At 38.6% G+C, this 44,220-nt stretch carries 40 protein-coding genes and 1 pseudogene; 14 read left to right on the top strand and 27 right to left on the bottom strand.

All coding sequences use genetic code 11. The features are described 5' to 3' along the window. Positions 1-145: 145 nt before the first annotated feature. Together tnpA and VTHSUH11_RS08795 are read right to left on the bottom strand one after the other, a co-directional pair. Complete coding sequence (tnpA, locus tag VTHSUH11_RS08800) at positions 146-610, bottom strand: IS200/IS605 family transposase (protein WP_005375295.1); 465 nt, start codon at positions 608-610, stop codon at positions 146-148. Between the two features lie 224 nt (positions 611-834). Next, complete coding sequence (locus VTHSUH11_RS08795) at positions 835-2,637, bottom strand: S-layer homology domain-containing protein (RefSeq protein WP_105093397.1); 1,803 nt, start codon at positions 2,635-2,637, stop codon at positions 835-837. 670 nt (positions 2,638-3,307) lie between these two features. Here VTHSUH11_RS08795 and VTHSUH11_RS08790 point away from each other — a divergent pair. Beyond that, positions 3,308-3,580, top strand: coding sequence for a hypothetical protein (locus tag VTHSUH11_RS08790; RefSeq protein ID WP_059361288.1), 273 nt, complete (start codon positions 3,308-3,310; stop codon positions 3,578-3,580). Between the two features lie 122 nt (positions 3,581-3,702). Here the strand turns inward: VTHSUH11_RS08790 and VTHSUH11_RS08785 are convergent, their stop codons facing one another. Further along, positions 3,703-4,203 (bottom strand): ECF transporter S component, encoded by a 501-nt coding sequence (locus VTHSUH11_RS08785; protein ID WP_105093396.1) that lies wholly within the window; start codon positions 4,201-4,203, stop codon positions 3,703-3,705. Between the two features lie 262 nt (positions 4,204-4,465). Beyond that, positions 4,466-5,932: a DASS family sodium-coupled anion symporter gene (locus tag VTHSUH11_RS08780; protein ID WP_105093395.1), complete on the bottom strand. Its 1,467-nt coding sequence runs from the start codon at positions 5,930-5,932 to the stop codon at positions 4,466-4,468. 219 nt (positions 5,933-6,151) lie between these two features. Here VTHSUH11_RS08780 and VTHSUH11_RS08775 point away from each other — a divergent pair, with 219 nt between their 5' ends. Together VTHSUH11_RS08775 and VTHSUH11_RS08770 are read left to right on the top strand one after the other, a co-directional pair. After that, positions 6,152-8,005 (top strand): ABC transporter ATP-binding protein, encoded by a 1,854-nt coding sequence (locus tag VTHSUH11_RS08775; RefSeq protein ID WP_105093394.1) that lies wholly within the window; start codon positions 6,152-6,154, stop codon positions 8,003-8,005. Then, complete coding sequence (locus tag VTHSUH11_RS08770) at positions 8,002-9,876, top strand: ABC transporter ATP-binding protein (RefSeq protein WP_244900010.1); 1,875 nt, start codon at positions 8,002-8,004, stop codon at positions 9,874-9,876. Before VTHSUH11_RS08775 ends, VTHSUH11_RS08770 begins: the two co-directional genes overlap by 4 nt. A gap of 202 nt (positions 9,877-10,078) precedes the next feature. Here VTHSUH11_RS08770 and VTHSUH11_RS08765 read toward each other — a convergent pair whose 3' ends face one another. The 4 genes from VTHSUH11_RS08765 to VTHSUH11_RS08750 all read right to left on the bottom strand — a co-directional run bounded on the left by VTHSUH11_RS08765 (position 10,079) and on the right by VTHSUH11_RS08750 (position 13,719). After that, complete coding sequence (locus VTHSUH11_RS08765) at positions 10,079-10,903, bottom strand: MetQ/NlpA family ABC transporter substrate-binding protein (RefSeq protein ID WP_105093393.1); 825 nt, start codon at positions 10,901-10,903, stop codon at positions 10,079-10,081. A 52-nt stretch (positions 10,904-10,955) separates the two neighbouring features. Next, entirely contained in the window at positions 10,956-11,627 is a 672-nt protein-coding gene (locus VTHSUH11_RS08760) for a methionine ABC transporter permease (RefSeq protein WP_059361274.1), read from the bottom strand. Next, a complete protein-coding gene (locus tag VTHSUH11_RS08755; RefSeq protein WP_105093392.1) occupies positions 11,627-12,649 on the bottom strand; it encodes a methionine ABC transporter ATP-binding protein in 1,023 nt (340 codons plus the stop codon). The genes VTHSUH11_RS08760 and VTHSUH11_RS08755 overlap by 1 nt, the downstream gene beginning before the upstream one ends. A gap of 203 nt (positions 12,650-12,852) precedes the next feature. Beyond that, positions 12,853-13,719: a DMT family transporter gene (locus VTHSUH11_RS08750; protein WP_105093391.1), complete on the bottom strand. Its 867-nt coding sequence runs from the start codon at positions 13,717-13,719 to the stop codon at positions 12,853-12,855. A gap of 369 nt (positions 13,720-14,088) precedes the next feature. Between VTHSUH11_RS08750 and pflB the strand changes: the two genes are divergently transcribed. The 3 genes from pflB (at position 14,089) to pflA (ending at position 17,311) form a co-directional block, all read left to right on the top strand. Continuing rightward, positions 14,089-16,206, top strand: a complete 2,118-nt coding sequence (pflB, locus tag VTHSUH11_RS08745) for a formate C-acetyltransferase (RefSeq protein ID WP_105093390.1) — start codon at positions 14,089-14,091, stop codon at positions 16,204-16,206. Positions 16,207-16,273: 67 nt separating this feature from the next. Then, positions 16,274-16,513, top strand: coding sequence for an autonomous glycyl radical cofactor GrcA3 (grcA3, locus tag VTHSUH11_RS08740; protein ID WP_024066082.1), 240 nt, complete (start codon positions 16,274-16,276; stop codon positions 16,511-16,513). A gap of 12 nt (positions 16,514-16,525) precedes the next feature. Then, entirely contained in the window at positions 16,526-17,311 is a 786-nt protein-coding gene (pflA, locus tag VTHSUH11_RS08735) for a pyruvate formate-lyase-activating protein (protein WP_105093389.1), read from the top strand. A 109-nt stretch (positions 17,312-17,420) separates the two neighbouring features. On the opposite strand, the gene VTHSUH11_RS08730 is transcribed toward pflA, so the two are convergent. Further along, positions 17,421-19,316, bottom strand: coding sequence for a heavy metal translocating P-type ATPase (locus VTHSUH11_RS08730; RefSeq protein WP_105093388.1), 1,896 nt, complete (start codon positions 19,314-19,316; stop codon positions 17,421-17,423). A 201-nt stretch (positions 19,317-19,517) separates the two neighbouring features. Here VTHSUH11_RS08730 and VTHSUH11_RS08725 point away from each other — a divergent pair, with 201 nt between their 5' ends. Next, on the top strand, positions 19,518-20,081 hold the full coding sequence (locus VTHSUH11_RS08725; protein WP_105093387.1) for a TetR/AcrR family transcriptional regulator: 564 nt from the start codon (positions 19,518-19,520) through the stop codon (positions 20,079-20,081). A 14-nt stretch (positions 20,082-20,095) separates the two neighbouring features. Here VTHSUH11_RS08725 and VTHSUH11_RS08720 read toward each other — a convergent pair whose 3' ends face one another. After that, complete coding sequence (locus tag VTHSUH11_RS08720) at positions 20,096-21,046, bottom strand: 2-hydroxyacid dehydrogenase (protein ID WP_105093386.1); 951 nt, start codon at positions 21,044-21,046, stop codon at positions 20,096-20,098. 231 nt (positions 21,047-21,277) lie between these two features. On the opposite strand from VTHSUH11_RS08720, the gene alr reads away from it, so the two are divergent. Then, positions 21,278-22,390, top strand: coding sequence for an alanine racemase (gene alr / locus VTHSUH11_RS08715; protein ID WP_105093385.1), 1,113 nt, complete (start codon positions 21,278-21,280; stop codon positions 22,388-22,390). Positions 22,391-23,065: 675 nt separating this feature from the next. Here alr and VTHSUH11_RS08710 read toward each other — a convergent pair. Both VTHSUH11_RS08710 and VTHSUH11_RS08705 read right to left on the bottom strand, forming a co-directional pair. Continuing rightward, entirely contained in the window at positions 23,066-24,085 is a 1,020-nt protein-coding gene (locus VTHSUH11_RS08710; RefSeq protein ID WP_219843294.1) for a DUF805 domain-containing protein, read from the bottom strand. A gap of 104 nt (positions 24,086-24,189) precedes the next feature. Beyond that, positions 24,190-24,759 carry a PepSY domain-containing protein gene (locus VTHSUH11_RS08705; protein WP_105093383.1) on the bottom strand — a complete coding sequence of 190 codons (570 nt, stop codon included), beginning with the start codon at positions 24,757-24,759 and terminating at the stop codon, positions 24,190-24,192. A gap of 156 nt (positions 24,760-24,915) precedes the next feature. On the opposite strand from VTHSUH11_RS08705, the gene fliB reads away from it, so the two are divergent. Then, complete coding sequence (gene fliB / locus VTHSUH11_RS08700; protein ID WP_105093382.1) at positions 24,916-25,833, top strand: flagellin lysine-N-methylase; 918 nt, start codon at positions 24,916-24,918, stop codon at positions 25,831-25,833. A gap of 67 nt (positions 25,834-25,900) precedes the next feature. On the opposite strand, the gene VTHSUH11_RS08695 is transcribed toward fliB, so the two are convergent. After that, positions 25,901-26,569 (bottom strand): hypothetical protein, encoded by a 669-nt coding sequence (locus VTHSUH11_RS08695; protein ID WP_105093381.1) that lies wholly within the window; start codon positions 26,567-26,569, stop codon positions 25,901-25,903. Positions 26,570-26,755: 186 nt separating this feature from the next. Next, the gene (locus VTHSUH11_RS08690; protein ID WP_105093380.1) at positions 26,756-27,661 is read right to left on the bottom strand and encodes a metal ABC transporter substrate-binding protein; all 906 of its coding nucleotides are present in this window, start codon (positions 27,659-27,661) and stop codon (positions 26,756-26,758) included. 147 nt (positions 27,662-27,808) lie between these two features. Between VTHSUH11_RS08690 and VTHSUH11_RS08685 the strand changes: the two genes are divergently transcribed. The 3 genes from VTHSUH11_RS08685 to VTHSUH11_RS08675 are packed head-to-tail and all read left to right on the top strand — an operon-like array spanning position 27,809 to position 29,831. Continuing rightward, positions 27,809-28,606, top strand: a complete 798-nt coding sequence (locus tag VTHSUH11_RS08685; protein ID WP_105093379.1) for a metal ABC transporter ATP-binding protein — start codon at positions 27,809-27,811, stop codon at positions 28,604-28,606. After that, positions 28,599-29,417: a metal ABC transporter permease gene (locus VTHSUH11_RS08680; RefSeq protein WP_105093378.1), complete on the top strand. Its 819-nt coding sequence runs from the start codon at positions 28,599-28,601 to the stop codon at positions 29,415-29,417. The genes VTHSUH11_RS08685 and VTHSUH11_RS08680 overlap by 8 nt, the downstream gene beginning before the upstream one ends. Positions 29,418-29,426: 9 nt before the next feature. Beyond that, positions 29,427-29,831, top strand: coding sequence for a Fur family transcriptional regulator (locus tag VTHSUH11_RS08675; protein WP_105093377.1), 405 nt, complete (start codon positions 29,427-29,429; stop codon positions 29,829-29,831). A gap of 165 nt (positions 29,832-29,996) precedes the next feature. Here the strand turns inward: VTHSUH11_RS08675 and VTHSUH11_RS08670 are convergent, their stop codons facing one another. The 9 genes and pseudogenes from VTHSUH11_RS08670 to VTHSUH11_RS08620 form a co-directional block, all read right to left on the bottom strand. Further along, positions 29,997-30,386, bottom strand: coding sequence for a hypothetical protein (locus tag VTHSUH11_RS08670; RefSeq protein ID WP_105093376.1), 390 nt, complete (start codon positions 30,384-30,386; stop codon positions 29,997-29,999). Positions 30,387-30,999: 613 nt separating this feature from the next. Then, positions 31,000-31,398 carry a hypothetical protein gene (locus tag VTHSUH11_RS08660; protein WP_244900009.1) on the bottom strand — a complete coding sequence of 133 codons (399 nt, stop codon included), beginning with the start codon at positions 31,396-31,398 and terminating at the stop codon, positions 31,000-31,002. Positions 31,399-31,452: 54 nt separating this feature from the next. After that, positions 31,453-31,716 (bottom strand): annotated as a pseudogene (locus tag VTHSUH11_RS09685) (hemagglutinin repeat-containing protein); the annotation flags it as partial. A 505-nt stretch (positions 31,717-32,221) separates the two neighbouring features. Continuing rightward, on the bottom strand, positions 32,222-32,470 hold the full coding sequence (locus tag VTHSUH11_RS08645; RefSeq protein WP_105093373.1) for a hypothetical protein: 249 nt from the start codon (positions 32,468-32,470) through the stop codon (positions 32,222-32,224). Positions 32,471-32,686: 216 nt separating this feature from the next. Further along, positions 32,687-32,983, bottom strand: a complete 297-nt coding sequence (locus VTHSUH11_RS08640) for a YciI family protein (protein ID WP_059361230.1) — start codon at positions 32,981-32,983, stop codon at positions 32,687-32,689. Between the two features lie 163 nt (positions 32,984-33,146). Then, the gene (locus VTHSUH11_RS08635; RefSeq protein ID WP_105093372.1) at positions 33,147-34,487 is read right to left on the bottom strand and encodes an anaerobic C4-dicarboxylate transporter; all 1,341 of its coding nucleotides are present in this window, start codon (positions 34,485-34,487) and stop codon (positions 33,147-33,149) included. Positions 34,488-34,605: 118 nt separating this feature from the next. Then, positions 34,606-35,994, bottom strand: a complete 1,389-nt coding sequence (gene bioA / locus VTHSUH11_RS08630; protein ID WP_105093371.1) for an adenosylmethionine--8-amino-7-oxononanoate transaminase — start codon at positions 35,992-35,994, stop codon at positions 34,606-34,608. Between the two features lie 110 nt (positions 35,995-36,104). Beyond that, positions 36,105-36,857, bottom strand: coding sequence for a dethiobiotin synthase (gene bioD, locus VTHSUH11_RS08625; protein ID WP_105093370.1), 753 nt, complete (start codon positions 36,855-36,857; stop codon positions 36,105-36,107). Positions 36,858-37,379: 522 nt separating this feature from the next. Then, on the bottom strand, positions 37,380-37,925 hold the full coding sequence (locus tag VTHSUH11_RS08620; RefSeq protein ID WP_105093369.1) for a beta-class carbonic anhydrase: 546 nt from the start codon (positions 37,923-37,925) through the stop codon (positions 37,380-37,382). A gap of 379 nt (positions 37,926-38,304) precedes the next feature. On the opposite strand from VTHSUH11_RS08620, the gene VTHSUH11_RS08615 reads away from it, so the two are divergent. Together VTHSUH11_RS08615 and VTHSUH11_RS08610 are read left to right on the top strand one after the other, a co-directional pair. Beyond that, the gene (locus tag VTHSUH11_RS08615; protein WP_105093368.1) at positions 38,305-39,348 is read left to right on the top strand and encodes a YeiH family protein; all 1,044 of its coding nucleotides are present in this window, start codon (positions 38,305-38,307) and stop codon (positions 39,346-39,348) included. Positions 39,349-39,485: 137 nt separating this feature from the next. Beyond that, the gene (locus VTHSUH11_RS08610; protein ID WP_059361216.1) at positions 39,486-40,094 is read left to right on the top strand and encodes a LysE/ArgO family amino acid transporter; all 609 of its coding nucleotides are present in this window, start codon (positions 39,486-39,488) and stop codon (positions 40,092-40,094) included. Positions 40,095-40,193: 99 nt separating this feature from the next. Here the strand turns inward: VTHSUH11_RS08610 and VTHSUH11_RS08605 are convergent, their stop codons facing one another. The 4 genes from VTHSUH11_RS08605 to VTHSUH11_RS08590 form a co-directional block, all read right to left on the bottom strand. Further along, a complete protein-coding gene (locus tag VTHSUH11_RS08605; RefSeq protein WP_105093367.1) occupies positions 40,194-41,081 on the bottom strand; it encodes a LysR family transcriptional regulator in 888 nt (295 codons plus the stop codon). A 76-nt stretch (positions 41,082-41,157) separates the two neighbouring features. Continuing rightward, entirely contained in the window at positions 41,158-42,366 is a 1,209-nt protein-coding gene (locus tag VTHSUH11_RS08600; RefSeq protein ID WP_105093366.1) for an MFS transporter, read from the bottom strand. 208 nt (positions 42,367-42,574) lie between these two features. Next, positions 42,575-43,180: a hypothetical protein gene (locus VTHSUH11_RS08595; RefSeq protein ID WP_105093365.1), complete on the bottom strand. Its 606-nt coding sequence runs from the start codon at positions 43,178-43,180 to the stop codon at positions 42,575-42,577. A 221-nt stretch (positions 43,181-43,401) separates the two neighbouring features. Continuing rightward, positions 43,402-44,004, bottom strand: coding sequence for a ferric reductase-like transmembrane domain-containing protein (locus VTHSUH11_RS08590; RefSeq protein WP_105093364.1), 603 nt, complete (start codon positions 44,002-44,004; stop codon positions 43,402-43,404). Positions 44,005-44,220 lie beyond the last annotated feature (216 nt).

Genomic DNA, 44,220 nt, shown 5'->3' with positions numbered 1-44,220 from the left:
AATCATAACCACCCGTAGAACGGGTGGTTTGCTCTGACCCTATAAGGGTCTTTCTCTAGTGGTAGCCCTCTAAAGAGGGCTTTGAATGATCTGACAACCACTCTATTACCACTGGCTGCCCCCTACTCGGGGGCTTTTATTTTGCCTATTTTACCGGCTCACCCGTAAACGGGTCGGTATATTCTTTAAAGTTTAATGTATCTTGTGCTATATCTTCTTGTAATTGATTGCGAATATACTCTTTTATCGCTCCTTCGTATCTTCCCACTGTATCCACATAATATCCTCTACACCAGAAATGTCTATTTCCATACTTATATTTTAAATTTGCGTGTTTATCGAATATCATGAGGCTACTTTTGCTTTTTAAATATCCCATAAAACTTGATACACTTAAATGTGGTGGAATCGTTACTAACATATGAATATGATCCGGACAGCATTCTGCCTCTATAATCTCTACATTTTTTCTATTACATAAATCTCTTAAAATTTTACCTACATCAGCTTTTATCCGACCATAAATTATTTGTCTTCTATACTTTGGTGCAAAAACAATATGATATTTACATCTCCATTTACTATGTGATAAGCTTTTTACGTCATTCATTGACATTGAACCTCCTATGTTGAAATGTTGTGGTTGCCAGACCAACTTCATTTTACCACTAGGAGGTTCTTTCCTTTTCTCTAAGAATTTTTTACCGACCCCCAGTTTAACTGGGGGTTTAGTCATGCCTATTCGGCGTACAAATAAAAACAGGATGTATCAAGAAGATACATCCTGCTTTTAGAGCTTTCACAAGCTCGAGGGGAAGTTATATTATAAAAGAATTATTGGTAAATACGGGACCCGTATACGTCACGTTGGTTTTCTGGTTCGTTGTTAACGCGAACACGTTCAGTTTTATGACGATCATTGTCAGCACCAGCAATGCGATCGATGCGGAAGTGGTTAAGACGGATGTTTTGTAATTCAGGACCGAATTCATCCATTGCACGACGCATGTTGTCATCGATAGGAGCACCATTTTGAAGTGCACGATACAACATAGTTGCGAATTCATAACGAGTCATAGTCGCATCGCCTTTGAATGTGCCATCAGGATAGCCAACAAGGATACCATTACCAGCCAATTGGCTAATGTATTGGTAAGCCCAATGGTTGCGAGGAACATCTGGGAATTCAGCTGTTTTGCTAGGATCGATTGCATGTGGATTCAAGATTTGTAACAAGTTATTATATTTGTTTTCAATATCTTGAAGACGTGCGTTTAATTCAGCAATTTCACGACCCATAGCTACGCGGGAACGAGATTCAGGAGAGCGTTTGCCAAGACGGATGGATACGCCTGCATTTAATTGAGTTTCACCAGTACCGATTGTACCACCAACGGAGAACATTGTATCTTCGTTTGGACGGTAGTAAGCACCTAATGCACCAGCATTTGCATTATGGTAATGACCATAACCAGCTGCTATAGTCCATTTGTCATCTGGGTTGAAATCTAGTGGATGTAATGCAGCTAATGCAGCAGAACCTGCACCTACTTTATTAACACGTTGTTCCACATTGCCTACACGGTTAGTCAAGTTAGTAATATTATTATTAATTGCACCAGGTGTGGAGTTATTAATTTGAGTTTGTAATTCATTGGCTACGGAGTACAATTGGCTACCGTTTACAGCATCTGTAGATGTAGCAGAGATTTGACCTGCCGCTACATTTTTAAGTTGACGTGCACTATTGCTGTCTTTAGCAAAAGATACGGAACCATTAGCAGCAGAACCTACACCAGCAAAGCCAGTATATGTATGGCCTGCTACAGTTGCACTAGTTTCAGCTGTTGCAGCACTTGTAACAGCTTCGTGACCTAAAGCAACGGAGTTAGTATGTGTTGCTTCCGCATGATCACCCATAGCCATGGAGAATTCTGCCTTTGCCATAGAGTCAGAGCCAAATGCATTGGCACGTACTGCAGTTGCTTCTGCACCTGCACCATATGCTTGAGAATGATCTTTTATAGCTTTTGCAGAGGAACCAATTGCAGTGGAGTGGTTATCTAAAGCCCAAGCACTAGAACCGATTGCATTAGATTTATAACCTACAGCACGAGTTTCATAACCTACAGCTACGGCACGGTCTGCACCATCTTGACGAGGTGTATACAAAGCAGTTACCTGTGGATCAGTGATAACGTTTGGATTTGCTACAAATTCACCGGCAATTGCACGAGCACCAATAGCAACTGTGCCAACACGAGTTGCTTCAGCACTATGACCAATAGCAGTAGCATCATTTAATGTTGCTTTAGACTTATTACCAATAACAAGAGCGGTATCACCACTTGCAGTGTTACCAGTACCAATAGCTACGGAACCAGATGCGTAAGTATTATTTACACGAGTTGCAGTGTCTGGTTCATTATCATTAACACGATCACGGAATGTATGATCTGCAGCGGAAACAGTATTATCCATACCAAAAGCAACAGAATCAAAGGTACCAGTAAGTGTATTATTAGTACCAGCTTGAACAGGTGCAGCCGCACTCGCTGGTACCACACTCATACCAAGGGCCGCAAGAGCTGCCAACGCAGCAATGGCAAATTTTTGGGAACGCTTATTTTCTCTCATTTTAACATCCTCTTTTTAATAAAACCAACTTACAATACAAAAACATGCATTATCTTTCAATCATACCCCTCAAAATACAATTTAAAGATATTTTATATTGTTTTGTTGCAAAAGAGTGTATCAAAAAATATAAACATTCACAAGCAACACCATGTTAGGCCACCACTACATTCGATTTTCTCACCTTACCACATCCAGTATTTTCATCATTTCTTCATGTATATAAAATGAAAGAAATCCATTATTCTTCATGTTTTCTTTATTATTAAATTTTACATAAAAGATTACTAGCACTATAAATCATCTTATATTATGCGTATTTTACTACTCAAACTATTCCTATTTTTATAAACTTTTTAACCTGATTATTTTCTATAGAATATATTTTTAACACTCTTCATGAAGAATTATGAAGATTTATAATCTAATTCTTATTCGACTACTTATTTATCCACCCAACTTATTAAACAAAACTGTATATATCTCAACACAAAATAAAAGATGGTGCCATCACAATGAATAGCACCATCTTTTATAATCACGAATTATGTATATAGTAAACTCTATAATTTCTATGGTCAGATGTGGTGAATTTACAATTGTGTGAATACAATATATAATAACTATAAATAAACTTATTTTCGTTCGTACTATACAAGGAGAGAACATTATGGAACAAATGAATCAAAGAGGAAAATACTTGTTATATGCTGGCATTGTGTGTTTAGTGATTGCCATTGTAATCTTATTCATCATTCCAGATCCATCTGCAAATAATGTAGAGGTTATGAAAAAAGCTACTAATGCGATGCAAGCAGCGCAAGAAATTTCCAAAAATAATCAAACTAGCATTCTAATGCATACTATCGGTATGGCCCTATTAGGTTTCGGCATTACTGCATCTGTAGGCGGTTTTATCCTTAAATCTATGAAGAAAAAATAATAACGATTCAATACATAAAAGGTGTTATCACATCCTATATCAAAACAGTACAAACTGTAATTGATTTACGCAGGATATGATAACACCTTTTTAGCATATATGACAAAGAATATCATCGCGCCTTATCTAACCCGTTTTGTTATGAGAAGAGCTAAAATAATCCCTAAAGACGATGTCACCAATTGTGGCCAGCTAGATACAAATAGCATTGTGTTTACAATCTTTGGTGGGAATTGGAACAGTGAAAAGAACAAAGAATAACCACCAAAGAGAACACCTGCTTTTACCAAGGCCGCCACGATAATAAGCAATACCTTCGGTTTATGTTGTAACCAGTGCGCTACGAATACATAGGCTGTCGTGCCAAGGCCCGTAATCAAAATAAACGGTGGCAATGGTAACATACCTTGTAAATGTGCCACTACGGGGGCAATCCAAGCGATAACGAGACCATTTTTCCAACCATAACGCCATGTGGCAAGTACAAAGGTAGCGGACGTAATGGAACCGATGAGGAACATGCTCACCTGATTAGGAATAAATGGGAAAATGAGGCGTAAACTTTGCGCCAATAAGGCTACGGCCAACAATAGGCCTGTGCCCGTAATAGACTTTGTAGACATAAGAATAAACACCTCCATCAGAAAACTGAGATAAGAAATTTACTATCACATCACTATTATATTTATTTTTTTAGATTTGTCGAGATTTATCGAGTTTAATCAAATTTTGCCATTTCAGGATAAAAAGAAGCCACATTGTATCTATTAAGCGACTTGCCCTCTTGAAGTGAGCTATGCCATTTTAAGATAGAAAAAGCCGCCATATGTCTATCCAGCAACTTGCAACGAATGGAGCGCAGAGAGACATATGGCGGCGGAAAGCCTATCCTAAAAGTGGCATTACGAACTGAATCCATGGAATACCTACCACGATAAAGATAGCGAGGTAGATAATTCCAAAGATAGCGCCTAATTTCCAGAATTCAGGACCTTTGTTATAGCCACTAGCAAACCAAATTGGGCTGTGACCAGTACCATATGGTGTAAGGATCCCCATAATACCCATTGGTACTAACAGAATTAACATAACTTGAGCTGGATCAACACCAGGAATTTGAAGAATTAGAGTAGCAAACAAGCCTACCATAGCTGTTACATAAGCAGTACCAGAAGCAAAGAAGTAACGAAGCAAGCAGAATGCTAATAACAAACCAAGAACTGCCATTGTAGGATCCAAAGAAACCAAAGAACCACCAGCAGATTTAGCAAGCCAGTCTAAGAAGCCTACATTTTTAAGGCCAGAAGCCATAGGTACGAGTGTAGCAAACCAAGTCAAAACATTCCATGCTGGTTTGTTAGCAAGGAAGTCTTGCCATGTCATAATCTTAGTGAAAATCATCAAAATAATAACAATCAAAGCTGTTGTTGTAGGGTTTACTTTGAATGTAGAGGCACCAATCCACAACACAAGAGCCAATACAGAAATTAAGGCCATGAAGATTTCACTGCGTGTCATGGAGCCTAGTTTCTTATACTCATCCTTTGCCCAGGCTGCAATTTCAGGAGAACCTTTCACCTCTGGCTTGCAGAATACATAGGTCAACAATGGAGTGATGATGAACAAGATAAGGCCTACTGGCAAGAATGCGAGGAACCATGTGCCCCAGTTCGCCGCTACGATACCAGCTTTAGCAGACAATTCTAGAGCCAATGGGTTTGGCGCTGCACCAGTCAAGAAGATAGAGCTAGACACACATGTAGTTGCCAACGCTACCCAGTTCAAATAGGAACCAATTTTACGAGGATTCTTATCTGGATAGGAGTCAAACATTGGACAAATACTAGATACGATTGGATAAATCGTACCACCAGAACGAGCCGCATTACTTGGAATAAATGGAGCCAACACAAGGTCCGTAATAGCAATGGCATAACCAAGACCTAAGGAAGACTTACCAAGCTTTGCTACGAGGAACAAAGCAATACGGCGGCCAAGGCCAGAGTTTTCATAACCAATACCAATCATGAAAGCGGCAAAGATCAACCATACGATGGCATTAGAGAAACCACTAAGGCCCCAGCTGATAGCTTGCGCATCAGTAATCGCCTTAGCGACACCGGTTGCTTTATCTACCACAGGGGCAGGACCAACCTTAAACAACATAGATACAGTAACTGCAATGATACCGATAAAAGCTGGTGGGATTGGTTCTAAAATCAACCCTACCACGAGGCCAGCGAAAATACTTACATAAATCCAAGAATTTGCGCTAAGACCTTCAGGAGCACCGATGAGCCATACAATAATAGCTACTACAAGCGGTGCGAATAATTTCCAATTCAACTTCATTAGAAACTCTCCTTACTACTTCAAAACAAAAATTGCAAATAAAATACCTATTTAGTATATCAAAAATTTTAATAAGATGATATAAACTTAATCATAATACTTATTAATTGCTAATAAACTTTTAGTAATAAATTTCATCCTACTAGATAATTTTAATTTTATGCAATATAATATATATCTAAAATTGTTAATTCAGCTAATTTTACTGAAAGGATTTAAATGAAACCATTCATACACTATATAAAACCTTTATGGTTTCCTATCATCATCGTATCGGTCCTTTCGTTACTCACTGTAGCAGGCACATTATATATACCAACATTAACGGCAACCATCATCAATGATGGTGTCCTTAAAGGCGACCTAGAGATGATTACCAACTCTAGCATGAACATGCTTGTTGTAGCATTACTAACCGTCCTATCCGCTATTCTAGGCGTTGCTATGAGTGCTCATATTTCAGCATCTGTAGGCAAGGTATTGCGTGACGATCTAGTGAAAGCACTACAATACTTTTCACTCCGCGACTTTACGCACTTTGGTACCGGCACCATATTGATGCGCACAAGCAGGGACGTAGAAAAAATTCAATCTGTTCTCGGGGAAGGTTTAAATATGATCCTCCCTATGCCACTCATGATTTGCGTCGGTCTAGGACTTACCTTCTATAAGAGCTGGCAACTAGGTCTCGTCATCCTTGCTGTTATGGCTTGCATGATACTTACCATTATCTTTATTGAAAGTCGCGCCTTGCCAATTATCAAAGCTATACAATTAAAGCTAGATGATATTACTGATCTGGTCCGAGATCATATCGTAGGTATGCCTGTTATCAGAGCTTTCAACAGGAGAACCTACGAAAACGACAAGGAATTTGTTATTTTTACAGAATCCGCACAACTGAACAAAAAACTGCACCAAACCTTTGCCATCGGTTTACCGACGATACTCATTCTATTTAATATGAGTACCGTAGCTATTCTCTGGTTCGGCGGCTACAATGTCAGTATGGGCTCCCTACAAGTTGGTGATATCATGGCCGTTATCGAATATGCAAACCTCATCCTATTGAGCATGCTCATGGCCATATTCGTAATTATCGACATCCCGGAAGCTATCGTGTGTTACGCTCGTATTCGTGAGTTATTAGAACACGAAAATACCGATACATTCCCTGAACCATATAACAGTAGTATTAAAAATTCAGTTTCTCAATCTACTAAGCATTCTACTAATCAAGCAAGATACCAAAACTCTACGGCAACGACAACCGCAACTGCAACTGCAACTGCAACTGCAACTGCAACTGCAACTGATGATACACCTCTTCTGGAATTCCGCAATGTTACCTTCCGTTACGATAATGCTGAGTCCCCTGCGCTGGAAAATATCTCCTTTAAGGTACATCATGGCGAAACTTTAGCGATTATGGGCGATATCGGTTCTGGTAAAAGCACAATCACCAACCTTATCCCTCGCCTCTTCGCCATCGAGTCTGGAGATATTCTCTTTAAAGGTAAATCCATTTATGAGTGGAATGTAGATGACTTGTGCGCTCATATTGGCTATGTACCACAAAAGGCTTATTTGTTTACCGGAACTATCGATATGAACGTTCGATATGGAGCCGCCTCAGGACAAGTACTGTCAGTGGAAGATGTAGTAAATGCATGCCACTTGGCTAAGGCAGATGAGTTTATCAATCGTCTTGAAGGTGGGTACCAGTATATGGTTTCCCAAGGTGGTACCAATCTATCTGGTGGTCAACGGCAACGCCTTGCTATGGCTAGAGCCTTAGTGCGTAAACCTGATTTATTCATATTCGACGATAGCTTTTCCGCCCTAGACGGCACTACAGAGCGTGCTGTTCGTACAGCACTACAAGAGGAGTTACAAAAGGACAATCGACCAGCCCTCATTTCTGTGGAGCAAAAGGTATGCGCCGCAAAAAAAGCAGACCATATTCTAATCATCAACAGAGGTCAAGTTGCAGGATATGGCACACATAATGAGCTAGCGACTACCTCTACTGTATATCAACAGATTTTAGCATCTCAGGAGGTGACAGCATGAGTCCATTACGTCGCTTCCTAGTCGAATCTAAAAGCCAATGGGGCTGGCTCTCTCTCCTCATCTTAGCACTTATTACTGCAGCTATATTTGAGGTCTCCACTCCAGTGTTACTTGGTAAAGTGGTAGATGCTATTGTTAGTGGATTACAAACAGATCAAGATATCAATACTATCTTTGTCTCTATTGATACAATCATCCTCTGGCTCATTGCCATCTATAGTGGGCATGCCTTATTCACCTACTTTGGGGAATACATGATGGCCTCTATCGGTTCAAAAACAGTACTCGCTTTACGTACACGCATGAGTACTCATTTATACTCATTGCCTATTGAGTACTTTCACGATCACCAGCGAGGTGATTTACTAAGTCGTCTCACCTCTGACTCAGATACTGTAGCAGAAACAATAGGCGAAGGCGTACCAGGCCTTGTATCTGCCATTATCGGCATTATTGGTGCTACTGCTATGATGCTTTGGATTAGCCCTATATTAGGGGCCTCCATTATCGGTATTATACTAGTCGGCATCGTATGTTTAACGTGGCTATCTAAACGAGCGCGCCGCGTGTACCTTAGAAATCAGAATGCCTTAGGCGCTTTCAATAGTGGCATTGAAGAAATCGTTGTAGGAAAACCAATCATTCAAACCTTTGGCCTGGAAGATACTACGACGAATCAAGTACAGGTGCTGAATGAAAATCTATTTAAAAGTATGCGAAGCGCTGCTTTTACCAGTCAGCTCGTAGAACCTCTTGTAAAATTTCTAAATCAATTCACCTATTGCCTCGTCACTATTCAAGGGGGCCTCATGGTGTTGCGTGGGTCCATTTCTATCGGTGATATCCAGGCCTTCTTCCTCTATGTAGGCCAAGTATCGGATCCACTCTCTCGTAGTTCCTACATTATGACAAAATTTCAAGAAACTGCCGCCGCTTTAGGCCGTATTTATGAGGTCATAGATACACCATCTGAAATCGATAATGGAAAACTTGTGTTATCTAATAGTAAATCTGATATCAACACAGATACGATTGGCTCGGATTCCTTTATAATGGCTAATACCCTGAATCCTATAACACATACAGGCACTATCGACTTTGAACATGTTGATTTTGGCTATACCCCATCCAATGTGTTTATGAGGGATATCAACATTCATATTCCTGGTGGATCCATGGTAGCCATTGTAGGCCCTACGGGAGCTGGTAAATCAACCTTGGTGAATCTAATTATGCGCTTTTATGATATTATGAAAGGCCGCATCACCATTGATGGCGTCGATATTCGTGATGTATCTCGTGAAAGCTTACATAATACGGTAGGCATGGTATTGCAAGATGCATGGATTTTCACAGGCACTATTGCTGATAACATCGGCTACGGTAAGCCAAATGCTACTCGTCAGGAAATCGAATATGTAGCAAAGCTGGCCATGGCAGATCATTTTATCCGTACCTTGCCAAATGGTTACGATACAATGCTCAAACAAGGTGGTGATGACCTATCTCAAGGTCAACGCCAATTAATTACCATCGCTCGTGCCTTCTTGGCAGACCCTAGTATTCTCATTCTCGACGAAGCAACAGCTAACGTCGACACGCGCACAGAAGTAGAGGTTCAAAAAGCGATGAACACACTCCTCAAAGGACGTACAAGTATCATTATTGCCCATCGCTTGTCTACAATCAAAAATGCAGACTTCCTACTAGTAGTTGAAAATGGCACCATTGTAGAACAAGGGACACACCAAGAACTTATAGTGCGCGGTAGTCACTATAAAGAACTATACGAAAACTATGTGGCAGGAAGACGAGCCATGACAAGCAGCTTGATAGTACTGATAATTATATTGTTTTCGAAGCTTGTCTAAATCTTTTTCGTTTAGTATACTATTGTTAATCATAAACTGATTAACACTCATTTGTCCGCTTGATTGGACGTTATTGACTGTTAGTTGGTTTATTTTTTGTATTACCATACAATAGAATTATAGGAAAAAAGAACCACTGATAAGCTACATCTTATCAGTGGTTCTATTATTTACACACATATTTAATATGTATCTCTATTGATTATTCACCTTTTGGTACGAACCATAGGCCGTTATTATTTTTTTCCATATAGTCTTTGAATTCTTGAGAGTGGTATGCTGCCACAAGGTCTTTCGCCCATTGTGCATCTTTATTTTTTTCATTAACTACAACTTGCAATAACCATTGTGGCAATACATCTTCGTTTGCAAGAGCCGTTTTAGGATCAATTTTTGCATTATAAATGATAGCACCAGTAATAACAATATAATCGAAATCAGTACGCACAGAAGGAATTGTAAGGGATTTCATTTCTGTAAATTTAAGATGTTTAGGATTTTCAATAATATCTGCTTGTGTTACTGTCGCTAAATCTTTATTTGGATCAAGTTTAATCCAACCGATTTTTTGCAATAACGCATAAGCACGAGCCATGTTGGATGCATCATTAGGTACTGCAATTGTGTCGCCATCTGCCACTTGATCTAGAGATGTTTTAGAACCGCTAAAGATTCCTGCTGGCACTGTTGGAATTGGAGTTAAGGCTACAAGATGGCCATTTTGTTTTTCGTTGAAGTTTTTCATATATGCTGTATGTTGTTCAACATTGAAATCTACTTCACCATCACTCAACACTTGGTCTGCTTGTACCAAGTCAGACATATCTACACCTTTAAAGGTATAGCCTTGTTTCTCCAAAATTGGTTTAACACCTTTTTCGAATAATTCAGAGTAAGGTCCTTGCGACTTACTATAGGTTAATTCTTTCTTTGCTCCATTACCACTGTTATTGGAACCACAGCCTGCGATGAAAGCTACGCTAAATACTAATGCCGCACCAAGGGCAAGAAGTTTCTTAAATTTCATGGTATATCCTCCTATACTTTCACAATCAATATATCTAAAATTGGTTTACAAATTAAGAACGACGAGCTCGTCGCGCAAAATAGTTACCAATGGTCTGAATAATTTGTACAAAAACGATAAGAATAACAACAGTAAACAGCATAAGTGGGAAATTTAACCGCTCATACCCATAGGTAAGTGCCAAATCACCAACACCACCTGCACCAATAGCACCAGCCATAGCCGTAGCACCGATGAGTCCTATAGTCCCTGTCGTAACAGACAAAATTAAAGAACCTTTCGCTTCAGGCAATATAAAATGCCAAATAACCTCAAAATGAGAAGCCCCCATTGATTGCGCGGCTTCGATAATGCCTTTACTGACCTCTAAAATAGAATTTTCAAAAAGGCGTGCAAGGTATGGCGCAATAAAGATAACTAGTGGAACTATAGCCGCAGTAGTACCCACGCGTGTACCGACAATCATTTTTGTTAAGGGCAATATAAATACCATCAAGATAATAAATGGTACTGACCGTACCGTATTAACAATTGTATTTGTGATAGTGTAAATAATATTATTTCTAATAATTCCATTTGGGCTTGTTACGACTAATGTAACAGCCATAATGAGGCCCAGTATTGTGCCGAGAAATAGTGAGACAAACACCATAAACAAGGTCTGTTCTGCTGATAGCAATAACTGTGCCCCAGAAACACCTAATTCCTGTGAAAAGAAGTCCATTATATTTCTACCTCCTCCCAATCAACAGCTTGTGACAAAAGGTATTCTTTCACCTTACCCACTTCCAAGTCATTACCTATGAATTGAACTATGAACACGCCCAATACCGTATGTTCTAACTCAGTTACGGTAGCAAATAGCACGCTAGTCTCTAGATCATAGATCTTATTAATATGATGAAGCACATTATCCGTTGTATTACTACCGAGAAAATGCATCTTCAAAATCGTATACTCTCGCTTTTCACAAGCCAATGTATGTTTTACTGTTGTAGGAATTTCATCTGGAATCACGGTTCTTACAAATCGTTTTGTTGTATTATGCTTAGGTTTGCTAAACACTTGCAATACAGAGCCTTCTTCTATAAGATGACCTTTTTCCATAACGGCTACACGGTTACAGATTTTTTGAATTACATCGATTTCATGTGTAACGATGACAATCGTTATACCTAATTCGCGATTCACCCGTTCTAAGAGCTGAAGTATAGATTCAGTTGTATCCGGATCAAGTGCACTTGTCGCTTCATCACATAATAGAATAGATGGATCTGTTGCAAGTGCACGAGCAATACCGACGCGCTGTTTCTGTCCACCAGATAACTCATCTGGGTAGGCATTAGCCTTATCCGATAAGTCAACAAACGCTAAGAGGGACTTAACCTTCTTATCTATCGTTTTCTTGGGAACACCATTTAAAACAAGAGGAATTGCTACATTATCATATACAGATTTAGCATTCAGCAGGTTAAACTGCTGAAAAACCATGCCAATGCGTTTACGGATTTTTCTTAGCTCATTAAAGCTGAGGCTATTAATATTAACGCCATCAATTTCGACATAACCTGTTGTAGGCATTTCAAGAGCATTAATCATCCGTAATAATGTTGATTTTCCAGCACCACTAAAACCAATAATGCCAAAGATATCTCCTTTTTCAATTGTGAAAGTTACATTCTCTAAAGCTGTAACCTTTTGCTTATTATAATTAAACTCTTTGGTTAAATTATGTATAGAGATCACACTATCACCCCTTATTTATTCCCATTAAAAGCAAGGGAATTAACTTCATTTTAAATCATATCTTATAAGTATGTTTTAACTGTAGGTTAAGAATACTACACTTTAAAAACACTGTCAATAAGAAAATCCCCTAATAAGTTTTCCACTTATCAGGGGATTTAAATTCTAGCAACGCGCTATATCCGGGATTATATATTTAATTGTTATCGACATTTATTAAACATATACAAGGAACCTAATATAATAGGCGCCCCAATATATAGTCCCATATCTGGTATTTCTCCTACGAGTATCGCAGCACCTATGGCTGCTACTACTGGGGAGAGATACATAAAATTCGTCACATCAGATACACGTTCCGCATGTTCTAATGCATAGCTCCAGAATACAAAGCCCAATGCGCTGGAGAAGAAGGCCAAATACATAATAGCGGCCCATGTAATTGCAGGTGCAGCAGCAATATTGGCAACGGATTGCGATACAAAGGGCAGGGACATAATAGCGCCGGTAAACATAGACCAAGTCGCTACGGTAATTGGATCATGTCCTTTTAAACTCAATCCGCGATTGACGATGTTATATATCGCAAAAAGCACCATACCCAGCAAGGTCCAAAATGCCCCGACTGGTATATTAATAGATCCATTCCAAAGAATAATGATGGCCACTCCTAGAAATGCGGTAATCGTAAACACCCATCCAATGGGTCTCATATGATCTTTATATACCACCAAAGCCATCAGTGCCGTTGTCATAGGCGTTAGTGCCATGATAATGCTCGATGTAGCTGCAGGAATGGTCATAAGCCCTTGATTAAATACAACTTGATATACAAAATTCCCTGTCATGCCAAGTACTATATATAAGCCCCACTCGCGCCAGCTCGTAGGAATATGTAATCCTCTAGCAACGCCGATTATAAGCATCAACATAGCTCCACCCACAACACGAGCCACAGAGAGAGTTAAGGAATCCACGTGTTGCAATGCTATTTTGCTACATGGAAATGCGGTTGCCCAAACAGCTATGGTCGCTAACGCCCCTAAGACGGCTTTCACCTGATTCGACATAACACTATGCCCCCTTTTTATCATTCAATATAGTTCAATTATACCCTCTTAGAGAATAAAATGTTACACCTCTGAAATCATCTTATCGACGAACCCGATATTATTGAAATCTATTTTCATTATTCTAAAATAATATCAGCGAGTACAACACTTTAGTATACAGGGTAAACAATTACATGTCTGTCGCCATAGATACTGATTTTCCCACATCTATTTTATATACCCCTTAATATAAATAACATCTATAGTTACGAAATTTGCATAGTATATATTGAAAATTTATATCATTTATATATTGTGAGTTTTAGATAAACATTGTACACTAGATATATCAAAATCTATAGTTATATCCATTTATGGAGGTGCAAAATGCAACATACTGCATGGAAAGATTTTAACACAGGTGTGTGGGATAAAGCGATTGACGTACGCGACTTTATCCAAAGAAACTATGTTCCCTATGAAGGGGACGACTCCTTCCTAGTTGGTCCTACAGAACGTACTACAAAATTGTGGGACAAGGTAATGAACCTATACGAAGAAGAACGCGAGAAAGGTGGCATGCTTGATGCCGATACTTCCGTGGCAACACACATCACTGCGCATGCGCCAGGATATATCGACAAAGACCTTGAAACAATCGTTGGTTTACAAACTGATAAACCTCTAAAACGCGCTATGTTCCCTTATGGCGGCCTTCGTACAGCAAAATCCGCTATCGAAGAATATGGCTTTAAAATGGACCCTCAAACAGAGGACTTCTTCAAAAAACATCGTAAAACTCATAACGATGGCGTATTCGATGTATATACACCAGAAATGCGTGCCGCTCGTACAGCACATATCGTAACTGGTTTGCCAGATGCTTATAGCCGTGGTCGTATTATCGGTGACTACCGTCGTATCGCATTATATGGTATCGACTATCTAATCGAAGAGAAAAACCAAGAATTCAACATCACTATGGGTGATATGCTTGAAGATGTAATCCGCGACCGCGAAGAAATTAAAGATCAAATCCGTTCCTTGAAGGAATTAAAAGAAATGGCTGCGTCCTATGGTTACGATATCTCCGAGCCAGCAAAAGACGTTCGCGAAGCTATGCAATGGATTTACTTCGGCTACCTTGGCGCTATTAAAGAGCAAAACGGTGCTGCTATGTCCATCGGCCGTAACTCTACATTCCTAGACATCTATGCTGAACGTGACCTTCGCAACGGTACATACACAGAGGAACAAATCCAAGAGTTCGTAGATCATTTCATCATGAAATTGCGCATGGTTCGCTTCGCACGTATCCACGAATACAACAACTTGTTCACAGGCGATCCTGTATGGACTACTGAATCTATCGGTGGTATGGGTACTGACGGTCGTACATTGGTTTCCAAAATGTCCTTCCGTTACTTACATACATTGACTAACCTTGGTCCTGCTCCAGAACCAAACCTCACTGTATTGTGGTCTCCTCGCATGCCTATCGGCTTCCGTCGTTTCTGTGCGAAATTATCCATCGAAACATCTTCCATCCAATACGAAAATGACGAATTGATGCGTCCTAACTCTGGCGATGACTATGCTATCGCATGTTGCGTATCCCCAATGCGTATTGGTAAGGAAATGCAATTCTTCGGCGCTCGTTCTAACCTAGCCAAATGCTTGCTTTACGCAATCAATGGCGGCGTTGACGAAAAACTTAAGAAACAAATTGGTCCTAAATACCGCCCTATCACGTCTGAGTACTTAGAATTCGACGAAGTATGGGAACGATTTGACGACATGATGGAATGGTTGGCTGGCGTATATGTAAACGCATTGAACATCATTCACTACATGCACGACAAATACGCGTATGAAAAATTAGAAATGGCATTACATGACCGCAAGGTAACTCGTTGGTTTGCAACTGGTATCGCTGGTTTATCCGTAGTAGCTGACTCCTTGTCTGCCATTAGATACGCTAAGGTAAAACCTATTCGCGACGAAAACGGCATCGCTGTTGATTTCGAAATCGAAGGTGAATTCCCTAAATATGGTAACGATGACGATCGTGTAGATAGCTTGGCTTCTATGGTTGTTTCCACATTCATGAACAAAGTGCGTAAACATCCTACATACCGTCAATCCGTTCCTACTATGAGCTTGTTAACAATTACTTCTAACGTAGTATACGGTACTGCAACAGGTTCTACTCCAGATGGCCGTAAAGCTGGTGAAGCTTTCGCTCCTGGCGCAAACCCTATGCATGGTCGTGATTCTCACGGTGCTGTAGCTTCGTTGTCTTCCGTTGCAAAAATGCCATGGCGCGATTGCTCTGACGGTATTTCCAATACCTTCTCCATCGTTCCAGACGCATTAGGTAAATCTGGTGAAACATTTGTAGCCGTAGGCGATTTTGATATTGAGTTAGACCCTTCTCAATTGCCTAACTGCAATACAAACTTCGCATGCAGCGAACCAAATGTTACTATAGAGGAAGAAAAATAATCTTCCATCGTATTGTATGCTTTCACCGGCATCAATACTCGTATCTTGGTTGAAAGGAGGAATACCCATGAGCAACCAACAACAAGTTGATAACTTGGTAGAATTATTGGATGGCTACTCCCAAAAAGGTGGTCACCATTTGAACGTTAACGTGTTCACTCGCGAAACATTGTTAGACGCTCAAAAACATCCTGAATTGTACCCTCAATTGACTGTTCGTGTATCTGGTTATGCAGTACACTTCAGCAAATTGACAAAACAACAACAGGACGAAGTTATTTCTCGTACATTCCATCAACAAATCTAATCGAGGTTTTCTATGACTGGACGTATTCATTCGATTGAAACGATGGGTACGGTTGATGGTCCAGGCATGCGCATGGTGGTATTCCTACAAGGATGCCCCATGCGTTGTGCTTATTGCCACAATCCTGATACATGGAATGAAACTAGCGCCGAAGCTAAGCTCATGACCGTTAAAGAATTGTGGGACCAGTACGAACGTAACCGCCAATTTTATACTAATGGTGGTATCACCGTCACAGGTGGGGAAGCTCTGATGCAAATCGATTTTGTAACTGAGCTTTTCACATATTTCCGTGAAAGAAACGTCCATACCTGTTTAGATACAAGTGGAATTTGTTTTGATCCCCACCAAGAGGTGGCATACCGTAAGTTACTGAGCGTTACCAGTCTCGTAATCCTAGACATTAAAGAAATCGATCCTGCCAAACATCTGTGGCTAACAGGCAAACCGTTAGAGCCCATTCTCGGGTTTGCTCGATTAACAGCAGACGCGGAAGTTCCGGTTTGGGTTCGTCACGTAGTAGTCCCAACGATTACAGATAATGCTGATCATCATTATCGGCTAGGATTCTTTCTAGGGTCGCTTAAGAATCTACAGGCTGTTGATTGCTTACCCTATCACGTCATGGGTACTGCCAAATACAAGGAGTTAGGTATTACCTATCGCCTCGACGGCATCCCTGCTGCCACAAAAGCTGTAGCAGCACAAGCAACTAGAACTGTTGTGGAAGGCATCAAGGCCTATAGACGCCATTGGTGGAGTCCCATCAAAACTCAAATCAATCATAATCAAGTTTGAGGATAACTACCTCCCTTGATATATATACCTATATATACCAAGACTTGATCTATGATAGCCCTAAACAATAGAGCCGCCCCCACACAACCGGGGACGGCTCTTATTGTGTTTAAATAAACTTTCTATCATACAAACGGGCTGCAATGAGGACAACCAAACAGGACCCCACATTATGAACTAACGCACCAGTAGTAGGTGTCAAAACCTCAAGTAATGAAAGAATAATAGCGATACAGTTAATGGCCATTGATAAAGCAATACTAAATTTAATAGTTCTAATCATAGCATCTGATAGTCGCTTAATATAAGGAATTTTGCTAAGATCTTCACTCATCAATGCAATATCAGCTGTTTCTATGGCAATATCACTACCGATACTCCCCATTGCAATACTCACATCAGCAGTCTTCATAGCTGGTGCATCATTAATTCCATCACCAACCATACAAACCTTGTGGTGTTTTCCTTGCAACTCTTCAATAATACTCACTTTTTCGCCAGGTAAAAGCTCCGCATGTATTTCAGAAATACCTGCTTTTTTGCCAATATATGTAGCTGTTTCTTTACTATCCCCCGTAAGAAGTACTGTTTTCATAGCTAGGCTAGAGACTGCAGACAACATATCTGCCGTATCTCGTCGCATAGTATCAGATAAAGCAATAATACCTATAATATGATCTTTATCGGCAATAATGATAGATACCTTTCCTTCACTTCGATATGTATTAACGTTTTGTTGAACCCTTTCATCAACAATAATATTATGTTCCTCAAGAAAACGTTCATGACCACAATATAATGTAACACCGTTTATTACGGCAATAATGCCTCTTCCTACGGACATTGTAAACGAAGTAGTAGCAAGTATTTCTAAATCTTGATATATGGCATGAGAAACGATAGCCTTGCCAATAGGATGCTCGCTCTTAGCCTCTGCAGATGCAGCTAATTGAAGAATATCGACCTCACTATAATCTGTATCAACGACCAAAATAGATTGAACCGATAACTGACCACGTGTTAATGTGCCGGTTTTATCAAATGCCATAGTATCTACTTTTCCCATAGTTTCAAGAATTTTACCAGATTTAATAATAACGCCATGTTTAGTAGCTTGACCAATAGCGGCCATAACCGCAGTAGGTGTAGCAAGCACCAATGCACAAGGACAAAATACTACCAACACAGTAACACCGACGATGATATTTCCAGTTACTATATATCCTATACATGCAATCATCAATGCAATAGGAACCAATCGACTAGCAACAGTATCAGCTATACGCTGAATCGGAGCCTGTTTCTGTTCCGCATTTCGAATAAGCTGAATCATTTTTTGAATAGAACTATCTTCGCCCACTTTAGTAGCTATAATATCTATGGCACCAAAACAGTTAATAGTCCCACCAAATACATCATCATCAATTGTTTTATCAACAGGTATTGACTCACCTGTCATAATGGATTGATCTACCGTTGTTTCACCGTTAATGATTCGCCCATCTACAGGTATTGTTTCGCCCGGAAGGATTCGCAAGTAATCACCACTTTGTATAGACTCTACGGAAATCATTATTTCTTTGTTATCTTGTATTTTACGACCCTTAACAGGTACTAACGAAATTAACTTTTTTAACCCCTTTTTTGCTCGCTCGGTAGTTGATTCTTCAAGGAGAGCGCCTAAAGCCATAATAAACGCTACCTCACCAGCCGCAAATATATCTCCGATGGCAACGGCTGCAAACATAGCCATAGAAATCAATAGAGCTGATGAGATTTTACTAATTCCCTTATTATATACGATCCTTCGAATAGATAAATACACAAGAGGAAAACCACAAATAATAACGGTAACCCAAGAAGGCTCAAAAGGGAATATATTTTGAAACGGACTCTGTCCACCAAACTCCTCTATCAAATGCGGAATCCCATCAAGCAGTAAAAATAGCCCCGCTAAAATCGTCATATATAAACCAGATAATATATCATGTATTCGATGTACCATACAGCAATCTCCCTTATAAAACTTTCACTATCAATATGAATTGAATTATGACTATACTTACAGTACAATAATTACGATAGCGAACACTTTGTTCACTTTAATTGTATCAACCTATGGTTTTAATACAATATATAAAACATCATATATGTTCATTACGGAACATATATGATGTTTTGTACTAAAAGCATGACAGGAGTTAATATGGATCGTAGACAGAAAAGAACTCGCAAAGCCATATTCATAGCTTTTAACGAATTATTATCTAAAAAGGCGTATGACAAAATCACCGTTCAAGAAATCATTAGTGCCGCAGATATTGGCCGCACCACATTTTATGCTCATTTCGACACAAAAGAGGCTTTACTAGAAGCCCTCTGCGAAGACTTATTTTTACATATAAAAGATAGTATTAATCATTTACCTCATGCTCATGGGCTTTATCAACAAAGTATTTACCCAGTCTCAGTATTTGGTCATTTATTACAACATTTACAGCAAAATGAAAATAAAATCCTCGAACTACTAGCTAGTGATAATAACGAAATCTTTTTGCGCTATTTTAGAGATCATCTAAATGAGTTGGTGCAAGGATATTTCATCAATCAAGACCGTAAAGCAAATACAAATCTACCGGATGACTTTATCATCAATCATATTTCAGGTAGTTTTGTCGAAATGGTGTTATGGTGGGTAAAAAACGGCATGAAAGAATCGCCTACAAAATTAGACAATTACTTCCATGCCGTTATAGAACCTATTATATAATTATTTAAATTCTATCAAGATACAACATTAATTGGTTCACCCTTAAAAAAGGCTTGTACATTATCGCGAATAATGCCTACCAATCGTTGGCGTGTTTCTAGGCCTTTCCACCCCATATGAGGTGTGATGATGACATTATCGAGTGTATATAGAGGGCTATCCTCTGCTGGAGGTTCTACCTCTTGTACATCAAGGCCTGCACCTGCAATGCGTTTAGCTGCCAATGCTTCACAAAGATCTGCTTCATTAATGAGTGCACCACGACCAGTATTAATGATAATCGCTGATGATTTCATCTTAGCGATTGTATCCTTATTAATCATATGTTTAGTTTGCTCATTCAATGGGCAATGCAATGTAATATAATCACTATTTTCTAGTAATTCATCAAGGCTCACATAACGAATGCCATCTCCATCAGCCTTTGGTGTACGTGTATGAATCAAAATATTCATGCCAAGTGCTTTTGCTACTTTAATCACTTCCATACCGATATGACCAGCACCAACCACACCTAGTGTTTTACCATTTACTTCTGTATGGCTCACTTGTAGATATTTTGTAAAATTACTACGGTCACCTTTAGCAAGCATACCGATTTGTTGCTGCATAGTGGATGCAAAGTTGAGGATCATCATAATCACTGTATGTGCTACACGTTCTGTGCTATAAGCTGGTATATTACAAACCGTAATCCCCTTTGCTCTCGCCACAGCAAGATCGATATTGTTATATCCAGTCCCAGCCTCAATGATAAGCTCTACTGACTCAGGGAATTGTGAAAGTAACTCTGCCCCTACAGGCAATTCTTTTGTTACCAACACACGAGCCCCTTGAATGCGTTCAATAAGCTCTGCATTAGTACTATCATCATAGACCTGTACATCATTTGATAGAACAGAAAAATCTAGTAAATGATCATAATTCATCTTGCCTGCATTTACCACTACAACTCGTTCGTTCATAATATCCTCCTCTATGTTTCTATGATTTGTGAAAGCATCTTATATACTAATTATACTACCAAAAGCTGTGAATTATACGTCATATTCAATATCATCCTATACTAATTATGACTAATAACATCTAGATAATAAGTATAAATGAAATTTTAGCATAAACTTTCACAAAAACTATTGTTTAATTCCACAAAAGTTATACAATAAAAGTAATGTAAATTAGGAGTAATGAATATCATGAGACCAACATATTTAACGATTGATACAAGCTTGGTTCGCGAGAACCTACGAAAAATAAAAGATAGCCTCCCTGAATGGAGCACATCCACAGCGGTTATCAAAGCCAACGGCTATGGTCATGGCAGCGTTATGATGGGGCGTATCGCTGTTGAAGAAGGCTATGAATCCTTGGCTGTTGCGATTCCAGAGGAATCGGTGCCTCTTCGCAATGCAGGCATAATGGTCCCTATCTACTTATTGGGGCTCACTAGACCTCAATCGTTTGAACTCGTGGCCGATACAAACTCGATTCCCGCAGTTTGCGAATCCACTGATTTAGAAGCCCTCAACAAGGTTGCAGACAATCACGACATAATTATTCGCGTTGCGGTGGCTGTTGATACAGGCATGCATCGTATTGGGATCAAGCCAGAAGATGCGGTGGAGTTTATCAAACGTGTTGAGTCATTTCCTAACCTTGCAGTGGATGGATTCTTCTCACATATGAGTAATGCTGATGCGGCAGATCAAAGCCACGCACATGGACAAGCGCAAAAATTCCATACAATGGTAGATGAAATCCGGGCATTCCGTCCAAATGAGGATTATCGTTTTTCCCTCGCCAATAGTGCAGGATTATTATCCGTCAAAGATAGCTTATTTACAGATGCTAGACCTGGTATTATCCAATACGGCATCATGCCATCTCTGGACGTGCCAAATCGTCTAGGTCTTAAACCGGTACTCTCTTTCCATAGCGAAGTGGTACATGTACAACATCTAGATGCTGGTGAAGGCATTGGCTACGGTTCTACCTATGTGACTCCTGGGCCAATGACCATTGCAACGATTCCTGTTGGCTATGCTGATGGTTATCCTCGAAGCCTATCTAATCGAGGTACCGTCCTCATCCAAGGTACTCGTTGCCCTGTGGTAGGCCGTATCTGTATGGACCAATTCATGGTGGCAGTGCCAGATACAATTACAGTAAAACCAGGCGACAAGGTTGTATTATTAGGTTCTCAAGGTCATGAAAGTATCTCAGCTCTTGAAATTGCAGCGCTTGCGTCCACCATTCCTTATGAAATCTTCTGTGGGTTCTCCGATCGAGTACCACGACAATATATATAAACGACTAAGAGGCTGATATTCGTATTTACGAATATCAGCCTCTTTCAAGAATAAAAGCACCACCAATATCTTGGTGATGCTTTTATTCTCCTATACCATGCACATGTGTGTGTGGAAAAGATAATATTTATGAAAAGGGAGGGAAGCCCTTCATAAGGAGGCCCAAAGGCGACAGATAACATAGGAGAGAGTCAACGTAAGTCTGTCCAACCAGAGGGCCTTGGTGAATGCATATGGGAGATGTTATGCATTCATTAGCGCCGATGGGATAGCGCTAGCTCCGTGTAATGGTATAGTAGTTATTCACTAACTGAATTCATCTTACCTATCTCATATGAGATATAAATTAAATTATTAAGATTTACTATTATCCGGCATGAAATATATGTGAAAATTTGGCTATATCACCATATAATATAAGAGTTTATATTCATGAATAATCATTTCATATTAATGACTATATGTACTACAATGCCCATATTATCAGTACTCTTTATAAATTCAAAGAATACATGTCAAAATAAATATAGTAGTCCATAATTCATGAGCAAATTTTTAGAAAATTTCATAAAAATAAACATATCGCTCCCAAGAAATAGGAGCGATATGTTTTCGTACAGCCAATAGGCCTATTCAATTATTCCTTACAGTAGTAATTATTCTTTATAGTACTGACTATTCTTCATGTGAAACAGGGCTTACCATCTTTAAAGAGGGCTTCCAGTTAACCAAATAATAGCTATATACATTAACAAACGGAATTAAAAACCCAAGAATCCAGAAGGCACTGCGCCCCGCATCATGTAATCTACGATAACAAGCAGCAATATTAGCCGCTAACCACCATACACCCATAAGGCCTCCGTAAAAATTATTCATAAATTCATTTACAAAATACGAAGATACGGCAAAGGGTAATACCTTTTGTAAGATTACAGCAACAATAATATAAATCAGCCAAAATAGGAAGTTTCCCCAGAAAATTTCATAACGCTTAGTGCGGCTTTTATAATCTATAACACCATCAAAGAACATATATTTATAGGCCTCTAAACCCTTGCCAATCCCCAGTGAATCGGTCCAGCTTTCACCTTCCTTAGCAATAGGCATAATTGGTTCATAGGTCAATTCATAATTCCCTATCACTTGGCCCCCATCAGGTAATCCATACGTATTACGGACCTTATTTTTACGAAGAAAACAGGATGCTAAACAAACTAAATGCATTATCGCACTACCGCGGAACATGAGCATAAATGTATCATCAAGGGATAGATGAGCTCCTGTAAGTATAGGCTTAAGGAATATAATGCAAAGTACAAGGGTTGTTATAATAACAACGATAAAGGCAAAGGTTCCTACAGCAGGCGCCCAACTGCGATTTACATCGTTATAACGTCTTTTAATGAGTACCGCAACCAATAGATTCGTTATAAACACTAATATAGCGGCGCACCAATAGAATGTGGGGCCACTAATAAGAAAAGGCGATGTCGCCGACATGGTTATCCCCTTATCCACAGTCATAGTTACGCGACCACCTAAAACAGATGCTAATAAGATAAGCATGGTCCACGTATAAATAATATGGATATTGATAATCGCAAACGCATACGGGAAGTTCGTTATCCGCCTATTCTCCTTTATGCTTTTTATATTGCTTAGAAACGCTCTCCACTCTTCTTTAAGCTGCATAGCATACACCTCTCTCAAAAAACACATAAAAATGCCACAGGGCCAAAACCTTGTGGCATTGGAATCATAATTAAATTTATATCATTGTATCAAAACAAATGCAACTATTTAACGCCTTTAACAGAAAGTAATTCACCTGTGAAAGCTTCAATGATGACTTCGATTTCTTGATGATTAGCTGCACCAAACTCTACATCATATACGAAACGGCCTTTTTCATTTTTTACAGACCAGCTATTAAGGCTTGTCGCTTGACCTTGTGCTTGAGCAAAGGCAAAGTTAACGATAGCTTGTGGCGGCAAAATACGAGTAGGGTCAAAGGCTTTGCGTTCTAAAGCAACTTTGTAGTCCCCGTCTTTTGTTTCGCTCATTTGATCTGTACTGAAATTATATTTCAACTCATATTTACCAGTTGTATCGAAGCCCTCTACTTCATATTTGATTTGACTATCTTCGCCATCAAATGCAATTTCTGTAATCGCTGCTTTTGGATGTCTTTCAATAAAGGCATTAAGCAAAAGATTAGCACCCGCAATCCCTGCATGATTAGCATCAACAGCCTCTACTGTTGGTTCTACAGGTACAATATCAGCCGCATTTACAGCAGGTGCGTTTACCCCAAATGCCGCTGCTAATGCTAACGCAATACTACCTTTTACGAACAAAGATTTCATAATATCCTCCTACATAAATAGTTTAGTAAATATTCCATATATCTCTATTATACACAATAAACGGTGTTTCACGAATAAAATAATCACACACAGCGGCACTTATGATACAATTTATATATCTATATACTATCTAATCAATACATACAAGTGAGTGCTATGATTTCCTTATATCCAACCTTTTATCACACATTTCAATGTAAAGCAAATAATTGTCGTCACACATGCTGCCAAAAATGGACCATCGATATTGACGAAGATACTGCGGCTAAATACAACGCATTACCTACACAATTAGGGAAAGACCTTCGTAATTTTATTACCATCGATGATGAAGGGGCCCATTTTATATTTAGCGTCGAACAACCGACCTGTCCCCTTTTACAAGAGGATGGTCTATGTCGTGTGGTTTTAGAGCTCGGTGAAGAAGGTTTATGCGAAACATGCCACATGCATCCTCGTTTCTATAAATACATAGAAGATCTAGAGCTTTGTGGTGTAGGGCTCTCCTGTGAAGAATCCGTAGAAAAGTTGCTATCCTCTAAAGGAGATCAAGTGCAATTTACCATAGAGGATGATGAGGGCGAGTTTGGAGCAGATGAACGTCCCCTATTAGAGAATATATTTGAACTGCTAGCATTGGATATTGACCCTGAACTTTGTCAGTTAGAGCTGAATCAATCAATATCATATTGCCAGGGGCTAATTGATTTATATGCAAAAACTGAACCCATTGATATAGAATGGACACAACAATTAGGTCATTTGAAAGCAACCCTTGCTAACGCAACTGTTAATAATACAACTGACCTCTTACAAACTACTAATCGCGATAAAGCCATTTTTAACAAGGTGTACCAATATATTTTATATCGACAAATCGATATGCTCGCAGAATATTCATTGAATGCCCTTGTACAATACGCCTTTAATGCGACCCTCTTTATTAGTCTAGCTGCGAGAGAATTTGGGAATCTACCAGAGCAGATTCGACGGTGGTCAGAGCAAATTGAATACGATGAAGATAATGTAGGATTTCTATTTGATACATACGAAAAAAGCAACTACGATATATAGTTCGTAGTTGCTCTTTTTTATGATGCATAAGCAACAAGGCACCTCCCCTTTACAGGGGTGTGCCTTGTTAGAATAATAATAAGCCTATAAATTTAATGCAAACCCATATGAGATATGCGCCAGTAATAACGAGTAAACCTTCAAATGTATTGCCCGAAATAGTAGCTCCACTTACACGTCCTACTACGGTAAGCAGTGACATCGTCAGTAATACACAGATAATACTTAGAAATACGCCGAGCAATAACACTAGCACTATAGGAGCTTTAGCAAAGCTAATAAGAACCCCTAAGCTGAACATATAGATACCAATTACCAGTTGTGCATATGCAATACAATGAAATACTCCGGTCAGAACGGTCATGGTATAGCAATGGCGTGAGCGCCACAGAGCATAGAGACTGATGAGGATTGCCATAAATAGCGCTTTCACAATCAATAGTAGCCAATGACTCATATCCCAAAGAGGCGTCTTATTATTCAATTGTTCTAACAGCCCATTAATTTCAACAACATTAAGCAAGCTAAGGTGCTCAAGTCTTGTAAATATGGTGGGATTCATAATGAAGTTTCGCATGGAATCCGCATAGACCGTATCGCCAATTACAGTAAACTGATAGCATATGATGGCTAGAACTATCATTACGATTAATTGGACAACACTAGTACGACGGCGATATATACGTACGCTGTCTGTATCTATGGGACCTGCTAATCGATCTAAAAATTCAATCATATGTCCTCTTTTAATACATACTAATACTTCAACACATTTGTTAGGACCTATGTGTCGGACCTAAACAAAGCAGTCCTTCATGAACTGCTCATTTATTATAACACAAAAGCAAGGTATACTCTATACCTTGCTTTCGATTTTTTATATATTTTTGTTAAGAATTATTTAAATTTATATACTATCTAATTATTGTAAGCTTGCTAAAATCTTAGTCAAGTTTTCATCCATTCTTTGAAGATATGTTTTGTCATCTTCGTTGCTTTCGATAGTGTAAATAGTTTCTACCTTAGCACCTACCTCTTGAGCTAATGTTTTGGATACTTCTGGACTAGCCATTTCTTCAGCAAAGATTGTAGTGATGTGATTTTCTTTAGCATACGCGATAAGCTCTGCTAATTGTGCTGCATTTGGTTCACCTTCAGCAAATACATCTTCTACGCTATTTTGTTCTAAACCAAAATCACGGCATAGGTATGCAAAGGCTGCGTGGCCTGTCACAAAGTTTTTATGAGGTGCTTTTGCAAATTCCGCTTCGTACTTTTTAATCATAGCATCTAATTTTGCTACGTATTCAGTGTAATTCTTTTCATAGTAATCTTTGTTTTTAGGATCTGCTTTTACAAGAGCCTCTTTGATATTTTTCACTTCAATTTTAGCATTTTTCAAAGATAACCATGCATGAGGATCTTCGGCACCATGTTCTTTAATTTCTTCAGGGTCAGTGTTTTTAATCGCCTCAACACCTTCAGTTGCTACAACAGTTACGAGCTTATCATTTTTAGCAGCATCGATTGCTTGTTGTGCCCAAGGCTCCATACCAAAACCATTGTAAACAAATACTTGAGCTGTTGCCAATTGTTTCATATTTTCAGGTTTCAACTCGAAATCATGTGGCTCAACGCCATCTGGAATAATGGTAGATACCTCAACCTTATCTCCGCCAATAGCCTTTGTGAATTCAGCCATCGCATTAAAACTTGTTACCACTTGGATCTTTTTACTTGCTTGTTCCTTCGGTGCGTCATTACCACAGCCTGCAAATAGAGCAGCCATCAATACACCAACTACTAACAAAACCAGTTTTTTGACCATAGTAGGCCTCCTTTTCTAAAACCTTGAGTACATATGCTATTATAGAATATATATCATTCCTTAATTGCAGTTGCGACTCAATTGCATTTGTAATATAGTTATAGTATAAACGTACTGAAAATTTTGTCAATTAGAAAAGTGGTTTTTATGTTATCAATTCAACATTTATATTTTTCCTACCATAATCAACCGCCCTATGTGCTAAACGACCTTAATTTAGAGGTTCACAGTGGCGACTATATTTCCATTGTAGGCGATAATGGTTCTGGTAAAAGTACGCTCTTGCGTCTCATACTAGGTTTTCTAACCCCTGTGAAAGGAACCATCACACGAGATACAAAGAATATTCGCTATGTATCACAGAAAAATGATTTTTCTCATGCAGGATTTCCTATTACAGTAAAGGAAATCCTTGATTCATACCGCAAGCTTTTAAAAATCAAAGATAAAAATGAAGTCAATCGTGTATTAGCACTCACTAATATGACGGAATTTAAGAACCGCCTCATCAGTAAATTATCTGGCGGACAAGCACAACGTGTATCTATCGCCCGTGCCCTTATCGGCAAACCTGACCTCATCATCCTCGATGAACCATCTACGGGTATTGATCGTAAAAGCCAAGAAGGTATTTATGCGCTTCTTCGGGATTTAAACCAAAAGCATCATATTACGATAATCTCTGTTGAGCATAATCTAGAGATGGCACTCGCTAATTCAACCAATATCTATCATATTGCCAACGGCCAAGGTCACCTCTGTTCTCCTGAACAATATGCAAGCGAAATCATGCACAACACGGGACGTAACCCCATAGATCATGAAAACTGCTCCTGTTTTACAGATGTAACAGCTCAGGCTCAGGCTCAGGCTCAGGCTCAGGCTCAGGCTCAGGCTCAGGCTCAGGCTGATGATACTACGATTGAGGAGGTGCGTCATGTTTAGTTATGATTTCATGCAAAATGCCTTCTTTGTAGCCATTTGCATTTCCCTACTCTGCCCATGTATCGGTATTTTCATGGTACTTCGCCGTTCCAGTATGATTGGGGACACCATGAGTCATGCGTCCCTTGCAGGGATTACATTAGGTTTGTTAACTAATACAAACCCTATTTTAGGGGCTTTCATATTTACAGCTATCTGTGGTGCGCTCATTGAATTCTTGCGGAAATATTTTTCTCATCACCTCGATTTGATTCTCACCATAATCCTATCCCTCAGTATTGGTACAGCCATTACGCTCATTAGCTCCGGTAAACTGAAAGCTAACGCCAATGTATTTTTCTTTGGCAGCATTCTCACCGTTAATACAGCGGATATGATCAGTATTGCTATGCTTACCATATTATCGGTACTCACGTTGTATCTACTATATAACTCCTTACTCTATATAGCATACGACGAAGAAGCGGCTCGAGTAGCAGGCGTAAAGGTAGATTTAATCAACTATATCTTTGCTATCTTAATGGCGGCAGCAGTCTCCATTTCTATCAAAATCGTGGGTGTCCTCGTATTAAGTGCCATGATTGCCTTACCTGTAGCCTCGGCCTTACAACTGGAAAAAGGATTTAGAACGACATTACTGTGTTCCATTGGATTTAGTTTACTAGCTATGATTATAGGCCTCTTTGGCTCTTATTATCTCAATGTAGCACCAGGTGGATTTGTTTCACTTACATCTGTATTCATTCTATTGGTAGTGCTTGTAATCAAGAATATAAAGACGGTTATACGTCGATTACAGTTTAGCAAATAAGAGGATATTATGACACTTACAAATTGGCCTGAAGGCATAAAAAAGACCAAACAGCGCGAAGCTATTTGGTCTGTATTAACTGATGCAACAAAACCCATTACGGCCATAGATATTGCGGAAGCAATCAGTGATGGTACAACATGGATGTCTACTATATATCGAACCTTAGAAATGTTAGAAACAAAGGGATTTATTACACGAACCACTATCATGGGTAGTGATATGGCATACTATGAGATTACTCCTCACACACATCGTCATTACGCAGTATGTACTAAGTGTGGTGACATGGTGCCACTCCATACATGTCCCGTTGTAGAAATGCCACAAGAACTAACAGATGCAGGATTTACTGTGACGGAACATCATTTGGAGATTGCAGGCATTTGCCAAAAATGCAAACAAACTAAGTAGATTATTTGATACCTTTCACTCTATTCCCCTCTCAAAGGGACTGTAACAAAACAGCCCCAAATACGTCTAAAAACAAAAAAGGTTCTATAATCATGGGGCTATAATAAAATAGCCCCTTCTTTTGTGTTTAGATAAATATACATATTTTTACATGAATATAAACCATTAAAAATCCATAGCAAAGATCATAAACAGACATACTAATACAAAAGGTATAGAGTAAATATAAAGCATTTTAGCAGAGCTACATAAATGCTCTTTATCATGAATTGACAAATCACTAACTTCTTTAACAGCTTTATTTTTATAATAAATATCACCCAATATAGCCACAAGAAAAATTATAATAAACACTCTTCTACCCCATAAGGTATAACCCCAAGGGGTTATAGTACCGCCTAATACAGCCACTCCTTTTATTAACTGACAAATCTTAAGTTCTATACTTTTTTTTAAGTCTATACTATTTAATCGAAATGAATGAACATTAAAAACATAGAATAAATATATGATAAATATACAAATTGTAATATATGTTGTGGCATTAAAAATCATACTATCACCTATCATATTATACGGTCGTGTGCTTCATTTTCGACACGAATCCATTGTTCAATTAGCTCCTCTTTCGATGCAGGAGGAAACCTTTTATTTTTATATGAATTATAATTATAATCTAGTGCATGTCCAGCAACAGTCGCCTCTACAGGACCAACAGTAGTTCCAAGAATTACCATTGTCGAACCATAAAATAAATCTCCACTCACTCTAGCCATTGCTCTCTCAGGCCCATATTTATCAATATTAGAGCTTTCATATGTCATCGATGCATAATTGAATAAACTACCTACTGGTGTTGCCGACCTCTTTGCATATGTAAATCACGACCTGTAATACGTACAGTACTGTCGCTAACAAGAGTACTACCCTGGGTCCACTCATCACAATCAACTACAGACTAAAGAATATCTTCTAATGCTATGGAAACAAAATTATAATGAATAACTAGAACGGGCACCAATAATTGAATTGGGGCCCTTTTCATTAACGATATTTTCTTAGCATATACAGAAACTATATCTAATATAAAAATTTCCCAATACTAAATACATATGACTAGTATAAACATCAATAAGTAATACTAATCATTTGTTATCCTAAGAAAATTCTAGTTTCTTTTTTGTAATATTAAAACCACTTTATTAGAACCTCGTTCTTTAAATAGTTCGATATAAACATTAGTATCATAATCGTGTCCAACTATACGATTTTTGCTTATCTCGTTCCAACCTATATTTTGTTTTGAAAGTATCTCTTTAACATCGTCAATTGTAACAGAGTCATATGTAATTTCAAGATTATTATTTTGAGATGCTCTGCCAGATGCATAATACTTCTCATTTACTTTTTTTGAGGATATAGTTTCTAACTTTTGTTCATATAATTGAAGACTTTGCATCTGCTCCGGCCTATTAATATACGCATGAAAATAAATAAGTCCCATTAGTATAGATACAAATAAGACAAAACCAACATAAATTTTAACAACAGCTGGTAATCTGCTCAATTTAAAACAACTTCTATTCATATTCAACCAAGTAATCCTAATTCCAATCATTATTCAACAAGTAATTAAACAAAAAATTATAATTCTACTTAACATTTTATTATAACCAGTCCATTTGCTATCAATGCGTCCTACACTAGCATTGATACTACCAGTTGGATTTTTGAAGTTAGGTTTAGAAGAAACGGAGAACCCCGCAGATTTACTATGTTCTTTAAAGTTATCTACATCTTGTAAGCTTTGAATATGTAAATCACGGCCTGTGTCTACTTCTACCTTTTTACCAGATACGGTAGAACCAATAATAGTAGTATCTCGCTTTGCTTTAAGTTATGCCAATTCAGCTGCTTTAATCTTTATTAACACATAGCTTTCCTAGTGGTCATCGCTATTATTTCTTGGTATTTCTTATATTTTAAAGAGGCTACAAGCAGAATACTGTACAACCGCCTTCTATTAGAGCCCAATAATTCTAACTACGCACAAATTATTTTTTACTAATGTATTGATCTCTTAATTGTAATAAAATAATTTTCTCATCTTTTCCAATTTGATCTATACTATTTAGAATTATCAGATGTTCTCCATAAACATGTTTTAAGATTGAAACAGCTGAGTCTCTAGATTTTTTATCATCTACTGTTAGTATACCATCTGAGATTGCAGATTGAGTAGTCGAGCTTGCTTTACCTTTAGAACCTACACCCAAATTTGGAACTAGACCAATACTGTTATAAATCTTATCATAGCTTTTTTATCATTGGTCTTCATCTCTTCGAGTTTCTTTTTACTACCATAGTAGTTATAGCCTATCCCATTATTGCTATAGGTATACTTCGGCTTCGTTTTGGATATCTTTCATCTCGAGAGATTTGGTAGTCAACGTATTCTTATCTTTTGGATCTTCACTTTTAGTTACAACTGTAGTAGTTGCATCATCCACCGCATTTGTACTTTCACGTTTTACTAAACTTTTCTTTTTATCTAGATATACATGATTGACTGTACTATTTGCCTTCGCTGTATGTAGTTCAACCATATTACCAGATACCTTAACTGTATCTGCCGCCATAGATACATCACGTCCAGCAGTAACTGTTGTAGAACCAGCTGCATTAGTTTGTGTAATTCATAGAAAATTTAACCTTACAAAAAACCTTCTAGTTTTTAATTCTCAGAACACTAAGTATAATGAAAAACATTATAATAACGCAAAAAAGGGGCTGTAACTAAAATGCGGTAAAACCGCATTCTGTTACAGCCCCTTTCATATAGGATATTTTGTTATTTAGTCTATATAGTTTTTAATCGCTTCATTGAACAAATCAACTTTGTACTCACGAATTTCATAGGTTGCCAATTGATCGGCATAATATGAATCAAATTGTACAGCCTCTTCTAACTCCTCTCGTGTTCCATGAGCGATAATAAGGCTTTCACCTGAAACATCAGGACATGTGCCAATCATTAAAAATTTTCCTGCATTAAAATATGTTTTATACCATATGTGATGCTTCTCTCTCAACGTATCAAATGTATCCTGGGGGATACGATTCATGTCGAGCTTAATATAAATCGTATACATAATAGGCTCCTATATACTTCTTACTTATACACTATAAGGATCCCTCTCTTAAACACATTATAACATTTTTCACATCATCTATCCATTATACGAAACAGGGCGCAACTTTACATAAGCTACGCCCTGAAAACCTACAAAATATCTTGTTTTATACTTTCACCAATTATAGCATTAATGGAGCTACAACAAAGCCAAGTGCTACTGCGATAGCAATGGCAAGTACACCAGGAATAAAGAACGGATGGTTAAATACGAGATTACCAATTCGTGTGGAACCAGTATCATCCATTTGTACAGCCCCTAACAATGTTGGGTATGTTGGCAGTACGAAGAGCGCGGATACGGCTGCGAAGGATGCGATAATGATATACACAGAACCTGTATTTTCTGGTGTAATGCCTAACGCTAAGATTACAGCTGGTACCAAAGCTTGCGTTGTTGCCGCTTGGCTATACAATAATGTACTAGCAAAGAAGAATGCTACCGCTAACAAGAACGGATATGCTGTTACCATGCTAGAAGCAAGAGCTTTAATTTCAGGAATATGGCCTTTTACAAAGGTATCGCCCAACCATGCTACGCCAAGTACACAGACGCAGGCAGATAAACCAGATTTGAATGTACTTGTATTAACAAGTTGCGCTGTATCAATTTTACAGAAGAATGTAATTGCCGCCGCAATAATCATCATAAAGCCGATGATGGCATCATTTCGCCCAAAGATAACCGGTTTAATAAGACCGATATTTTTAGAGATTGCTGTTGCATAAAATACGATACAGATAATACCAATTAAGAAAATTAATACAGATGTTTTTGCACCTGGTTTCAAGTGGAAATCACTGCTCTTTTCACGAGGTGGAGCCACGTGACCTGCTGCCAAACGTTCTTGGTAAACAGGATCAGAGGACAAATCATTGTTTAAGAAATTAGACATAATGAATGCAGTCAGTAAAACTGCCACAAATGTTGTAGAGATACAGATTGCTAATAATGTTGGATAGCTTACACCAAATGGTTCTAAGAAACCACTCATGGCCACAACGGCTGCGGATACAGGGCTAGCTGTAATACCGATTTGGCTCGCTACAACGGCGATGGATAATGGCACGGATGGCTTGATGTTTTCACTTTTTGCTACCTCCACAATTACGGGAATCATAGAGAATGCTGTATGACCAGTACCTGCCAAAATTGTTAGAAAATACGTAACTGTTGGAGCTAAGTAGTTGATGTGTTTAGGGTTCTTACGCAAAATATTTTCTGCAATGCGAACCAAATAATCTAAACCGCCTGCCAATTGCAACGCACAAATCGCTGCGATAGCCGACATAATGATAAGAATAACATCCCAAGGAATCTGCCCTGGGAACATGCCCATACCAAGACTCAGCAACACAACGCCAAGACCACCGGCATAGCCGATGCCCATTCCACCGAGGCGAACGCCAAGGAAAATAGCACCGAATAGAATAATGACTTGCATAATTACATAAATGTCCATACGATGACCTCCTTTTTACATTTATAACTATATACTATCATAGATATGCAAAATAATCATCGAATTTTGATAATGTATATACTATAGTTTAAATCTTTTATGAAATAGAGGTTGAACATTAAAGAATAATAGGGCGCATGTCATCAAGCAAACCCTCTTCTTCTGTGGCACGTTGAATACTTTCACCTACGATGCGAACCATATCTTCCAATTGCTCCACTGTAGATGCTAATGGTGGCATGAGAATAACTACATCACCGATAGGGCGACAAATAAGACCTTGTTCACGAGCAAGAACGGCGACTTTAGCCCCTACCGCATCATTAGGGCGATACGCTTCATGAGTAGCCACGTCTTTTTCAAGCTCAATACCAACGATAAGTCCGCGTTGACGCACTTCTTTTACATGTTTTAATGATTCAATTGGCTTCAATGCCTTTGTGAAAGCTTCAATCTTCGCAGGCAACCCTTCAATTACCTTTTCATCATGGAATACTTTCAACGAAGCTAATGCAACGGCACAAGCCAATGCATTACCTGTATAGGAATGGCCATGATAGAATGTCTTCTTTTCTTCAAAGGTGCCAAGGAATGCATCAAACACGCGTTTTGTTGTCAATGTAGCCGCAAGTGGCATGTAACCACCGGTGATACCTTTCGACAAGGTCATAAAGTCAGGAGATACACCTTCATGTTCGCACGCAAAGAATTTGCCTGTACGGCCAAAGCCTGTGGCCACTTCATCAACGATGAGGAATACATCATGTTTCGCGGTTAACTCGCGAACCCGTTTTAAATAGCCATGAGGCATTACGAGCATGCCCGCAGCTGCTTGTACTAATGGCTCCATAACGAGAGCTGTAATTTCATCCCCTTCTTCATTGAGGATGCGTTCCAATTCTGCCAAGGACTCTTCGAAGGCTTTATCGCGATCAGCTACATCGCGATATACGCCAGGACTTGGCAATGTTAGTGGTTTGAACAATAAATTATGGAATACTTGATGGAACAATTGAATGCCACCTACGGATACAGTACCTAATGTATCCCCATGATAGCCCGCATTGAGTGCGATAAACTTAGTTTTTTTAGTTTGTCCCACTTGTTGACGATATTGGTAGGCCATCTTGATTGCTACTTCGATAGCCGTACTGCCATCATCGGATAAGAATACCTTTTCCAAACCTTCTGGTGCAATCTCAACTAATTCTTTACATAATTGAGCCGATGGAGGGCTTACCAAGCCGAGCAATGTGCTATGCGCAATTTTATCAATTTGGTCTTTCAACGCTTGATTAAGAACAGGGTGATTATGACCATGAATATTCACCCACAAGGAGGATACACCGTCATAATATTTTTTGCCCTTATCATCGATTAAATAAACTCCTTCTCCACGTTCGATAACTACTGGTTCTTGAGCTAGCCAATCTTGCATTTGTGTAAACGGATGCCATACAAATTCATGGTCCCATTGTGCGATTTGTGAAAGTTGTTTCTCTGCCATCATAACACCTCATACTTAAGATTTTTACATCTATACTATCTACTTAATATCGTATTTCTATTAATACTATATTTCCTATTAATACCATATTTTCTACAAGGGAGCTTTCACTAAATGCCCCATACAGCATGCCAAATCTTAGCTGTATATAAGAAAGAACGCCCCCACCCAAGCTTAATATGCTCTTGATTTGGACCTTGATATGGCGGCACTACACCGAGCACAGGCACACCTGTATAACGCTCCATATCCTCTATATTTGTTTTCAATAAGAATGGATCTACCAACGTTGTATCGTTAACAATGATACCTTTCACATCAATATTATGTAATTTAGCATACTCATAGGTAAGAACAACGCGATTAATAGAGCCGAGTCTACCATCCGCAACAAGTATCGCTGGATAAGCGATATCTTTCATAAGATTTGTGAAAGTAATATCTGCCGTAAGTGGCGTTGTAATGCCGCCAGCACCTTCTACAAAGGTAATATCATGCTGGGCGACTACTTTTTTTACATGAGCCACCACCTCTGGATAGTCTATTTCTACGCCTGCTAATTCGGCAGCCAAGCGAGGCGAATAATCACCAGCAAGCGCAATTGGATTTACCTCATGACGACGGGATTCAGGAATACCTACAGACTGCATTAAATACGTCGCATCCTTACTTTCAAGGCCAACGCACATCTCATCCTCATCCATCGTCACAAATTGAGGAAAAGGCACCGCACTAGACGATACAGGCTTAACCATGCCCACATCGAACCCATCAGCCATTGCCAACGCACCAAGCAAACCAGTGACAAACGTCTTACCTACATCCGTATCCGTACCGATGATGGACACACCTAACTGTTTCATACAAGCACCTCTTCTAAACTACAATCATCGATCTATTAGCAACTATATATTAGATATTAGTTAACAATTCAATTACAGTATAAAACTTACAGCTGGAACAGTCAACTATATCAAAATTCATAAGGTTAACAATCTTTTTCTTTGCTAACACCTACAGAAGAAACTCCGCTCAGCTGAGGTCATCGTACTACTCGATGGGACCTAATTTATACCTACAGCTATAACAAGAGCCACTCATACCCTCGCAGCGACTTTGGCCCTGTTTCGTAGAAACAGACCCGGCCGGTGGAGCATTTCGCTTAACACGATGCAGGAGAACTTCGCTATATTGAGCGAGTATACATAACCCGATGAGACTAGTTTACACGCAAAGTAAATAGAAATAGAGGGTTCCTTTCCACAGCGACTTTGGCCCTGCGAAGGCCGTAGGCCGGAGTCAGACCCGGCCGGTGGAGCGAGGAAAGGGACCCTCTATTTCTATACTCAAATTTGCAATTGTATCAGGCTCATTGGGTTATCAAATTAAACCTCAATATAGCGGAATTCCCCTGTATCAGGATCCATCATCCCCCCATAGAACCCCATCCCCTTAGGGAACAATGGATGATGACGTAGGAATTGTACTGTATAACGTACGTTTTCTTCAGAAATGTGGAATCGATCCATCCAGTCGATGAGACCTGGTTCAATCATGCGAATTGCATCTTCACTAATGCCTTTTTCCTTCATAGACTCCATAAATTGTGTGGCAGAAAAATCGATCATACCACAGTTTTCATGGCCGATAATGAGCACGTCTTCAATTTCCATACCGTAGGTAGCAACGAGCAAACTTTGTACAATATTATCAATGGGTTGTGTCACACTATTGCCTGCTGTTTTAATCGTGATAATTTCACCACGTTCAAAACCGAGTGCATCTTCAAGCATTCCTACCAAGCGCGTATCCATACATGTAACAATAGCTAGTTTCTTTGTAGGATGGCTAGTTAACCCCTTGTCTGCAAGTTCAGGATGCTTTGCCACATAGACTTTATTCTTTTCTAATATTTCATCAAGATTAATCATAATGCACCTCGCAATATACGCCTAATATTCGAATTTTATTATTAAAACTTTATTATTCGAATCAGTATCTATAATTATACTTGAAAACATCGTTTATTAAGTATAATTACTCCGCTCTTGATTATATAAACTTTCACCATTAGATACAATAGAATATCTCATGTATACAAGATATTTTTTTGATATATTCATTTCAATGCAGGCCATTACACTAACATACGGTATAGCATTTTAATCTATATTCATCGAAAAAACAAAACATGCTTATATTCTCGCTTAAATGCTTGTATTGTGATACTATTAAATAAGAAATTATTTATGCATCCTGCGCGATACCACAGTGATGTATGTGCCACAGGTACAGTTAGGAGGTTTTATAATGGGTATCAACGCAAAAACATTGCCAGGCATTGTGCTCTGCGCAGTTCTCGCCATTCCATGTTGGCTATTAGGCCAGCAATTTCATTTCATTGGCAGCCCAATTTTTGCTATTATTCTAGGCATTATTATTGGTTCTTTATTCACATCTTGGAAACGTGAAAAAACGGGTGCCGGCATCGGATTTACATCGAAAAAAATCCTACAATGGGCAGTTATCTTACTCGGTTTCGGTCTTAATATTACGCAAGTATTGCATGTAGGCTGGGTTTCCTTACCAGTTATCATCTCTACAATTGCCACATCCCTCATCATTGCTTTCATTATATTCAAAGCGACACATATTGATTCTAATACAGCCGTGTTAATTGGCGTCGGTTCCTCCATCTGTGGTGGTAGTGCTATTGCGGCCGCAGCGCCTGTTGTGAAAGCTAGTGATCAAGATATTGCACAAGCAATTTCCGTTGTATTCTTCTTCAATGTAGTAGCTGCCTTCGTGTTCCCACCACTTGGCGATGCCATCGGTTTATCTAATATGGGATTTGGTCTATTCGCTGGCACAGCCGTAAATGACACATCCTCTGTTACAGCAACTGCAGCTGTTTGGGATAGTATGAAAGGAACAGGCACTCAAGTTCTCGAATATGCTACTATCGTGAAATTGACACGTACATTAGCAATTATCCCTATTTGTTTGGGTCTCGCTAGCTATCAAGTATACAAGGCAAAACAAGCAGCAAAGGCGAGTGAAAATGCGGAGCCTGTTAATATTGCGGCCATCTTTCCAAAATTTGTACTCTACTTTGTCATTTGTTCTCTTATTACAACAGTTTTATCCTACGCAAATGTAGACATTCATTTCTTGGATATCTTTAAAACTATTTCTAAGTATTTCATCACTATGGCCATGGTTGCTATTGGACTTAACACAAATCTAGTTAAACTCATCAAATCTGGTGGTAGCGCCCTCGCTTTAGGTGCTGCATGCTGGATTGCGATTGCTCTCGTTAGTCTAGGGATGCAACATGTCATTGGTTTATGGTAAAATAGAATAAAGGATAATCTGATACGGAATAGATTTCTATTAAGTGTATATATTACACTCAATAGGGGTCTATTCTTTTATTCAGCATATATTAATTTTGCCTAGCTTTTGTATCCATAAAGAAAGGGGGATTATGTATGTACTTCTTACAAGGTTTATTAGTTGGGCTCGCTACGTTTGCACCTATTGGAATGCAGAATTTATTTATCATTAATACGGCTCTCGTACAGCCATTGCCTCGCATTATATTGACGATTACCATTATTGGTCTCTTTGATATGACATTGAGTGCAGCTGCATTTTATGGCATCGGAACTCTACTAGAAACATGGCCCACTTTCAATCTCATCATTCTCATCGCCGGCGGATTGCTCGTAACCTATATCGGCTATAGAACATTTAATACCGAACCAGCTCTCAAAAAGGTAGATACAAATATACCAATCAAGGACATTTTACTAATGGCCTTACTGGTTACGTGGGGTAATCCTCAAGCCGTTATTGATGCTTCTATGATGCTCGGTGCCTTTCGTGCTAATATTCCTGTAGAAGGGATATATCATTTCTTCTTCGGTTTCCTAGCTATGACGCCAATCTGGTTTGGTACCTTGGCAGGCACGATGTATATATTAGCTAAGAAAATTAAAATATCTCATCTCGTATGGATTAATAGAGTGTGCGGTTTAGTATTGATTATTTATGGCCTAAAACTCGTCTATGAAGGCATTATGATGCTACTTTCATAAATACATAAAAACAGGTATTTCGCGAAATCTCTAATACCAAGTTGCGGACAGTAACATGGATGATTTCAAGAAATACCTGTTTTTGTTATATATTCTAAGTTAAAACTCGTCGAGTACTTGAAGAAATAAGTCTTTAAAGGCCTCTGCATAGGTATTAGAGTTATGTAATGGGACTTGGAAATAATAGTCTTGTTCGATAGGTTTTCCATGATTCAATACGCATTTTCGCTCGATACCTGGTATTGTATCTACCAAATATTTAAACCGATCGACTAATAATATCCCTTGACCAGCAGAAACGAGAAAACGTGCCTCTTCAAGATTTTTAACTTGCACAAAGGAACCACCAAAACCAAGGGACTTGCGGTAATGTTCCTCTTCATCAAAACGTTGATCTTCATGACATACAAGAATTAACGGTAAGTCTGCTAGTTCTTTTAGCTCTATGGCACCTTCCAAAGTATACCCTTTAGGTGTTTCCGCTACAACAGTAGCCGTACTAATGGCATAACTTATACTATCAGCTTTTTCCGTTGTTTGCCAATAGTCTATAAAAATAATATCCACCAAATTATCTTTGAGCATTTGATTAAGCTCAGAATGACTACCGCTGTACATGCGCACATCTAAATCTCGATATCGCTTAGTTGTACGCATTAACGCCTGCTGCAATGCAATACCACTGTAGCGATTTAAATAACCTATGCGTAAATACTTACGGCTATCCTTACCAATACGGGCCGTCTCCTCTTGTAAATTTTGAATACGCAATAGCATGTGCTTGCCATTACGATATAAATATTCACCAGCCGGAGTCAGGTAAAAGCTACGCTTTTCACGTACCATCAGGAGAATCCCCAAACTTGACTCTAAGGATTTAATTTGTTGTGAAATAGCCGATTGTGACACATAGTGCTCATAGGCAGCCTGTGTAAAGCTATTGTGCTCCACAACAGAAATAAAGTATTCTAATTGTTTTAATAACATGACTCTTCTCTCTCAACTTTGTATTAAACGGTAACTCTCTAATTCTACGCTTAATACTATACACATTAGTATCTACTTAATGATTATATTTCAACACTGGTTTATAAATCAAATACCAATATACACCAAGAGCCGCTATAAAGAATATGGCGGCCGTACTCCAGAATACAGCACCGTAACTGATAGCACGTGCAATCATACCGCTAATGACAGGCCCCAACACATTGCCCATCATGACTACACTTGATACAGCACCAAAAACAATACTTCGCCGCTCTATAGGCACAGCCTTTGAAATAAGGGTATTTGCAATGGGCGTAATAAACCCCATAAAGAAACCTGCAAGAGCACGTGATACTCCTAACCCCCACACATCAGGCATTAAGTATTGAAGTATGAAAAATCCTCCTACACCACAAGTAGATACGCATAATATACGTGGCATAGGCATAAATCTAGACAATTTACCTATTGATATAGACGCTAGAGCACTAAATACTCCGGCCCCAAATATGATAATCCCTACTATGGTCGCTACAAAATCATCATTCACACTCATATAATGTTTAATATATAGCGGCAAAATGGGACCAATTCCTGTAATACCGAAATTACATAAGAATAAAATAAATACCAATAAACGAACAGTGGGAATAGACATGAACGACTTGATTAAGGACCACTGTGACTCACTAGCATCTACCTTATGAGTATGCTGTAAATTTGGCATACATTTGTAAACTCCTAAAAGGCATAAACCGGATAAGGCAGAAAACAATAAAAATGGAGCACGATAACCTAATAAGTCCGCCGTTATCCCTCCCATAAGAGGTCCAAAAACTAGTCCCATCACCATGGAGGCCTGATAAAGTCCCATTGCCCAAGGAACTTTATCCTCAGGGGTGACTAATACAATTATACCAAGCCCAATGGGTACAAAACCTCCCACTAAACCTTGTAATGTGCGCAATACAAGTAATTGAGTTGGCGTCTGTGCAAAGCTACAGGCTCCAACGGCAAGCATTAATGTTATAAAAATAAACATCATTACCTTCCGAGGGCCCAGCTCATTGGCCTTGCGCGACCAAAAAGGAGCACTTAAAGCAACCATACAAGGTGTTACCCCTGATACGAGTCCTGCCCACATAGCGGCTTCTCCTTGATCTGTTAAACCAAGCTCCACAAGATATAAGGGTATAAAGGATAATACACCTATAATCGTAATACCCGCACCAATCTGTATGGCACACATCAAATAGATTAAGCGTTTCCATGAAAAATCCATATAACCCTCTTTTTCTCTTTGACGATGGTATATATTTACACATAACGAAGGTATATATTTACACATAACTATAGAATATATACTCATATTCATATTGTATCTTAAATAGCAAAAAAAGACCATCTCTTCCAATTATATTGGATAGAAATGATCTTTTTATAGTCATATTTGTAAGTACAATCTTACTATATTAACGAAAGATTTTAGCCTATTTTTGTTTGAGCATCCAATAGATGTAATACATAACTAGACCATAAGTTAATACATCAAGCACCGTCATAAACGGAACCATTTTAGAGATTCGTCCAAAACCATGGACATGAAGGTTGGCTGCCACGATGGCCACTAAATTTAAACGATGAATCCATAATGCCTTTTTGTGAGAAACAGATTTAGCTCTATCCCCTAGCCATGAAGACAATTGTAATACACCAAATACTAAAGCTATAAGCATTGCCACAGTTGAAATATAACCCGTCCAGAATGCAAAGGTAAGATTATATGCTTTAAGGAAATATACATACCAGTGAGCACATACAAGCACCACACTAACAACACCAACAATGCGATGAACATCATACATTTCTGCTGGATTATAACGATCCATAAACCATTTTGGTTTTGTCGCAATATAGGTCAATACTAGCCAGGCTGCATAGGGAATCAATCCTAAATGAATCTTCCAAACCCCAAAGGCTCTACCAATAGCAAAATAGCCATACTCAATTAAGCCCATCAAAACCAAAGATAATCCGGCAATCCAAATTAAAATATGGTACTTACTCTTATACTGTTTTTTCACAACTTCTGCCATAATAAACCTCACATATCAACTATAGAGAATGAAAAAAGAATGAGTAAATGATGGGCATATTTTTTCTCATATCATTATTAAGATAATACCAACTTTAACTATTTCAGTAAAGTGAATATGTATACCAATATCATAATTGATAAACTTTCATAATAACGTATCTAATCTATTAAAAAGAAAATTCCCTCTGCATAATCCAGAGGGACTAAAATTCTTATATATTATTTCTTTTTAAACATCAAGTAGATGCAATAAATCACAAGACCATATGTAATGATATCAAACACTTGAAGGAATGGTACCATTTTGGAAATTCGTGTAAAGCCATGGATATGAATATCTGCAGCAACTAATGCTACAAGATTTAAGCGGTGAAGCCAAATACCTGTTGTTCGACCAGATGCCGTTACCTTTCTCAACTTTGGTGTTAAGAATGCAAGACCAGAAATTGTAGCAATACCAAAAGAAGTGAGGGCTACATAGCCACCCCACCAACCGAGAACGGATTTAGCGGCTTTACCAAAATAGAGATACAAATGGAATACAATAACAGCTACAGATGCAATACCTAATGCACGATGCACCTTATACATATCACCTAAATTATAACGGCTTGTAAACCACTTAGGACGAGTTGCCAAATAAGTCATCACAATCCACGCACACCAAGGCACAAGACCAGTATAAACTTTATAATTGCCGAAGGCACGACCACCTACGATATAGCCCCACTCTAATAAACCAATCATAATTAAGGAAAATACAGCAATCCATATAAAGATATGGTAAATGCTCTTGTGTTGTTTCGTTTCAACTTGATTCATCTTAAAACCTCTCAAATAAAAATACTTATAAATATGATTTCTACTTAATATAGTTTATCATTTGTAAGCCTATATGTAGATTACTTATATTAGATAAATACTATTAATTATAAGAATAATAATAATAATAGTTCTAAATAAAACGGCTCTATAATAAATGTTGGGGTGACACCACTACGGTGTCACTTCCAACATTATTTTTTTGCAAAAAATAAG

Origin of the sequence: Veillonella tobetsuensis, assembly GCF_002959935.1 — a bacterium.
Taxonomy (GTDB): domain Bacteria; phylum Bacillota; class Negativicutes; order Veillonellales; family Veillonellaceae; genus Veillonella; species Veillonella tobetsuensis.
This window is presented reverse-complemented; position numbering and strand designations above follow the sequence as displayed.

What these genes read in the sequence shown, in the direction of transcription:
- tnpA (WP_005375295.1), bottom strand. Translation starts at nt 610, where the DNA reads ATGAATGACGTAAAAAGCTTATCACATAGTAAATGGAGATGTAAATAT.
- VTHSUH11_RS08795 (WP_105093397.1), bottom strand. Translation starts at nt 2,637, where the DNA reads ATGAGAGAAAATAAGCGTTCCCAAAAATTTGCCATTGCTGCGTTGGCA.
- VTHSUH11_RS08790 (WP_059361288.1), top strand. Translation starts at nt 3,308, where the DNA reads ATGGAACAAATGAATCAAAGAGGAAAATACTTGTTATATGCTGGCATT.
- VTHSUH11_RS08785 (WP_105093396.1), bottom strand. Translation starts at nt 4,203, where the DNA reads ATGTCTACAAAGTCTATTACGGGCACAGGCCTATTGTTGGCCGTAGCC.
- VTHSUH11_RS08780 (WP_105093395.1), bottom strand. Translation starts at nt 5,932, where the DNA reads ATGAAGTTGAATTGGAAATTATTCGCACCGCTTGTAGTAGCTATTATT.
- VTHSUH11_RS08775 (WP_105093394.1), top strand. Translation starts at nt 6,152, where the DNA reads ATGAAACCATTCATACACTATATAAAACCTTTATGGTTTCCTATCATC.
- VTHSUH11_RS08770 (WP_244900010.1), top strand. Translation starts at nt 8,002, where the DNA reads ATGAGTCCATTACGTCGCTTCCTAGTCGAATCTAAAAGCCAATGGGGC.
- VTHSUH11_RS08765 (WP_105093393.1), bottom strand. Translation starts at nt 10,903, where the DNA reads ATGAAATTTAAGAAACTTCTTGCCCTTGGTGCGGCATTAGTATTTAGC.
- VTHSUH11_RS08760 (WP_059361274.1), bottom strand. Translation starts at nt 11,627, where the DNA reads ATGGACTTCTTTTCACAGGAATTAGGTGTTTCTGGGGCACAGTTATTG.
- VTHSUH11_RS08750 (WP_105093391.1), bottom strand. Translation starts at nt 13,719, where the DNA reads ATGTCGAATCAGGTGAAAGCCGTCTTAGGGGCGTTAGCGACCATAGCT.
- pflB (WP_105093390.1), top strand. Translation starts at nt 14,089, where the DNA reads ATGCAACATACTGCATGGAAAGATTTTAACACAGGTGTGTGGGATAAA.
- grcA3 (WP_024066082.1), top strand. Translation starts at nt 16,274, where the DNA reads ATGAGCAACCAACAACAAGTTGATAACTTGGTAGAATTATTGGATGGC.
- pflA (WP_105093389.1), top strand. Translation starts at nt 16,526, where the DNA reads ATGACTGGACGTATTCATTCGATTGAAACGATGGGTACGGTTGATGGT.
- VTHSUH11_RS08730 (WP_105093388.1), bottom strand. Translation starts at nt 19,316, where the DNA reads ATGGTACATCGAATACATGATATATTATCTGGTTTATATATGACGATT.
- VTHSUH11_RS08725 (WP_105093387.1), top strand. Translation starts at nt 19,518, where the DNA reads ATGGATCGTAGACAGAAAAGAACTCGCAAAGCCATATTCATAGCTTTT.
- VTHSUH11_RS08720 (WP_105093386.1), bottom strand. Translation starts at nt 21,046, where the DNA reads ATGAACGAACGAGTTGTAGTGGTAAATGCAGGCAAGATGAATTATGAT.
- alr (WP_105093385.1), top strand. Translation starts at nt 21,278, where the DNA reads ATGAGACCAACATATTTAACGATTGATACAAGCTTGGTTCGCGAGAAC.
- VTHSUH11_RS08710 (WP_219843294.1), bottom strand. Translation starts at nt 24,085, where the DNA reads ATGCAGCTTAAAGAAGAGTGGAGAGCGTTTCTAAGCAATATAAAAAGC.
- VTHSUH11_RS08705 (WP_105093383.1), bottom strand. Translation starts at nt 24,759, where the DNA reads ATGAAATCTTTGTTCGTAAAAGGTAGTATTGCGTTAGCATTAGCAGCG.
- fliB (WP_105093382.1), top strand. Translation starts at nt 24,916, where the DNA reads ATGATTTCCTTATATCCAACCTTTTATCACACATTTCAATGTAAAGCA.
- VTHSUH11_RS08695 (WP_105093381.1), bottom strand. Translation starts at nt 26,569, where the DNA reads ATGATTGAATTTTTAGATCGATTAGCAGGTCCCATAGATACAGACAGC.
- VTHSUH11_RS08690 (WP_105093380.1), bottom strand. Translation starts at nt 27,661, where the DNA reads ATGGTCAAAAAACTGGTTTTGTTAGTAGTTGGTGTATTGATGGCTGCT.
- VTHSUH11_RS08685 (WP_105093379.1), top strand. Translation starts at nt 27,809, where the DNA reads ATGTTATCAATTCAACATTTATATTTTTCCTACCATAATCAACCGCCC.
- VTHSUH11_RS08680 (WP_105093378.1), top strand. Translation starts at nt 28,599, where the DNA reads ATGTTTAGTTATGATTTCATGCAAAATGCCTTCTTTGTAGCCATTTGC.
- VTHSUH11_RS08675 (WP_105093377.1), top strand. Translation starts at nt 29,427, where the DNA reads ATGACACTTACAAATTGGCCTGAAGGCATAAAAAAGACCAAACAGCGC.
- VTHSUH11_RS08670 (WP_105093376.1), bottom strand. Translation starts at nt 30,386, where the DNA reads ATGATTTTTAATGCCACAACATATATTACAATTTGTATATTTATCATA.
- VTHSUH11_RS08645 (WP_105093373.1), bottom strand. Translation starts at nt 32,470, where the DNA reads ATGGCGGCAGATACAGTTAAGGTATCTGGTAATATGGTTGAACTACAT.
- VTHSUH11_RS08640 (WP_059361230.1), bottom strand. Translation starts at nt 32,983, where the DNA reads ATGTATACGATTTATATTAAGCTCGACATGAATCGTATCCCCCAGGAT.
- VTHSUH11_RS08635 (WP_105093372.1), bottom strand. Translation starts at nt 34,487, where the DNA reads ATGGACATTTATGTAATTATGCAAGTCATTATTCTATTCGGTGCTATT.
- bioA (WP_105093371.1), bottom strand. Translation starts at nt 35,994, where the DNA reads ATGGCAGAGAAACAACTTTCACAAATCGCACAATGGGACCATGAATTT.
- bioD (WP_105093370.1), bottom strand. Translation starts at nt 36,857, where the DNA reads ATGAAACAGTTAGGTGTGTCCATCATCGGTACGGATACGGATGTAGGT.
- VTHSUH11_RS08620 (WP_105093369.1), bottom strand. Translation starts at nt 37,925, where the DNA reads ATGATTAATCTTGATGAAATATTAGAAAAGAATAAAGTCTATGTGGCA.
- VTHSUH11_RS08615 (WP_105093368.1), top strand. Translation starts at nt 38,305, where the DNA reads ATGGGTATCAACGCAAAAACATTGCCAGGCATTGTGCTCTGCGCAGTT.
- VTHSUH11_RS08610 (WP_059361216.1), top strand. Translation starts at nt 39,486, where the DNA reads ATGTACTTCTTACAAGGTTTATTAGTTGGGCTCGCTACGTTTGCACCT.
- VTHSUH11_RS08605 (WP_105093367.1), bottom strand. Translation starts at nt 41,081, where the DNA reads ATGTTATTAAAACAATTAGAATACTTTATTTCTGTTGTGGAGCACAAT.
- VTHSUH11_RS08600 (WP_105093366.1), bottom strand. Translation starts at nt 42,366, where the DNA reads ATGGATTTTTCATGGAAACGCTTAATCTATTTGATGTGTGCCATACAG.
- VTHSUH11_RS08595 (WP_105093365.1), bottom strand. Translation starts at nt 43,180, where the DNA reads ATGGCAGAAGTTGTGAAAAAACAGTATAAGAGTAAGTACCATATTTTA.
- VTHSUH11_RS08590 (WP_105093364.1), bottom strand. Translation starts at nt 44,004, where the DNA reads ATGAATCAAGTTGAAACGAAACAACACAAGAGCATTTACCATATCTTT.